Genomic DNA, 47,167 nt, shown 5'->3' on the forward strand with positions numbered 1-47,167 from the left:
GCCCGGAGCGATTCGCTCCGGGCCGTTGCCGATCCGTTCAGTTCTCCGGTGACCGACCTTCGATCAGGTCGGCCAGTTCACCCGGGTCCTCCAGTACCACCATCGCGGCCGCCGTGTCACCGTCGTGGGTGAGCGACAGGTGCACCCGCACCCGCGGCAGGAATTCCGCGGCCAGGCCGTGCAGTTTGATGCTCGGCCGGCCCCAGGCGTCATTGACGACCTCGATCAACGGGTACGGGTTGTCCCCGATCTGCGGGCGGCGGGCGAAGCGCGACGATGCCCAGGCCTTGAGCACCGCCTCCTTCGCCGCCCACCGCGCCGCGTAACTACGGGCCGGATCGGTGGCCTTGCTCTGGCAGTAGCGCCGCTCACCGGCGGTGAAACTCTCCCTGAGCATGGTCGTTCCGGCACGGTCCAACTGTTCGGCGAACTCCGAGATGGTCACCAGGTCCAAGCCGATTCCGAGGATGGTCACAGTGGCGCAGCCTACGCAGTGCCGGCGACGCCGGCACCGGAACCGCCACCGACGAACCGTCCGGTCTCGCAACCGGCTCCATCGACCTGGTAGACCCCGCCGGTACCGAGCCGGGCGTCCTCGGACAGCAGTACCTCGGCCTCGAGACCGCGGATCTTCGCCGCCGGGGTGCCGTCACCACCGAGACGCCGGTCGGCCGGACGCTCGTAGAGCGCCGCCCCACCGCACATCGCCTCGACGATCCGCTGCCGGCCCGCCAGCAGGCGTTCCTGCGCCCGCCGCTGGTACTCCGCCCGCCGGGCCGGTTCGATCGCCTGGACGAACGCCTCCGGGTGGACGACCGCCAGCAGACCGGACACATGCCCGAAGCCGAGCGAGGTCACCAGACCCGCCTTGAGCGGGAACCGGTCACCGAAGCGCAGTGCCTCGCGCACCCAGACCAGATGCGGGTACTCCGCCATCTTGTCGTCGACGCAGTCCAGGCTCCGGTTCGGCGGCACCACACCGTTTTCCAGCACCTGGCACAGGCCGATCAGCTGGAACGCGGCCGCGCCGCCCTTGGCGTGCCCGGTGAGGCTCTTCTGCGAGACCACGAACAACGGCGCCCCGTCGGACCGGCCGATGGCCGTCGCCAGCCGCTCGTGCAGTTCGGACTCGTTCGGATCGTTGGCCGCGGTGGAGGTGTCGTGCTTGGACACCACCGCGATATCGTCCGGGCCCACACCGAGTTTGCGTAGTTCGGCGGCGAACCGGGATTCCCGGCCGCCCCGGCCCGCACCGAGGGCGCCCAGGCCGGGCGCCGGGATCGAGGTGTGCACGCCGTCGGCGTAGGACTGGGCGTAGGCGACCACACCGAGGACCGGCAGGCCCAGGTCCAGCGCCACATCACCGCGGGCCAGCAGCACGGTGCCGCCGCCCTGCGATTCCACGAACCCGCCGCGGCGCCGGTCGTTGGCCCGGGAGAAGTAGCGGTCGCTGATGCCCTTGGCGCTCATGGCCGCCGAATCCGCGGTGGCCGACATATCGCCGAAACCGACGATGCCCTCGATACCCAGATCGTCGAAGCCACCGGCCACGACCACCTCGGCCTTACCGAGCTTGATCTTGTCGACGCCTTCCTCCACCGACACCGCGGCGGTGGCGCAGGCCGCGACCGGATGCACCATGGCGCCGTAGCTGCCGACATAGGACTGCACGACATGCGCCAGGGCCACGTTGGGCAGCGCCTCCTGCAGAATGTCGTTGGGCCGCGGCTCGCCGAGCAGGTTGTCGACGTAGAGCGACCGCATCGACGACATACCGCCCATACCGGTGCCCTGGGTGTTGGCCACCAGGCTCGGGTGGACCCAGCTCATCAGCTCCGACGGGCTGAACCCGGAACCGACGAACGCGTCGACGGTGCAGGCGATGTTCCACAGCGCCACCCGGTCGATCGAGGACGCCATATCCGCGGAGATACCCCAGACGGTGGGATCCCAGCCGGTCGGGATCTGGCCGCCCACCGTCCGCGACAGGTTCGCCCGGCGCGGCACCCGGATCTCGGTGCCGGCCTTGCGGGTCACGGTCCAGTCGCCGGAATCGGCGACGGGGGTGATGACCGTGTGCTCGGGAGCGGCCGCGTAGAAGGCACGCGCCTCGGCTTCGCCGCCGACCGTGAACGACAGATCCTGGTCCAGGAACACCGAGGTCATCAGCGGGCTGCTGTTGTCGACCATGGCGCCGTCGTCGGCGTAGCGGCGGATACCGCACCGCTCGACGACCGCGTCGTGGTACCGCTCGGCCAGTTCGTGTTCCGGCACGTAGTCACCGGATTCGGTGTCGTACCAGCCCGGCTTCGGGTCGTTCTCCCAGGCCACCATGCCGGTGGTCCAGGCCAGCTCCAGCACGCCGCCGGCCGACAGTTCGTCGGAGACCTCCATCTCGAACCGGGTCCGCGCCGAACCGTATGGTCCGAGTTCACCGGCGCCGACGATGACGACCATATCGGTGAGATCGGCGGTCACCGCGCCCCATTCGGGGACGGGCAGCGCGGAGGTCAGCGCCGGCGGCGCGGGCAGCGCGGAGATCCGCGGCGCGTCCGAGGCCGGCACCTCGTCGGCCTCCTCGGCACCCGCGGCGTCCTGCGCCTGCTTGGCCAGCGCCGCCAGGTCCAGCTCGGCACCGGCCAGCCCGCCGGTCAGGTCGATCTGCTGCGGATCGGCCGCGGCGGCCGCACGGGCCTGCTCGGTCGCCCACTTCAGCAGTTCGTCGGCGATCTCGTCGGTCGACCAGGTCTGCACCCCGGCCTGTTCGACGGCGTCCACCATCGGATCGTTGTGGCCCATGAGCCCGGTGCCCCGGACCCAGCCGATCAGCGCGTGCACCAGGGTGACCCGGGCCGCCCACGTCTTCTCGGCCCGCCACCGGGCGACCACGGCGTCGAGCGCGGCCTTGGCCTCGCCGTAGGCGCCGTCACCGCCGAAGAGGCCGCGGTTGGGCGAACCCGGCAGCACCACATGCAGTTTCGCGTCGACATCGTGGTCGGCGCCCAGCATGGACAGGCCACCGATGAGCCGCTCGACCGACCACAGCAGTACCCGCATCTCCATTTCGGCGCGGGCACCCGCGTCGGAGAGGTAGCCCGAGACCCGCGGCGCCGCGAAGGGCAGCAGCAGGGTGGGGGTCAGCGCGTCCTTGGTCTTGATCTTGGCGCCACCGGCATTGTCGACCTGCTCGGTACCGACCCACTCGATGAGGGCGTCGATATCGGTGTAGGAGGCCATATTCGCCGGGACGACCCACAGCGCCGCACCGTGCCGGGCATTGGCGCGGTACAGGTCACGGTAGAAGCCGAGCCGGTTGTCGTCCAGACGCGAGGTGGTGACCACCACGGTCGCCCCGCCACCGAGCAGGCGCCCGGCGAGCGCGGCGGCGATGGAGCCCTTGCTCGCGCCCGTGACCACCGCGACCTCGTCGGACCACACGCCGGCGTCGGTAGTGTTCCGCGCCGCCTCGGCGATCCGCTCGTAGTGACCGGCCAGCACCGAACGCGCCTCGCCTACGGCCCGCTGCCGCCACCAGTCGGCCTGCGCGGCCACCGCTTCGCCGGCACCGGTGAACCCGGCGACCGGCAGCTGCGCGGTCACGGAGTCCTCGCCCAGCCACAGCCGGGCCAGATCCTCCCGCGCAGTGGCCCACCGGTCGTCGATGAGCACCGCCTTGCGGGCGTCGAACGCCGGGGCGACCAGCCGCGGCCAGTCCGAACCCAGTTCCGCCGACACCAGATCGACGAGTCCGTCGTCGGTGGCTTCCGCCGCGGAGGTCTGTTCACTCAGTCCGAGCTGCTCGAGCACCAGACGGGCCGCCGAGGCCAGCACACCGTCTTTGCCGGTGATCTGCTCGGTGAACTCGCCCAGCGCCGCCGCATCCACGGTGCCGCCGCCGGAGCCGCCGGCCGAGGGCAGCGAGACGGCCACACCGCGCCGCGCCGCCACCGCCTGGACGGCGGCGTCGATCGCGGTGTCCACGGACGCGCCGTCGGAGAGCGCCCCGGAGACCAGGCCGCCCAGGTCGCCGCCGCGCACACTGGTGCCCTCGCGGGTACCGAGCGAGACCTCGGCGGTGATGTGGCTGGCCCAGCCCTCACCCAGTTCCCAGACCTTCTTCACACGTTCGGCGATCGCGGCCGGCCGCTTACCGGACGGCCCGAACACCTTGCGCAGATGATCGTTGATCGCGTCGCTGAGCACCGAGCCGAACGGCTTGTAGGTGCGGGCGAGGCGTTCCACGGTCGCGGACAGCGCGCCCATATCGGCATCGGCGGCACCGTCGATCGCGCCCAGCGACAGTTCCGACCCGAGGTCGACCAGCAGCTGGTTACGGCGCGAGGACACCCCGTCGCAGAGGCCCTCGATCGTATCGACCGGGCCGATCTGGTCGATCCGGAGCTTGGTCCACAGCGCGATCAGCACGCGGGTGGCGTCGGCGGCGGTGAAGGCGATGTCGTCGGGCCGCGGACCGCCGGTCGCGGCCGGAGCCGCGGGGGCGGGTACGGCGGCCGGAGCGGCCGCGGCGGCAGGCGCCTCGGCGGCCTCCTCCACGGGCTCGTCCGCCGGAGCCGGGTCGGTATCGGTGGAGTACACCACCGCCGCCTCGCGCTCGATATTGAGCACCTCCACCGTGCTGGTGGCGAAATCGGGCAGCTTCAAAGTCTGGCTCGCCAGGTTCGCCACGGTCGGGGTGGCGCCCAGGCCGACCTCCACGAAGCGCTCCACACCCAGCTCACCGAACAGCAGGTCCTGGGTCTCGATCCAGCGCACCGGGCTGGCGAACTGCCAGGCCAGCAGTTCGATGAGCACCACGCGGCACAGTTCGCTCGGGCGCTGCGACCAGGAGTCGAAATCGGCGAGGACGGCGGCGAGCGGCTCCGAGGGCACCAGGTCGGCGATCTCGGCGACGAACTCCCGCTCCAGCGAGAACGGCTTCGGCACGAGGTTCGGGATGTAGCGCCCGACCAGCACCTCCGGCTGCAGTTCCTCGGGCAGCAGCTGCTCGAGCTTGCCCCGGAACTCCGGCACGCCCTTGCGCAGCACCGTGGAATGGAACGGCACATCGATACCGGGCACCAGGATGAAGGCGCGCTTACCGCCGAATTCCGCGCGGCGGCGTTCGATCTCGGATTCCAGGGCGTCGAGACCGGCGACGGTACCCGCGATGGCGTACTGCGAACCCCGCAGGTTCAGGTTCACCACTTCCAGGAATTCCCCGACCTGCTCGCCGATACCGGCGACGAAGCCGATGACGTCGTCGTCGGGCAGCCCGATCTGCGAGGGCCGGATGGCGGCCATCCGGTAGTCGCTGCGCCCCTGCGCGTCCCGCGGCACCAGCTCGTGCATGGCCGAACCACGCTGGAACACCACCTCGAGGACCGCCTCGAGCGGCAGCACGCCGGCCACGGCGGCCAGGGCGTTGTACTCACCGACCGAATGCCCGGCCAGCAGCGCGCCCTCCACGAACGCACCGGCCTCGCGGAGTTCCGCGACCTGGGCGACACCGAGGGTGGCCATGGCGACCTGGGTGAACTGGGTCAGGTGCAGGACACCGTCCGGGTGCCGGTGTTCTACCCCGCGCGCCTTCAGATAGGTCGGGTTGTCCCGCACCACGGCCAGGATCGAGAAGCCCAGCGCCTCCCGGGTGTGCTTGTCGGCCCGGTCCCAGATGGCCTTGGCGGCCTTGGAGCGCGACCGCGCGTCCAGGCCCATGCCCTTGCGCTGGATGCCCTGGCCGGGGAACGCGTAGACGGTCTTCGGCGCGGCGGTGCGACCGGTCGCGGTCATCACCAGATCGCCGGCGGCGCGGCAGGAGACCTCGACGATCTCGTCGCCGCCGTCGACCGCGATCCGCTCCACCCGCACATCGATATCGGCGCCCGGCCGGACCATGCCCAGGAACCGGGTGGTCCACGCGGTCAGCGTGCGCGCCGGCACCGATGCCTGCGGGTCCACCGCCGACACCGCGTGCTGCGCCGCGGCCGACAGCCACATACCGTGCACGATCGGGCTGCCCAGGCCGGCGAGTTTCGCGGCGGCATCGCTGGTGTGGATGGGGTTGTGGTCACCGGAGACCGAGGCGAACGCGGCCATGCTCCGGGGCGCCACCATGGTGACGTCCCGGCGCCGGCGACGCGGGGTCTCGGTGGCGTCGGCGCTCACGGTACCCGCGGCCCGCGGCGGATCGGTCAGTTCGCCCGCGCCGGTGCGGCCGCGGATGGCGAAACGTTCGGTCAGGCGGGCCAGCGGCACCACGTCCAGGCCCTGATCGCGCATCTCACCGACGGTGACATCCACCTCGACAACCCGGCCGAGGTCGGTGTCGACGACCGTCCCGGATTCGGCCCGCACCACGAGGATGCTGGTCTCGCCGGGAAGTTCGCGCAGCAGCTCGATCCGGTGGTCCAGATGCACCAGATCCAGCATGCCCTCGATCACGCTGGAATCGGCCGCGGTCCGCGCCGCGCCCAGCACCCCGAACACCGCCGGCCAGCAGGCGCCCACCAGCACATCGGGCACCGTGCGGCCCAGCGTGCTCAGTTCCGCCGGCAGCCCAGCGCCCGTGACGCCGGCGTGATCGGCGGCCAGATCCGGCGACCAGGCCAGATTCAGGTGCGCGACATTGCCCTTGACCTCGGGCAGTGCCTGTCCGGCGGCCACCCCGAGCAGCGCGGACATGGCCGCGTCGGCATCGGCTTCGGTCACCACCGGCGCGCCGCCGTTGTACACGGTCACCGGCACCGTGATGCGGATTCGCACCACATGTCCGGCGTACAGCGGGACGGTCAGTTCCACGTAGTTGTGTTCGGCCTCAAGACCCTCGGCCTCGACCAGGGTGGCTCCGGTCGGCGGGTGCACCGCGCCCTTCTCGTCCACGGTCCACTCGTGCAGGTCGCCGAGCCGGTGCACCGGGTTCACGGTGGCCCGGCCCGACCAGTTCACGTCCGGCGCGGCCAGCACCACATCGATCGGTCCGCTGGTCACCGCGGCGACCCGGCGGGCGTCGACCGCGGTCGGCGTCAGGCCGTCACGGACCAGCTTGTAGGCGGTGTCCTGCTCGAACCGGTCCAGCAGTTCGCCCACGGGCTCATCCACCCGGGTGATCCCGGCGACGGCGACGGTGCCCGGGATCACGCAGACCTGATCGGCGGAGTAGCGCGGATCGTGGGCCTGCCACAGCGAATCCGAGCGCCACCAGCGCCGCACGTCCTGATCGACCACCGGAACGAAGTTGACCGGTTTACCCGGCGTCTTGCACAGGGTGATGAAGAACGGCACATCCGCCGGATGCAGCAGGCTCTGGGCCGCCGCCGGGTAGTGCTCGCGCAGCGTGGCGAGCGCGGCGGCCGGGTCTTCCAGATCCTCGTCGCGGAACAGCGAGTCGATCTCGCCGCGGTCGGCCGGGGCGAGCCGGGCCTCGGCGCGGCGCAGCATTTCGGCGAACCGGTCGCGCCAGCTGATGTCCAGCCACACCGACCGGGTCGCCGCGGTGATCGCGTCACCGAGGTCGGTGCCGCAGTCGAAGTCCTGGCGGCGTTCCTGTCCGATCGCCAGGTCCACGTAGCGCTCGAGCCAGCCGAGGTAGGTCATGGCCGCGATATCGCCGAAGTAGGGCTTGGCGGTCGCGTTCAGCGCCTCGATGATCTCGGCGCGGCGCTGCGCCACCGCCTCGGCGTCCCCGGCCACCTCGTCGAGCAGACGACCGGTGCGCGAAGCGGCATTGTCGATCTCGTGGATATCGGCGCCCAGCTGGCTGCGGCCCGAGGCCATCCCGCCGCTCGCGGTGCCCGCGCCCACCCAGTCCGGGGTGCCGGGGGTATCGACCAGCAGCTGTTTCACCTCGGGCGCGGTGGTGGCCTCCAGCGTCGCCATCGCCGCGGTGCCCACCAGCACACCGTCCAGCGGCATTGCCGGGTAGCCGTGCGGCGCCGACCAGGCACCGGTCAGGTATTCGGTGGCCCGCTCCGGCGTCCCGATGCCGCCGCCGACGCAGACCACGACGTTTCCGTGGGCACGCAGTTCGGCATAGGTTTCGAGGAGGAGATCGTCCAGGTCCTCCCAGGAGTGGTGCCCACCGGCCTTACCGCCTTCGATGTGCATGATCACCGGGTAGTCCGGCACGGCGTCGGCGATCCGGAGCACCGCGCGGATCTGCGCGACCGTGCCCGGTTTGAAGGCGACGTGGCTGATCCCCGCCTCGGTCAGTTCCTCGATCAGCGCGACGGCTTCCTCGAGTTCCGGGATACCGGCGGTCACGATCACACCGTCGAACGGAGCGCCCGCCGCGCGGGACCGCTGAACCAGCCGTTTCCCGCCCAGCTGCAGCTTCCACAGGTACGGATCCAGGAACAGCGAGTTGAACTGCACCTGCCGTCCGGGGTGCAGCAATTCCTGCAGATCCGCCACTCGGTCGGCGAAGATCTGCTCGGTCACCTGGCCGCCGCCGGCCAGTTCCGCCCAGTGCCCGGCGTTGGCCGCGGCCGCGACGATCTTCGCGTCCACCGTGGTCGGGGTCATCCCCGCCAGCAGGATGGGCGAACGCCCGGTGAGCTTGGTGAACGCGGTCTCCACCACGATGCGCCCGTTCGGCAGTCGCACCGGGCGCGGCGCGAATGCGGTCCACGGCTGCGCGACCTCCGGCGTGGCGCCCGGGGTCAGCAGGTTCCGCTGTCCGGCCCGGGTGGCCGCGGCGATCATGCCGACACCGGTGCCCTTGAGCGAACCACCGCTGACACGGGAGAGCAGGTCGCCGGGGCCGAGGTCCAGGATCCATTCGGCGCCGGTGCCGACCACTTCGTCCACGGTCCCGACCCAGTCGACCGGCTCGACCAGGATGTCGCGGGCCAGCTCGCCGGCGAGTTCGGTATCGAGCCCGCACTGCCCGGCCCACCCGGCGACCAGTTCGACGGTGTCGGCGAGAGCCGGATGGTGGAACGCGACATCGACGTCGAGGTCCTCGAAGACCGGTGCGAAGACCGCGCCGCCGCGCTGTTTGGCCGACCGCTCACGGTCCTGTTCGGCGTGCAGCCGCGCGCAGTGCTGCTGCACCCGGCGCAGCTGATCGGGGGTCCCGGACAGCACCACGCGGCGCCGGCCGTTGCGGATCGACAGCACCGCGGCCACCATCGGGTCCACACCCGCGGAGACCTCGGCGAGTACTGCCCGCAGTTCGTCGGGGTCGACATTGGAGACGGCGACCATCGAGGACCGCTCACCCACCGGCATCAGGCCGCGCCGTCGCGCGACCAGTCCGGCCGCCGCGCCGACCAGCTGGGCGATGGCGAGGATCTCCGCGTCCCGCTCCCCGGCGGCGCGCACCGCGGCGGCCGCCAGCAGCCCCTGCGAGTGGCCGACCACGGCGACGGGTGCGACCTCGGCCGGGTCCAGTCCCTGCAGCCGCAGGGCCCGCAGCGCGGCGAGCTGGGTCAGCAGTACACCCGGCATCGATACCGCGGCCGAACGCAGCACCCGCTCCGGCGGCGCGTCCGAGGTGTCGGTCTCCTCGTCGGCGAGGTCGTCCTCCAGCATCCAGGCGACGGGGTCGAATCCCACCGGGCGCACCACCAGCAACTGGTCCGCGACGGGGCCCAGCAGCGCGGCCGCCTCGTTGACCAGTGCGGTGAGTTCGGGTTCCAGGGCGGCGTCGCGGCCGATCTCGGCCAGTTCGCCGAGCCAGCTGGCGCCCTGCCCACCGAAGGCGAGCGCGTACGGGGTTCCTTCACGCAACCGGTCCAGCAACGGCGTGCGATTCGTCTCGGTCACGGTCCTGCCTGCGGCGGCGTCCACCCGGTGTCCGGCCCCGGACGCAGTGCTCTCGTTGATCGTCAAGACGCTTCGACTTTCTCTCGTGGCGACATGTCTTCGGAGACTTCCCCGGCTCCCAGTCCACGCACGGGTGGTCCACACCCGTCGGCCTGCTCTCAGCGAGAATGGCACAAAATCATGAGGGAATCCTCACGTTTGCCTGCCCGTGCGTCGGCTACCGGCGAGTATTCGTGCACCGCTGTACCAGAATCGACGGATACATGAACCTCCCTCATATTTGAACCCGCTGGTGAGGGCCGGTCCTTACCCCCGCGAAACGTGAGCACTCCTCATATTGCCGGTTATCGAATCGTTATAATCCCAGGTGGGGTTACCGGCGAGTACAAAACGCCGACCCACGTCTTCGCGATCCGCCGACGGACCGGTAGAGTTTGGACGGTCGTACCACCAAGCGCGAGTGGCGAAATTGGCAGACGCGCCAGATTTAGGTTCTGGTGTCCACGGACGTGGGGGTTCAAGTCCCCCCTCGCGCACAAATTCACGTCAGATTTGCCGCATTTGCGTGCCGTGTGTTCGAGCGCACTCGAACACACGGAGGTGACCTGGGAAATGCGCACCCACCTGCAAGAACTCTTGGCAGATCTGCCAGGGTCGACCATCCCCGACCCTGCGGGGCAGTACACGGGGCACGATCGGGGTCTGCGGTGATCCCCCCGCTGATCCCCCCGCAGGCGCCACTGGAACAGCTGATTCGCGGCCCACTGCCGAAGGCGCCGGGACCAGCCCCGATCCCCCACGACGATGTCCTGTACGGCATATCAACGGTCGGCGAGGCCGGCAGAGTCTTGGACCGATACGTGATGACCGCACTCGACTGGCTGCCGGGAACACGCCTGGAAATACAACCACTGGATGACCTCCTGCTCGTCGGCCGGGCCGCCGACGGTCCGGTCCAAGTCACCGCTGACCGCTACTTCCGCATCCCGTTCCGGCAACGACGCCGAGTCGGCCTCCTCATCGGCCAGCGTGTCCTGCTCGCCGGACGCCGCAGTCGCGAACAACTCCTGATCCATCCGCCATCCACAGCAGGCAGGGCTCTGGCCGCCCAACTTGCCCTGTTGGACCGGTGATCCATGGTTGTCCCGAATACGGTCGCCGCTACAAGCGACACAATTGCCGCCGCACGCCTGCTGCTTACGCAGATGGGCCTATCGCCTGCCGACCTAGTGACTCCCGCCACATCAGTGCCGACGTTCGCTGAGATTATCCCTGCGGTCCGCGCGACCCTCGAAGCTGGCACGCGACGAACCTATGGCACCCACTTGAACCGACTCGAAAAGGACTGGGGCCACCTCAGACTGGACGGGGTCACCAAACCCGATCTGGAGGCCATGGCACACACGATCCGCACCACTGCCCGCACCAATCGGGCCTCCCGCGGAGGCACCAGCGCCGTCGAACACTTCATCTCCACCGTCCGCTGTATATACCGGTACGCCGAAGACAGAGGATGGATCCGTCGCAGCGACAATCCCGCCCGACAACTCACATTCCCTGCACGCCGAAAATCCCACCGCTATGCGATCCCGTCCGACCAACTCACCGAGATCTGCCGAGTCACCGCCACCACCGGCAACGATCCCGACCTGGACTCCCTGATCCTGCGTCTACACCTCGAAACAGCCTGTCGCCGAAGCGGGGCCCTCTCACTACGCCCCCACGACCTCGACACCTCACAATGCCTGGTCTACCTCCGCGAGAAGGACGGAACCGACCGCTGGCAACCGGTCTCCCCGACTTTGATGAGCCATCTCGTCGCCCATGGCGGCGAACGCCGCAGTCCTCAATCCGGGCAACTTCTGCGATACCGCAGCGGCAAGCCCATCACCCATCGACGCTACGACCACCTCTGGCACCGCATCGGCCTTGAACTCCCTTGGGTTGCAACCCAAGGCATCACTACACACTGGCTGAGGCATACCACTCTGACCTGGGTCGAGCGTACCTTCAGCTACGCCGTCGCCCGGGAATACGCCGGACACTCAGGCAAAACCGGCGGTACCACCGCCACCTACGTCAAAGCCAACCTCCACGAGGTAGCAGCAGCGCTGTCCGTCCTGACTGCCGAGCCACACCCACTGGCAACCGACACCACGACCCAACCGAGGGGGACGATAGTCCTCTAACACTCCAGCAACAGTCGGAGAGCCGAGTACGAGCAGGCAAAGAGTTCCGGCTACCGTCGCACCGCAACGCCACGCGGACCGTCAGCCGCGGGAGTTTTTGCATCACTCGAACTCTGGCGCCCACTGACCAATCAGTCGCGAGCACCGGTGGATCGACCGCTCGACGCGGCGACGGGTGCTCCCCATCAGGCCTATCATCGAACATACTTCGGATCGTAGACCGTCCAGTCCACCTCCTGGCAGCCTGCGTTCCGCCACGCCGGCCTGCCAAGCTGAGCTCTGGGCCGGTCGCCAGTCACGATGAGCCCACCGGCCCACCCAGCCAGGCAGCCAGTAGACGGGAAGCCCGGCGCCCGCGAGGCGGAGGTGCCGAGCGCATAGAAAGGGTTTGTGTGCCGTTGTTGACCAGTGGGACTTTTCGACATGTTTTGTGGACAGTCGACAGCTTCGCCTGACCAGGACGTTCACGCGCCGGATGCCGCTCTAGCGAAATGTTCGGTATCCGATCAATTTATGAACATCCACTGTGGAGTGTCCGGTGGCTACACCGAGTTCGGCGAGCGCTGAAACCCGGCTCCGGATGTACTGCGTCTTCGCTCCCGCCGTACCGCCCGGCAGCGACTGATCAGCCCGGGGTCAATAGTCGGCACCTCCGGGTTCTACATCGATGTCACCGACACCGTCGAGGAAGAACGCCGGGAAACCCTCGACGAGAACATGCCCGGCAAGATCGCCGCCCGGGAACTGATCGAACAGGCCAAAGGTGCGCTGATGATGGTCTACGGCATCACCGCCGACCAGGCCTTCCGCGTCCTGATCTGGCGCTCCCAGGAAACCAACACCAAACTGCGCGACCTCGCCGCCATCCTCACCGCCGAGGTCCCCGGCTGCGGTGGCGGCGACGTCGGCCTGCGTACCCGTTTCGGCCACGTGCTGCTCACCGCCCACGACCAGACGCACTGACCTCGGGCGCCTTGGCCGAGCAGAGGGCGATCCAGGTCGCGCTCAACCCCCTGTACCTCGGGGGTGTGTCGGCGGTCTGCGGCGCGGCGACGCTGGCGATCGTTGTCGCCCTCGCGGGCGGCGGCGCGAGCGTGTTCGGCGGCGGTGGGCTGCTTCTTCGGTGACATGCATACTTCCCGGTCTCGGCGACACCCACGCTTCCCGACAGGCCGTGTACGTCGGGGACCCCGCGGTTCCGAATGGCGAGCCCGCCATATGCAGCGAGCCCGCCATATGCAGCAAGTTAGGACTTACTGCGTGCGAAAAGAATCGCTTGCTGAGCTTTCGCATACGGGTCGAGCAGCATCTGGGCCTCGACCACGAATCCGGCATCGTGCAGCCAGGATGCCACCTGGTTCGGCTGACGGTGGTGGACATGGACCTTCATCGGGTGACCGCCGTAGCCCTCCGTCTTCAACCGCGACTCGTCGCCGACATGGAACAGGAGTTGCAACGGTCCGCCGGGACGCAATGCTCGGTGGAAGCGCCCGAACACAGTCGGCACCTCGTCGTCGGGGATGTGGATCAACGACTGCCAGGCGAGCAGGCCGGCCACCGAAGCGACGGGCAGGTTCAGCTGCGTCATCGAGCCCACCTCGAACCGCAGGCCGGGGTGGTCGCGCCGGGCCACGTCGATCATCGCCGGGGAGAGGTCGATACCGAAGGCGTCGACACCGAGCTCACGCAGGTGGGCGGTGACTTCACCGGGGCCGCAGCCGACGTCCGCGACCGGTCCGCCGCCAGCGGTCCGCACGCTGTCGGCGAACAACGCCAGAGCCGCGCGAAGGTACTGGTGTCCGGCGAGGGCGCCGCGCACTTGGTCGGCATAGCTGACCGCGACCGTGTCATAAGAGGTTCGGGTGTCGGCCAACCAGTCATCCGTGGGCATGACCGGCACGATATTCCATGATCGCGGCGGACTCGGCGCTACCCGGGAACGACAAAGGTGCCCCCACCCGGCCGGGGTGGATTAAGGCAGCGGACATACCGCGCGAGAGTACGGATCCCTGCCGTGGCCCGTTCAGTGGAGCCCTGATTGATGGCGATCGCGTTCGAGACCGTTTCACCGACATTCTCGGTCCGGTGAGAGTGGCGGGCATGCACCTTCTTCGGCATCCGCACTACGGCGATCCCTGCCAACACCCGAACCCCAACCTCGGCGTCCTGGAAACCCCGCCCCTTCTACGCCGCGCAACTCGTCCCCGGAGACCTCGGCACCAAATGCGGCCTGATCATCGACATCCACGGCCGCGTCCAACGCGACAACGGAACCACCATCACCGGCCTCTACGCCGCCGGAAACACCGGCGCACCCGTCATGGGCCACACCTACGCCGGCCCCGGCGTCACGATCGGCCCCGCCATCGTTCTTCGGCTACCTCGCCGCCCTCCACACCCCAACGGCCTGAACATCGCCACCTGTTCATAAACCGGTCCCAGTTGGGCGGATCTCGGCAGTTCATCATCGTTGACCTGCGATGAATTGCGACATCGATGTCCAAGAAAGCATCAGTTTTTTAACAGCGGGTATGGGCTGCACCGAGTGCCAAGGTGGCGCGCGACATCAGCATGGCGGCTGTAACGTGTTCCACTCCTGGATTTTCGAGCAGACAGTCCGAAGGGGACAGGCCACACATGGTGAGTTTCTTCGACAGTCAAGGTGATCAACTCGTCGCGGAGAAGCTGGCGATCAGCCCGTGGGCGCCGGCGAACCTCAGTGGTACCGGGGTGTGCGGTCTGCTGGCGCGGGAGCTGGAGGGCCACTATCCCGACGGCTTCGTTCCGGCCCGCCTCACCGCGGACCTCTACCAGCCAGTGCTCAACGCGCCCTTCGAGATGCGCAGTACCGTGGTCCGCCGCGGGTCACGGATCACCGTCGCCGATACGGCCCTGGTGCAGGACGGCCAGGACCGCGTCCGGGCCTCGGCGATATTCCTGACTTCCGGCGCCGAACCGCCGGGTGAAGTATGGAGCCCCTCCGAGGAGTTGCCTGTGCCGCCCGAGGACTGTATGTCTCCGCAGGGCTCCCCGCCACTGTTCAAAAGCGGTGACCGCGACTGGACCTCCGATTTCGGCGCGAACCAGAACGCCGACCGCAAGATCACCTGGCAGAGCATGCCGCCCCTGATCGCCGGCGAACCGATCACACCGTTCCAACGCGCCGCGATCATGGGCGACGCCACCAACCACCTGTGCCACTGGGGAACCGAGGGCGCCGGCTACATCAACGCCGATGTCACCGTGAACCTCTCCCGGCTCCCGATCGGCTACGAACTGGGTCTGCGCGCCGACAACATCATCGCCTCGGCCGGGATCTCCATCGGCGCCGCCACGCTCTACGACCGCACCGGCCCCGTCGGCACCTGTGTGGTGACCACGCTGTCCAACGCCCGGCGTCAGATCGACTTCTCCACCAACCCCCTCGCCTGAAGCCCCGCCGCACGGTGTTCAAGAACTGGGTGTTGTTGGACGGCTATCTGCTGTTAAAGATCGTTGACCAGCTAAAGATCGTTGACCAGCGATGATCTGCGCCCTAAGTGTCCAGGAATGCATCAATTTATGGACAGTGGCGGTGGCCTGCACCGAGTGCCAAGGGCCGGATTCGACGGAGCGCTCGACTCGTACGCCGCAAGCAGGATGCTGAAACACTTCGCCTGTGAGGTCCTCGATCTTCCTGGTTCGGCACGCTCAGTCTGTCCCACCGACACCGGACGGGCCCGACGAGTATCGGCGGCCGTTGACCGAGACAGGCAGGATCCAGGCGAACCAGCTCGCTGGCTCGCTCGCCGATCTCGACCCCGGCGTGGTCGTATCGAGCCCTTACCTGCGCGCGGTTCAAACCCTCGAACCTGCCGCCCAGCAATGGAACCTACCGATCCACACCGACCCGCGGCTACGCGAGTGGGATTCGGGAATCGAACCAACTCCCGACTATGCGCGCCATTATGCGCAGAGCTGGGCCCACCCGCAGCGGGCGCGCCCGGGCGCCGAAAGCCTGCACGAACTCACCGAGCGTGCGGTCCACACCCTGACCGATATCGTCGACGGCCTTCAGGGGCGGCCCGCCATCATCGGCAGTCACGGCACATTCGTCGCGCGAGCACTGATCGGGCTCGGGTGCTTGGGCGTCGGCTGGGATTTCCAGCAGGCGATGCCGATGCCTGCGGTCTACCGGCTCTAGTTCGGCGGCCCCACCGTTTACGCGGTCGGGCCGGGCCTTTGACAGACAACAACGAACGTCGCCTGCACGCGTGTCGCACGCCGGCTCGGCTTCAGCGGAGCAGTGGCAGGGTGTCGAATCGGTGAGTGGACCAGATCCGGCGGGAGGGCTCCTCGGGGTAGGGCCGGGTAGCTGGTTCGGTGTCGTAGACGCGGGTGGTGTGGTCGGCCGGGTTGTAGTGGGGCCAGCCGGGGTTGCCGTGGGTGGCGAAGTTCAGCCAGTCGGTGCGCATGTACCGGGAGACGGCGGTGACTTGGTCAGCGGCGTCGGGATGCGCGGACCGGTGTTCGCGGACCTCATCGGGGTGGAGGGTGCCGAATACGAGCAGGAAGTCGAGGCTGTGGGAGGCGCCTTGCTCGCGGTTGAAACTCCAGCACAGTTCGTAGAGCCAGGCCCGTCCGCCGCCGGCGTGCTGTGCCTCGGCGAGGTGCACGGTGGGCATGCGGAACAGCCAGTCGGCGTGGACGAGCTCGTAGAGTTCGGCGGGGGTGGCCTCGGGGTAGAAGTCGCGATAACGGCGGTTGCCATCGGGACCGGGTGCGATCCACCCCAGGATCGGATCGACTTGTTCGTCGGTCATCTCGATACCGAGCCGGGTATTGAAAAGCCGGTATTCGTCGCGAGTGTGACCCACGAGCAGGTCGACGTCGCGTGCGGCGCCGGCGGCGAGCGCCGGCCACGGCGCCTCGGGCAGGACTTCGCCGTCGACGACGGGCGAGAACGGTGTCGGTGTCAACGCCATGGGCCCCCAGGCGTCGACGAACGCGGGCATCTTCTCCAGAATCGTGTTCTTGGCGTCGACCAGCGCGCGGGGGTCGATGCCGGCCCAGTCCTCGGCGGTGGCCCGGGTACCGGCTTGGGCCGCGATCGCGGTCGAGATGGCGGCCGCGAGTTCCGGGGAGAAGAAGGTGCCCGGCACGCTCTGCGGGATGGCGCGATGAAACAGCCCGGCCGCGGTCGGCATCGCCATGAGTGCGGCGATACATCCGGCGCCGGCGGATTGGCCGAAGACGGTGACGTTGCCCGGGTTGCCGCCGAAGGCTGCGATATTGTCCTGGACCCACCGCAGGGCAGCGACCTGGTCGAGGATGCCGCGGTTGGCCGGGGCGCCGATGATGTGGGCGAAACCCTCCATCCCGACGCGATAGTTCAGGCTGACCACCACCACTCCCGAACCGGCCAGAACTGTCCCGTCAGTGTGCGGGTTGGCGGAAGTGCCCTCCTGGTAGGCCCCACCATGGATCCACACCATCACCGGAAGTCCCGCGGCACCGGGGTCGGGAGTCCAGACATTGAGCGTCAGGCAGTCGACCGCTCGATCACCGGGCCCGCCGGACATCGGGGTCGCGAAACCGGCCTGCGGAACCGGCGGACCGAACTCCGACGCGTCTCGCAGGCCCTCCCATGACCGCGCCGGCGCCGGTGCCTTGAAACGCAGCGCACCGAACGGCGGCTGCGCGTACGGGATACCCCGGAAGACCGCGACGGTGTCCTCCCACCTCCCCAGAACCGTCCCGGCGGTAGTGCGGATTCGGGGACCGGTACTCATCTACGCTGCTCGCTTCCGTTCGACTGCAGACGTTTTCACCAACCGCTGTGTTCACGCGCCGAGCGCGCGCGTTCGGCGGACCCGCAAACGCTAGAGCGGGCAGGCGCACCCAGGCGAGCCGTTTCGCCACCGGCAGCGCGTCCTGCGCCTCTACTACGGTGCGTGCGGTTGCGCCGCAATCGATTGTTCATAATTAGGGTATTTATGAACGAATTTCAGTGGACAACCATCGCTGAACAGCGATGATGCTAACGAGCTCTGTTCAGAAAAACATCATTTATTGAACAGTCTCGAACGGGTCGACGTCGAACTCGCGGCCGGCGGCGGGGACGCGGTGGCAGCATCGTGGTGTGGCCGCGCCTAAAGGCACGCCAGCAGGGCCCCGTGGTCGCTTCCCTCCCTGTAGGCCCGGCCCGGGCCCGCCACCTCGACCCGGGAGGCCTGCATGCCCGTCAGCAGCACGACGGTCGCAAGATGACCAACACCACCGCGACCCCGCCGGCGATGGAGACCGCTGCGACCACACTCGCCGCCAGCGAATGCGAAATCGCGGTCACACACGCAACGAACAACACGCACGTGAGGACAGCCAAAACCGCGGACCCGCGCTCCACACCCCCGAAACCGACATCACTGCCACCCGGGGTAGCCCGCGCCGCCCGTGACCCTTCAACGACCGAGCCGTCGGTTTCCCCGACCACCATGAGGACATCGGGGATCACGAAGGTGCTCTTCGATGGTGTCGCGTGCCAAGCCATGACCGACCCATCCGTGTCGGTTCGCACCCTCGCGGATACTTGCTCACCACAACCCGGCCCACAAACCGGTGAATCGGCACCAGCGGATAGTTGGAATAACACCGTTCCACACAAACGGTAGTCCCCCAGCGGGCCGCGCAGCTACCCCGATCCCGCAGCCCACACCACACAACCGGATTGGCACGGAAACCCGCCAGCTCGCCGGCCCCTCCTCGGCCGGGCGGCACCAGGCCCGAACGAGTCTCAAAACCTTGGTTTTGAGACGGGGTCCGGAAGCGGGTCGGGCGCGCTATGCCGCACATCGACCACCAGCGGACCCCGCGTCCTGGGTGTGGGGCTGTTCACCGGGTGTTCGTTTGCCTCACGGCATAGATAGTTGTCAATATCGATGCATGTCTAATCCACAACTGCTGATAGAAACGGCCGAGGCCTGCAACCCCGCGCCCCGGATACGTGAACCGCTGACTGCGGACGCGGCGGTGGAGTTGGCGGCGGTGTTCAAGGCGCTGTCGGACCCGGTCCGGCTGCGGCTGCTCAGCTCGATCGCGTCGCGGGCAGGGCAGGAGGCGTGCGTGTGTGATCTGTCCGAGGGCATCGACCTCACCCAGCCGACCATCTCCCACCACCTGAAGGTGCTGCGCTCGGCCGGACTGTTGACCAGCGAGCGCCGGGCGTCCTGGGTGTATTACCGGGTCGTGCCCGAGGCGTTGGCACGGGTCTCGCAGGTGCTGCTTTCCGAGAGCGGCATGGCTGCCGAGGTGCCCGCGTGAGCGCCACCGATGCACCCGCCGGCGCGGTCGAGCAGGGTGTGGTGGGCAAGCTCTCGACGCTGGACCGGTTCCTGCCGGTCTGGATCGGTGTGGCCATGGCCGCCGGGCTGCTGCTCGGCCGGTTGATCCCCGGCCTGGGCGACACGCTCGCCGCGGTGGAGATCGACGGGATCTCGCTGCCGATCGCGATCGGGCTGCTGATCATGATGTATCCGGTGCTGGCCAAGGTCCGCTACGACCGCCTCGACACCGTCACCGGCGACCGCCGACTGCTGGCCGGGTCACTGGTATTGAACTGGCTGCTCGGCCCGGCGCTGATGTTCGCGCTGGCCTGGCTGCTGCTTCCTGATCTCCCGGAGTATCGGACGGGGTTGATCATCGTCGGCCTGGCGCGCTGTATCGCGATGGTGATCATCTGGAATGACCTGGCGTGCGGGGATCGGGAGGCCGCCGCGGTGCTGGTGGCGATCAATTCGGTGTTCCAGGTGATCATGTTCGCGGTCCTGGGCTGGTTCTACCTGTCGGTGCTGCCCGGATGGCTGGGGTTGGAGCAGACCACGATCGATACCTCGCCGTGGCAGATCGCGAAGTCGGTGCTGATCTTCCTCGGGATCCCGCTGCTGGCCGGCTATCTCACCCGCCGGTTCGGTGAACGCGCCAAGGGCCGCGACTGGTACGAATCGAAGTTGATCCCGAAGATCGGGCCGTGGGCGCTCTACGGGCTGCTGTTCACCATCGTCGTACTGTTCGCCCTGCAAGGTGACCGCATCACCTCCCAACCCCTGGACGTGGTCCGGATCGCGGTCCCGCTACTCGCGTACTTCGCGATCATGTGGGGCGGCGGCTACCTGCTCGGCGCCGTCATGAGCCTGGGCTACGAACGGACCACCACGCTGGCGTTCACCGCGGCGGGCAACAACTTCGAACTCGCCATCGCCGTAGCGATCGCCACCTACGGCGCCACCTCCGGCCAAGCCCTGGCCGGGGTCGTGGGCCCGTTGATCGAGGTCCCGGCCCTGGTCGCCCTGGTCTATGTGTCCCTCGCACTGCGTAACCGGTTCCGCAACCCGACCGCCGCGGCCGAGGTGGGTTCGCGGTGACCACGGTGTTGTTCGTGTGTGTGCGCAACAGCGGCAAATCGCCGATGGCGGCCGGGCTGATGCGCCAGGCCGCCGGTGACCGGGTCGTCGCGTTGTCGGCGGGCACCGATCCAGGGGCGACGCTCAACGCGTTGTCGGTGGCCGCCCTCGCCGAGGTCGGGGTCGATATCGCGGGCGAGCACCCGAAGCCGGTGGATCCGCTGCTGCTGGCCACCGTGGACCTGGTGGTCGTCCTCGGCCGCGAAGCCGACCTCGAGGTCCCGCCCGGTGTGCTGGTTCGTCGGTGGGAGACCGACGAACCAGCACAGCGCGGGATCGAGGGCATTCAGCGGATGCGGCTGGTCCGCGACGATATCGCTGCCCGTGTCCGCGCCCTGCTCACCGAGCTCGACACCCCCCGCCGTCCGCAAGGCCCTGTCGTGACCGATAAGCCGAGTGTGTTGTTCGTCTGCGTCCACAACGCCGGGCGCTCCCAGATGGCCGCCGGATTCCTTCACCATCTCGCGAGCGGGGCGATCGAGGTCCGCTCCGCCGGTAGCGCGCCCGCCGAGCACCTGAACCCTGCCGCGGTCGAGGCGATGGCCGAGCTGGGGATCGACATCACCGATCAGGCCCCGAAGATCCTCACCCCCGACGCGGTTCAGTCCTCGGATGTGGTGATCACCATGGGCTGCGGTGATACCTGCCCAGTGTTCCCCGGTATCAGCTATCGCGACTGGGACCTGGAAGACCCCGCCGGCAAAGGCGTGGACGCGGTCCGCCCGATCCGCGACGAGATCCGCGCCCGGGTGCAGGCACTGATCGCCGAACTGCTACCCGCCCCCGCCTGAACCCGGGAGCAGGGCCTGGGCCATCACGCCGGGGTCGACGTGATGGCCTTGCCCCGGCAGCGTTTTGCGTGCCGGGTCCGGGAGTGCTTCGGTGAGCCGGTCGGCGGCGTCGAGGATGTAGTCGGCGCTGGTGGTGCCGGTGATCACCGTGGTCGGTGCGGTGATCGCGGCGTAGCGGCCCACGTCGGGATCCACACCGGCCAGCACCCGCAGCGTGGCGGCCAGGGTCGGGGCCTGGGCGACCTTGTGCCACAACAACGGATCAGCCCGCAGCGCGGCCAGCTCGGCCGGGGAGAACCCACCCGATACCGCGGAAGCATCCAGGATCAGGCGCTCGTAGTCCCCGCCCGCGATCGCCGCATCCACCACCGCGAGATCCGGGATCGGGTAGGTGACCGGTAGCGGTGGCTCATAGACCGCCAGCCGCGGCACCCGATCCGGTGCGCGCAGCGCGGCTTCCAGGGCCAGGACCGCGCCGAAGGAGTAACCGAACACCACCTCCACAGGCCCGACCGCGTCGATCACCGCGGTGAGGTCGGCGACCTCGTGCGCGATATCCGGGCCCGAGCGCGGGGCTCCGGAAGTGCCGTGACCGCGGCAATTCACCGCGACCACCGTGTAGTGCTCGGCGAGGTGGCCGGCCAGCCCCAGCATGCTCACCGAGCTGCCCAGCCCGCCGTGCACCGCCACCAGCACAGGGCCGGCACCGCGGGTGAGGTAGGTGATCGGGGTGCCGTCGGCCGACAGCACGCGGCCACCGCGAACCAGCCTCTGCGCGACCGTGTCCACCGAGGCGGTGGTCATCGCGCGTGCACTTGTTGCTGCGCTGGCGCCGGCCGCAGCCGCCGCACCAGATAGGCCGCATCCCGGCCCACCCCGCGCAGCGAGTTCGACGACGGGGTCCGCTGCCACTCCAACCCCAGAAACCCCAGCCCCGGATGGGCGAGCGACAGACCCTGGCACTGCCGCGGAATCCCGGCCTCGGTCAGCGCCCCGGCCCCGGCCAGATACGGCAGGTGCGGGCGGTAACCGGTCGCGAAGATGACCGCATCCACCAGGGCCCGGGAGCCGTCGGGCCACACCACGGCCTCGGGCTCGAACCGGGTGAACATCTCCCGCCGCTCCGGTCGCCCGGCCGCGAGCGCGGCGCGGTAGCGGCCTTCGTCGAGCACCGGCTGCGTCGGCGCCTCTTTCACGATCCGGCCCAGTGGGGCGGCATCGAACCCGGTGACGGTGAACCAGAAATGCACATCCCGGCCCAGCGGCCGCTGCGGTACGAACTTCACCGGCGCCCTGCTGGCCAGCACCACCTGGGCGTGCTCGGCGAGCTCGGCAGCGATCTGCACCGCGGAGTTCCCCGCACCCACCACGATCACTCGCCGGCCCGCGAACTCGGCCGGGTTGCGGTACCGGCTGGCATGCAGGACCTGGCCCGCGAACTGGTCCTGCCCGGCAACGGCGGGCAGGAACGGGGAACCGAAGGACCCGGTCGCCGCGATCACCCGCGGCGCGGTGAACACCGCACCCGATCCGGTGGTGATCGCGAATCCCTCACCGTCGGTAGAGGCGACGGTCTCGACAGCAGTGCTGGTGTGGATATCGACGTCCAGGGCGGCGGCGTAGGTGCGCAGGTAGTCGATCACTTCGTCGCGATGGGGATACCGGTCCGGATCCCCAGGGAAAGCCCGGCCGGGCAGGCTGCTGTAGCGGGCCGGGGAGAACAGGGTCAGGCTGTCGTAATAGCGCGGCCACGACCCGGTCGCCTCTTCCGAGGCTTCCAGGACCGCGGTGTTCAGGCCCTGCCTGGTGAGGTGGTGGGCGGCGGCCAGGCCGGATTGGCCGCCGCCGATGACCACCGCGTCGTATGCGTGTTCGGTTGTCACAAGGTCTCTTTCTTCGAACTATCGACCCTGGTCAGGGTCGCGGTGAGTGCGGCGACGGCAGCGACCGCACCGAGGACGAGGTAGGCGTGGGCGTAGCTGCCGGTCCACGCCGAGAGCACCGTGCCCGCCCACGGCGCCAGCGCGGACACGATCACCACCGGCGCCGACAGCAGGCCGTTGAGCCGCCCGTAATGGGTGGCGCCCCACCGGTCGGTGATCGCGGTCGCCTGGATCAGCGTGAAGATCCCGCGCACCAGCCCGGCGCCGATCGCGACCGCGATCAGCACGATCACCGCCGACACCACCCCCAGCAGCGCGGTCGAAACAGCAAGAGCGGCCAGGACCAGCACGGTCCGGGCGGTGACACCGGTGTAGCGGGCCAAGGGTAGGTATCCGATCCGGCCCAGCACCTGGCCGGCGCCGCCGAGTCCGAGCGCGGTCGCCGCCAAACCCGGGCTGAACCCCTGCTCCTGCAGCAGGGCGACGAGGTTGAAGATGCCGGCGAAGCTCGCGAACGCCGCCAGACACAGGGTCACCACCAGCGCGGCAAAGCGTGGGCTGCGCGCGATCCGGGTGTGGTCGGCGTGCGCTGCCGACATCGGGGCTGGTGGGTCCGGCCACAGCGCGCGCAACCCGAACCAATGCGCCGGCACCGTCAGCACCGCGAGTACCGCGGCGAGGACGAGATAGGTGGCACGCCAATCGGAGTGCGCATCCAAAAAGGCGGTGAGCGGCGCGAACACCGTGGACGCCAGCCCACCGGCCAGGGTGAGGATCATCAGCGCGGTCACACTCTGTGCCCCCCACCAGCGGGTCAGCGCGGCGAATGCCGGCGGGTACAGCACCGCCCCCATCGCCACCCCCGCCGCCAGCCAGCCGAGGTAGAACACCGGCAAGTTCGGTGCGGCCGCGATCGCGACCAGCGCGGCTACCCCGAGAATCGATCCCGCGGTCATCACCCGCCGCGGGCCCGTCCGGTCGAGAAGCGCGCCGACCGGGATACCGGTGAGCGCGGTCGCGAGCTGGCCGAGGGAGAACGCCGCGGTGATCACCGGCGCCGACCACCCCGTCTCGGCGGTGATCGACACCGACAGCACCGGAAATGCGTAATACAGGATGCCCCAGCTGGATATTTGGGTCAGGCACAGCACCGCCAACACCCGGCGGCGCCCCGCCCGCGACAATTCACCTACCGCTGCCGCGGACGCGGTGTCGACATCGGTCACTCCGAGATCTGGCCTCTACCGGGCGGCAGCGGCCGGCGCGCAGCACGCCACCTCCGCCTCCGACTCGGCCTCGGGCGTGGCCTCGCCGCTACCAGCGGTGCCGCAGCACGCCTGCACCGCCTCCCCGTCGTCCTTCCCCGCGAACCGCGGTTCGGTGCCGAAATGCTCGGTATCGGCCAGCACGGTGTAGACCTCCCACCGCTCGGAATTCGGGCCGGTCACCCACACCTTGTCCTGCGTCGCGAAGCAACAGGTCGTGGCGATCTGCTCCTCGGTGAACAGACCGGCCTGCGACAGGCGCGCGATCTCGGCGTGCACCTTCTCCGAGGACTCCATCTCCACCCCGAGATGGTTCACGCTGCCGCCCTGGCCGGGGTTCTCGAGGAGGACCAGCTTCAACGGCGGCTCGGCGACCGCGAAGTTCGCGTAGCCGGGCTTGCGCTTGGCGGGCTGGACACCGAACAGGGTCGAGTAGAACTCGACCGCCTGCTCCAGATCGTCGACGTTGAGTGCGAGCTGAACACGTGACATCATCACCACCACCTGTGTGACATATATCGAAGGGTTGACGGCGCCCAGTTTGCCACCTTTTCGACATAAGTCAACATCATAGGTAGGATGGATTTCATGCCCAAAGCGCTGCCCGTGATCGACATGACCACACCCCTGTGCTGCCCGCCAGTGGCCGCCGGACCGGTCGACGACGAGGCGGCCCTGCACGTCGCTCTGCGACTGAAAGCCCTGGCCGACCCGGTCCGGGTGAAACTGATGTCACTACTACTGGCCAGCCCCGAAGGCGGGCGTAACGGTGGGGAGCTCGCCGACGCGGTCGGGCTCTCGGAATCGACGGTCAGCCACCACCTCGGCCAACTCCGCAAAGCCGGCCTCGTGAACTCCGAACGTCAAGGCATGAGCGTCATCCACCGCGTCCACCGCGACGCACTCGCCGCACTCTGCGTGGTCCTCGACCCCAATTGCTGCCGATAGCTGACGCTCACACCACTATTGCGGTAGCGAGCCGAGACCGGCCCGTCCACAACATACGTTGCGAACTGCTACAACTCAGTCAATGCTGCTGAGCTGCGAAAGATCCTTCCAAGGCGCAGAATCCGCCCGCGCGCCCAGAGAAGCCACAGACCCCCAGTCGCAGCACGCAGGGTTAGCAGCATGTTGTGGCCCTTGAGCTCGGCTCATACCCAAGCACCGCTCACGCAGCCAAAGAACGACCTGTTCCCGAATCACTTTCGTTCACCAGGGGGTGCGGTTCACCGGTCATTGCGGTGAGCGCTTCAGCTACCTCGTATAGCGATGCCCGGACATAGGTCAGCGTCACGCCAGCATTGCCTGCCCCACCGTCGTTATGACCGGCGAAAGCCCGTGCAACCGCGTATCCGCGGTGACGTTCGACCCACGTGAGAGTGGTGTGACGAAGCCAATGCGCGGTGATTTGTTGGGTTGCTGCCGAAGGTAAGTGCTTTGCGACTCTCGTCCAGATGTAGTCGTAGCGGCGCCCTGTGATGGGCTTTCGGTTTCGGTACCGCAGGAGCTGCTCGTCAGACGCGAAGCTGCGCTCACAGTGGCGAATCAGCGCTTGCATCAGTGAGGGAGTGACGGGTTGCCAGCGAACCGTGTCTCCCTTTTCTCGGAGCTTGATGAGGCATTGCTTCGTGTCGAGGTCGCGCGGCCGCAGCGCAAGCGCACCGCCTCGGCGGCAAGCGGTTTCGATGTGCAATCGGAGAATCAGAGTGTCAAGGTCGGGATCGTTACCCGTGGTGGCGATGACTCGGGTGATGTCGGCAAGAAGACTGTCGGAAAGCGCGTGGCGATTACTCGGCAGTCGACGGGGCTTGGCTATACGGTCGGCAGGGTTGTCGATTGCGGTGAAGTAGCCATCAGCCTGCGCTTGACGGAAGAGCGCACGGAGCGCACCGACCATATGCTCTGCAGCTGAGCGACCTCCTCTGGAGTTCCGCCGGACGATTGCATCACGTTTGCACTGTTCGATCATTCCTCTGATCTCAAGAGGCGAAGGTTCGGTGATCGGCCGATCTCCCCAACCGTTCGCGATGCGGCGCCAATAGGGCGCGTAGGTGCGCAATGTCCCCGAAGGGCAGGCAGATTGGAGACGTTGGATGTACTCCGCGAACGTTGGAATAGGGCGATCCTGAGCTCCGGCGTCGCCGAGGAGGTCTTCTGCGCGAAGCCCAAGTCGAGCGAGCAGTAGCCGTGCCGCTTCGATCTCGCCGGTCGTCATCGCTGTTGCCAGACAAGCGGAGTGAATGATCTTAAGGCTGCGGTCGCCTGCATTGGCGGGTAGATCAGAAGGGCTCGGGACTCGCGGGTTGCGATTAGGAGGATACGGTCATGGCGGTTGATCCGCGCACAGGTTCGGATTTCCGCAGGAAGTCGTAGGTAGCCGTGCGCTGAAATAACATGTCCACCGCCCCTTTTCTCGGTTATTTTGACAACACCATCGGCAATGGCCAGAGTGACGTGTTGCCCGTAACACCAGCCGAGGTGTCGGAGCGCTGACCGGTCTGCGACCTTGCCAGAATAGTCAAGTGTCGATACTGCAACGTGAGGGGCGTAAGCAGTCGGATCGCGCTCATCGTTGAATTGAGGTAGAGGAAGCGCGGCGGCTGTCTCTCGCGAGGCATACATCATGATTCACTTTCAATGCGTGACCAGATACTTCACATCAACAGGAATGGATTCGGGCGCTGCAGCCTGCCAGCGACATTTGCCCGTAGCTGTTTATTCGAAACCGGTAACCCACCGTGGATTCCGCTCGGGCTGGCAGGCAACGGCGATGACACGAATCCGAGCTCACCCCCCAACCTGCACATCGGTGACTATTTCCTGCTCGGCGTTGTCGATGTCGCCTTCCTCGCCCGGGTCGTTCCGTAGCCGCAGTGAGGGCAGCGCACTGGATCCGAATTCGATGTCACCGTCGTCATCGATGGTTGTGAGTTCGCTGGGATCGGTGGTGATCATGATGTTCTCTGCGGGTGAGGCCAGCGATCCGAACACGGCCCGGTCGGTGCCGCCGACCGTGAGCAGTCCGCTGCCACGTGCGGCGGACAGCAGGAACTGTTGCTCTCCCTCGGAGAGCCGGAACGCCGCGGCGACCTCGTCGATGGCTTGGGGTGCTTGGCGGAGCAGAATCTGGGCGGCGGAGTTGGAGACGATCGCGCGCCCGAGTTCGGTGGACAGGACATCGGCGCTGTCCTGGGTGGCGACAGTCAATCCCGCCCAGTGTTTACGGAAGCTCTTCGCCGCCTTGAACAGGAACTGGGCTCCGGCGGGCTGGCGCAGGAGCAACCAGGCTTCGTCCACGGTGATCATCCGGGGCCGCCGATCGGCGGGGTTGGATACCCGCCGCCAGGTCGCGTCCAGGACCAGCAGGGTGCCGATGGTCTTGAGTTCTTCGGGTAGCTCCCGTAGTGAGAAAACCACTAGCCCGCCTTCGGGGTCGATGGTAGTGGGCCCGTCAAGCAGGCCCGCATATGCGCCGGCGCCGACGTAGGGCGAGAGTCCGTCGGTGAGCTCGCCGGCCGCCGGTGTCGCAAGCTGGGCCAGGTGCTCGCGCAGGCCGCTCAGGGTCGGGGCGGGGCGGGTCCAAGTGGCGGGGTCGTCGGTGATTCCGGCATCGGCGTAGGTGGTGGTCAGGGCGGTGTCGAGGGCGGCTCGCTGGGCGGGGTTCTGGTTGCCGAGCAGGACCGCGATGAGGTTGTGCAGGAACAGTTTGCGGCGGGTGAGAGCGTCGACGGGGGCACTGCGGCTGCCGTCGGGGCGGGTGTGGATTTCCAGGTCGAAGGGGTTGAGTCGCTGTCCTTCGGAGCCGAGGCGCAGGTGGGTGCCGCCGACCGCGTCGGCGAGGCGGCGGTATTCGTCTTCGGGGTCGATGACGATCTGTTCGATCCCGCGATAGAGCGAGCGCAGGATCTCGGTCTTGACCAGATACGACTTGCCTGCGCCGCTGCGGCCCAGGACGACCATGTTGTGGTTGTGGGCCTCGGGGGCGAAGCGGTCCACGAACAGCAGTCCCGAGGCGGCGTCGCGGCCGTAGAACACGCCCTGGGGCCGCTCGGCTTGTGCCGGGTCGGTGGCGGGCAGTTGCGGGGAGTCGAAGGGGAACGCCGCGGCGAGGGCGGTGGTGTCGAAGGTGCGCCGCACCCGGATCAGATCCAAGCCCAGGGGCAAAGTGGTGGCCCAGGCTTGGGCGGCGCGGTAGGCGAGGGTGCAGGTGTCCACGAGCAGGCTCGCGGCCAGCGCGCGGACCGCGGCGAGTTCGTCGGCGAGTTCGGCTTCGGTGTCGGCGTGAACGGTGAGGTAGATCCCTACCCGGAACAACCTCGCTTCGGCGCGTGCCACGCGCGCCGACAGCTCGGCGGCGTCTTCGACCGCGACATCGACCTGCGGATCCGACAGGCGGCCCCGGCCCGCATCGTGCATGCGGGAGGACTCCAGGCGCGCGAGCTGGCGACGCAACCGGGTGGCGGCGGTGACCGGGTCGACGGGGTCGATATGCACAGCAACCTCGACGCGCCCGGGATGGGTCAGCAGCGGCGCGAGCCAGCCGGCCGCGACTTCCCTCGGGTACCCGATGACCGCGACGGTGGCGGCCCAGTCACCGCCGATCTCGAGGTGCCGGGTGCCGATTGTCAACGACTCGGGCGCGAACCCGGCCCCGTCCGGCGCTGCGAACGGATCCGGCACCCCGGCCTCGCCCGATTCCGCGGCGGTGACGACGGCTGACGCGGGCGAGACGTCAGCGGCAGCGGAAACGAGGCCCTCGGGATTGCAGCAGCTACGCAGGACCGCGCGTGCCTGTGGGTCATCGAGGGCGGTGACGGTCACGCCCAGCGGGGACAAGGCATCGGCGGCCTCGTTGAGCCGACGCAGCAGCCGCGACTCTGCGCCACGACGCACGGCGGCCGACACGGCACGCCGGGCCCGGTTTCGTTTGAACAGGCTGGCCCGCGGCGAGGTGGTGGCGGGGTGGTCGAGTGGTTCGCGCCAGACGAGCAGTACTTGGCGGCGGGCCAGGTACTCCCCTGCGGCGAGGGCGCTCAGGTGCGCGGCGTGGTCGGCCGCGGCGGCGGCCAGCTCCGGCGACATGTCGCGGGCGGCGGCGTACAGGCTGGTGAGGTGGGCGGTGAGGTCCAGGCGGGCCGAGCGGATGAGGATCTGGACGGGCTGGCGCAGGGTGTGCAGCCAGCCCGCGAGCTGCCCGACGAGGCTGTCCTGCTCGGCTGCGGTCCGCAACGACAGGTTCAGGGTGCCCGCGACCGCGACGACAGCCAGCCCATCGGATCCGAGATCGACTACCCCGACACCAGTACTGCCGGGGGTCACCGATTCCGGTAGCCGTTGCTCCTGAGTCGATAGTGCTGCCGGGCGCGGCCGGCGGGGTCGGGTTCGTGTGGCGCGGTCGGTGATCCATCCCGGTGCCGCGAGCGGAGCGTCCCCGCTGCCGGTCACGAGGTGGCGGGCTGAGAGCCGGTGCCGGATCGCGGCGACCAGCAGCAGGTCGGCCGAGAGCCCGTCGCGGCGGGTCGAGATGGCGACGGTGACCACGACCGCGATCGGAGTGGCGGCGGCCAGGAACACCGCCGGTGAGAGGACGGCCTGGGTCGCGATCCACGCTGAGTACAGCAGGACGCCGGTGGCGGCGAGGATGGCGAGCTGGCGGGCGGTGAAAGGGCCGAGCAGCTTGTCGCTGCGGTCGACATCGGCGGGTATGCGCACGATCGTGCTCATCGACGTGTTCCTCCTCGGGGAGCACGGGGCGCGCGGCGGCGCACTGGTAGGTCGGGCATCGGCAGATGCAGCTGACGCCCCGCCGGACGCGCAGGGACGGGTGGTTGTGGTGGGTTCGGTGGCGGCGGTGCGGGTTTGACCCGGGTCACCGGGAACGGCAGCGGGTACTGACCGCTGCGGGTGGGCCGGTTCCGTGCGTAGGGATCGGCCGGGGCCGGTTCGGCGAAGTCGAAGGCGAGCTGTTCGGAACGACGCCGAGGAGCCACCCGCGCCGTGGAAGGTTGCGGCGGTGTTGGTGGTGAAGGCCGTACCCGACGCACCGGGATCGGCATCGGGTACTGACCGCCACGCCCGGGTCGGATTCCCCGGTACGGGTCGGGCTCGGTGACGTCGAACGCGAGTTGGCGCCCAAGCGGCGCGCGCGCCGTGCGAGCCGGAGCCGCAGTAGGAGAACCTGTCTCGGTCGAGTTCGGTTGCCGCCGAATTCGACGCACCCCTTCGAGGGGAAGCATCAGTTGCCCGTCGCGGGTGGCGCGCACCCGCGCATACGGATCGGCGGGCCCGGGGCCGCCCGCGGGGGTGCGGGGCATTCGTGGTGGGGGCCGGGTCGCTGGCCCGGCGGGTATCGCGGTGGCGGCGGTGCGTGCGTTGCTCGTGGTGGCGCCTTTGAGCAGGCCGAGGGTCTTGTAGGCGAGGAAGCCACGCACGATCGACCCCACGAACGAACGCCCTTGCCCGATCTTGAGCACCGACAGCAGCCAGAACGGAGTCTTGATCAACACGAACATCAACGCCAAAGCGACGATCATGTTCACGATCTCGTTGGCGTCCGGGCCGAACAGATGCCATCCGCCCGGGGTGAGCAGCACCCGCAGGACTGTCACCAGCGTCAGAGATTGCACGACTTGGATCCCCAGGCACGCAGCGAAACTGCGCCACCACCACCGCGCGACCCCGTCGATGCCAGGCAGTGCGTGACACATCAACGCCAAGGGTGCGGCCACGATCAGCAGGATCGTGATCGTGACTCGCACGACGTAGCTGATGAGCAGCACGACCAGCATCACCACCAACGCCAGGAACAACAGCAACGCGAAACCCCGGCTCTGGTCGCTGGTGACCGCGAGTTCAGCCAGCGCATCAGCGGCCGAGCCGGAGTCGACGCCGCCTCCGGCGACCGCGTGGGCGAGGGCGTTGGCGAAGCCGATCGCCGCCGTGGCGATCACCATGCTCAACGCCCCGGCAACGAACCCGACCACCAGCCGGGGCGCGAGTTCACGGATCGACCACTGGGTCTGCACGGTCTCGCGCATCATCAGCAGCACCCCCGCCGCCATCACCACCAGCACATACAGGGCGGTGACCATCTGCCACGACTGGTCCCACAGCACCCCGATCTGCGGTATCTCACCGGGCTCGGGAGTGGTCAGCAACGTCTGCGACAACAGGTCGAGCAACGGGTTGAGCGAAGACTCGACAATCCGCTGGAAGAACCCGTCGATCGCGTTCTCCACACACCCATTGATATCGGTGACCCCGCACTCGGCCGACCCCGACGAACCCCCCGGAACCGGGGACGGCGCACCCGGCTCGCTCGGCGTAGGCGAGACCGGGCCCGGGGTCGTGCTGGAGGGCGGAGTCACCCACCTCGAGGGCGGGGTCGTACTCGGCGGCGCGAGCGTCGGTGGGACGGGTGTGACCGGGGTCGGGGTCACCGGCACAGTCGGCGGCGCGGGCTGGGCGGCGGCACCACCCGCACCCGTGACGCCGACGAGTACCGCGATCAACACCGCCACCGCTGCTGTGACGATATGGACCGGTTGCAGTCGTCTTGCGGAAACGACGCTGGAGCCGTTGGCGTGTGAGGCGATCATGTCAGCCTCCGACGATGGACTTGAGAACAGCGACGATGACCGGTGCCAGCACCGCCAGCGCATAGCCCAGGCACGCGGCGCGGAAGGCGGTCTTGGCTTTCTCGGTTTCGGCGGGATCGCCGCCACCGAGCAGATAGCGCGCACCGGCCACGGTCAGGCACAGCGTCGCCAGCCCGGCGAGAATCCCCATCACCCAGTTGCGGGCGTTGTCGATCACCTCATCCAGCGACGAGGCGACCGCCAGCACCACGGTCTGAGGCGGCACGGCCGATGCCGATCCGGCCGTCAACACCAGCAACGCCACGGTGGTGCAGACCGCCGCGAGGATCGTGGCCCACCGCCGCAGAACCGGCTGCCGACCCGGCGCCAGTGGCGCCTCACTGAGGTGTCCGCGGTTCGCGTTCATGCGGCCACCTGCCCGTGCTCGGTGCCCGAAGATTCCGGTGCCGGGCTGTCCTGTTTCGGCCGGCGACCTCGCCGCGGCGCCGACCCGGTGCGAGCGGCCGGTGCGAGGGTGGCGACTGCCTGCGCTTCGACCGGGCTGGTTTTGCCCACCTCCAGGTCCAGGGCTCGTTCGGTGAGCCAGGCCGCCAGCCGGTGTTCGGCGCGACGGCGTTGCTTGTGAAGCTTCCACAGCGACTCGCCGCGTTCGGCGGCCACCGCTGTCAGTGACCGGCCTTCCCACCGTGAGACCGCGATGAGTTCCGCCGCGTCCTCGGTGAGGACCCCGACGGTCACGGCGTGGGCGAGTACCTCCTCGGGATGGCCGGGTTCGGCGATCATCGACCGCGCCTGCGTCACGAGCGGACCGAGGTCGCCGTCGACGTCGCCCGCCGACATCACTCCTGATTGCTGTTTATTCGCTGCCTTGCGTGTGGCCCGGTAGGCCACCCACCGCAACCGATGCCACACCCCCGGCCGGTCTAATACGACACGGCCGAGGGAGGAGAGGAATTCCGTCAGTACCTCCGACTCGACATCGTGGCGGTGGCCGCTGCCCACGGCGGCGTACTCTTTCGCGGCCCTTGCCAGCATCGGCACCGCCAGGCCGGCGCACACCAGCATCGCGTCCTCGCCGCAGGTGCGTGCGCGTTCGATCAGCCACACCCAGATCGAGTCGATCTCGGCGATCGGCACCGCAGGATCCCACAACCGCTCACGCAACCCACCCCACGACTCGACAGGGCCCGCGACTGCTGCAGCCGGGCTCGGTACCGGTCGCGGATCGGTGGGCAACCGCTGATCGGTGATCCGGTCGAAACTCGACCGCACCACCCCGAGCGGCGAACCACCCGCTCCCGCATATTTCACGAATTCCGAATTCGTCACCAGTAACTCCCTGCTCGGTGGAAACAATTTCCGACCTCACAACGACACCAGCGACCTCTATCCGAAACGCATCCAAACCACATCCAAACCGCACCCGGAACCTATCCAAACCACCCCCAAGACCTATCCGCGCAGGACCGGCGAACATTTGGCGACCAGTCACCTCCAGCTGTCGACCACTCCATGAAAATGCCTCTACCAGGACTTGTGTATGCGAGGATGCGGTTTGGATAGACCTCGGATAGAGCACCCACCCGCCTCGGCAAACCACCGAAAAAGAATCTCGGAAAAGTTTGCGTCACCCCGAACCGGAAGCCCTTCCCGGTTCTCGCTATTCAGCGGAATTCTCCAGATTCGTTCGGAATTGTTGTCCAAAAATCGACTTTTCGGCGGAAGTAAGCGAGTACACACCGCTCTCTCGTCAGGAGTCGTTATGACCGTCAGTTCTCGCCGACCCCGCCCCTCTACCCCGATGCCCACGGTGCGTGTCCCCTCGACCTTGTGGGCGGTCGGGACCGAGGCCCTCGATCCCGACGACCGCTGGCCCGCACCGGTCCTGGTCCACACGATCCGCGAGTTCTCTACGCCGGGCTCGCGAGTGATGCTGATCGGCTGGCCGGCACCGACCGGCCGAGGCGCGCTGCGGATGATCGAGCCCGACACCGCCCACGCCCTCGCCGCGATCCGCGATCTGGACCGCCACAGCCTCGACACCCCCACCCACCCGAGCCATCCCGGTGAACCGGTGGATCTGGTCATCGCCAGCCTGCTCGCCGACCACGTCGACCCGATCCGAGCCGCCGAACACATCACCGCGCTCGCCACCGAAGTGATGGCGATGGGCGGTTTGCTGGTTGTTCTCAGCCGCTGCCGCCACAGCCATTCCGGGATCCTGCTCGATCCTGCCGGTTCGGTCGTGTCCGCCGCCCAGGCCGCCGATCTGCTCTACCTCCAGCACATCATCGCTGCCCCGGTCACCAGCCACACCATCACCGCCCCCGCGCCCGCGCCCGCGCCCGCGCCCGCCGAGCAGACAGCGCCCGGCGTTCCGCAGCACCGCGTAGCCCATACCGATGTGCTCGTTTTCCTCCAGCCCGAACACGGCTGACCCTGCCCAGCTCAACATCTCGCAGACCACTCGATCAGAGAAGGACCACTCGATGACTCCCGAACCCAGCACCACCGCCGCCTACACCAATTCGGCAATCACCACCCCCACTGGCCCCATCGATGCGCCGGTGTCGGTGTGGGCGACCGCTCAGAACGCGCCCGCCGCGCAGCGGCGGGGACGCTATCACCCCGACAGCACCGCACACCCGGCGAAGATGTTCCCCGCAATCGTGCAACACGCGGTGACGACCTACACCCGCCCCGGCGGGCTCGTCCTGGACCCCATGTGCGGGATCGGCACCACCCTTGTCGAATCCCTGCACCTCGGCCGCCGCGCCGTCGGTGTGGAATACGAGGCGCGATGGGCCGAGCTGGCACGCACCAACATCGCGCTGGCACGCGAAGCGGGAATCGACCTCGATGCCGACGTCTACCACGGCGACGCTCGCAAACTCACCACACTGATACCGCAAGAGCTTCGGGGGCAGGTGGATCTGGTGATCACCTCCCCGCCCTACGGTGACTCCCTGCACGGCCACGTCCGCGCCAACGGCAAAGCCCCGGTGGTCAAGTCGAATCACCGCTACGGGGCGGTGCTCGACCGCGGCAATCTCGCGAATGTCGGAATCGGCCGGCTGCTGTCCGGATTCACGAAAATCCTCGCCGGTGCCGCCGAGTACCTCGCCCCGGGCGGGCATGTCGTGATCACCGCCCGGCCGTGGCGTCAGCATGCGGAGCTGGTGAATCTGCCCACGCATTTGTTCACCTGCGGTGAGCTGGCCGGGCTGGTCCCGGTCGAACGGTGCGTGGCACTGCTGGGGCGGCTGTCCGAGGGAGAACTCGTCGCGCGTAGCAGTTTCTTCCAGCGCGATTTCGTCGTCAAACAACGCGCTGCCGGGCTGCCGGTGCACTTGATCGCGCACGAGGATGTGGTTGTTCTGCGCAAACCGGACGCCGCCGCCTCGACCGAACACCAGAGGGCGCGTGCGCGATCCCCCTATGGTGCTACCCCGGTACAGGGGACGGGCGGTAATGCCGGGCCGGGGTCGGTGGCGGCGTGAACGCGTCCGTCGCGAGCCCTGAGCAGGGGTGGCTGGGCCGGGCGCTGCTCGCGCCCGGCGCGGCAGCACGTGATCTGGCAGAGGTGATCGAGCAGGGGCTGGGATCGGCGGCCGGGCCCCTCGGAGTACTGAGCGTGCTGGGCGCGCTCGCTGCGGTGGGAGTTCTGGGTCGATGGCGCCGGCGCCGGCTGAATGCGGGTGCTCGCCAGATCACCGTGCTCACGCCTCCCGAGGTCGACGCCAAAGGCGCGCTCACCTTCTGGGCCCATTTGATCGGCCAGTTGCGCCCGGCCTGGGCGCGGCTGCTGCTGGGACAACCGCATCTCGGTTTCGAATACACCGTGACCCCCGATGAGGGGGCCGCGATCCGGCTCTGGGTACCCGGCGCGGTCCCACCCGGGCTCATCGAACGCGCGATCGCCTCGGCGTGGCCAGGCGCGCACACCGACACCGGAGAACCCGCCCGGCCCCCGCTACCCGCCCCTACGAAAGGCGTTCAGCAGATCGTGGCCGGAGGCGAGCTACGGCTGGGACGGCGGGAAGGACTCCCGTTGAGCACCGACCACGCCGGTGATCTCGTACGTAACCTGATCACCGCCGCCGACGACCTCGCCCCCGGCCAAGCCACCTGCGTGCAGATCCTGGCCCGCCCGGTCACCGGCCGCCGCGCCGCCCGCGCCCTCCGCACCGCAGCAACCACCAACGCCCCCACAGGGATCGTGACCGGGCTGCTGCGCGAGGCATTGAACCTTCTCACCCCTGGCACAAGCACCGCGCGCCCGACCCGGGCCTGGGGGCTCGGTGAGCGGCGGGGCGGCGACCGGCAGGCGGTGATGGAGTACAGCGCCGCCGCCCGCGCGGCGGCAACCAAGGCCCGGGGAGCGCACTGGGAGACCGTTGTCCGCTACGCCGCCTCGATTCCGGTCTCCGACGACCTCGACGACATCGACCCGAGAGCGCAGGCACGGGCGGTGGCACGTGGTCGCGCCGACGCCCTGGCCACCGTGTTCGGGGCATGCACCGACCACAACTACTACCGGCGGCGTCGCCGCCTCCGGGTCGCGACATTGATCCGGCAGCGGCGGCTGGGGCGCGGGGATGTGTTGTCGGTGCCCGAGCTGGCGACGATCGCGCATCTGCCCACCGATACCGGGCTGCCCGGCCTGCAACGTGCCGGAGCCCGCGCCCTGTCTCCCGCCCCGGAGATCCCGGTTGGTGGGGAGTTCACGAAGCCGCTGGGTCTCGCTGATACCGGTACTCGGCGTGCGGTTGCGGTCAAGATCTCCGATGCCCGCCACCACCTGCATATCCTCGGGCCCACCGGTGTCGGCAAATCGACGCTATTGGCGCGCACGATCCTCGACGATGCCGAGGCCGGGCGCGGGGTGATCGTCGTTGATCCCAAGGGCGACCTCGTCACCGATGTGTTGTCGCGGTTGCCGGCGCGCATGGGTGAGCGGGTGGTGCTCTTCGATGCCGACTCCGCCGCCCCACCGCCGTGCGTGAACCCGTTGGATATCGGGCGGATCGGGCGGGCGGGAATGGATTTGGCGGTTGACAACCTCGTCACCGTGTTCCACCGGATCTTCCACCAATGGTGGGGGCCGCGCACTGACGACATTATGCGTGCGAGCCTGCTGACCCTGTGTGCTCAACCCGGCACCGCCACTCTGGCCGACCTGCCCCGCCTGCTCACCGAACCTGCCTTCCGTGCCCGCGTCACCCGCACCACCAAAGACCCGGTCCTCCGCGGATTCTGGGACAGCTACGAGACGCTGTCCGACACCGGCCGCGCCCAGCTCACCGGCCCGTTGTTGAACAAGCTGCGCGCGTTCCTGCTGCGCCCGTTCGTGCGCGCGGCCATCGCGGGCGGGCCCTCCACGGTCGAGTTCGCCGACATCCTCGACCAGGGCGGGATATGCCTGGCGAGACTGCCGAAAGGCTCGCTCGGGGAGGAGACCAGCCGCCTGGTCGGGTCCCTGCTCGTGGCACGCACCTGGCAGGCCGTCACCGCCCGCGCTCGGGTGCCCTCCGCCGAGCGGCCCGACGCCGCACTCGTACTCGATGAGGCACAGAACTTCCTCAACCTCTCGACGCCGATCGAGGACATGCTCGCCGAAGCCCGCGGACTGCGGCTGTCACTGCTGCTCGCGCACCAGAACCTCGGCCAGCTCTCCCGCGAACTACGCGACGGGATCTCGGCGAATGCCCGCAACAAAATCGTGTTCGCCGTCAGTCCCGACGACGCGCGGGATCTGGCCCGCCATACCGAGCCGTGGTTGTCCGAGCACGACCTGTCCCACCTCGATGCCTTCCATGCCGCCGCCCGCCTGCTGGTCGACGGCCGCAACGCCCGCCCATTCACCCTCACCACCCAACGGCTGCCCGCACCAACCCCGGGACGTGCCCGCGAAATCGCCGCCGCCGCCCGCGCCCACCTCACCACACCGGCACACACGCCCGACCCCGGCCGCGCGCCGGTCCTCGACCGTGACAAGCAGCCGAACCCTGCACGGCATGACCCGCGCCGGCGCTAGCCATCCGACCCGGACTCTCCGAGAAAGGTTGCCGTAGCGATGATCTCTCGACCCGATCGGCAAGAAGATCGACGCAAGCCCCGCCCTGAGACCCGCGTCACGCAGTCCGGGCCGGTCGACATGACCGTGCTGGTGGCGCGGTTGACCGAGCGTGACCGCTGGATTTTGCGGATGCTGCATGAGCACCGCGTCCTGACCACCAACCAGCTCGCCGCACTCGCCTTCACCAACACCGTCATGGCGTTGCGGCGCCTGAACCGCCTGCACCGCTATGGCGTCCTGGAACGGTTCCGGCCCTTACGAACCCGGGGCAGCGCACCGATGCACTGGGTCCTGGCCCCGCCTGGAGCCAGCGTGCTCGCCGCCGAAGCCGGCATCAGCGTGCGCGAACTCGGCTACAACCACCAACGCACCCTCGCCATCGCCCACAGCCTGCACCTGACCCACACCCTCGGCGTCAACACCTGGTTCACCACCCTCACCGCACACGCACCCCACGACGAACGCGGCCAGCAAGCCCGAGTACAGGCATGGTGGTCACAAACCCGCTGCCAACGCCTCTGGGGAGACCTCGCACGCCCCGACGCCTTCGGCCGCTACACGCTCGCCGAGGCGACTCTCGATTTCTTCCTCGAATACGACCTCGCCTCCACCACTCTGACCCGGGTCGCTGCCAAACTGCACGGCTACAGCGAACTGGCCCGCACCACCGGAATCCCCACCCCTGTGCTGCTGTGGACCCCGACCACGTTGCGTGAAGCCAACGCTCGCACAGCCTTGCGACAAACCTGGCAACGCCTCTCCGACCCCGAAGCCGTACCCGTCGCCACCGCCGCCGCCGAACTCCTCACCCCGAAACCCGAGGCCAGCCCCGCCGACCAGGTGTGGCTACCGCTGGACCGTGACAGCGATCGGTTACGCCTGCACGAACTCGCCACCGTGTGGCCAGGGCGCACCCCGCCCGCCGACGAACTCCACAGCGAGCAGAACTGGGTGCCTTCGGGCGGGCTGATCCTCCTGGCCCCACCACCACCCACTCCACCGCTCTACGAGTCCTGGTGAACCGCTGATGCTGGTCAAAGCACTCGGCGCGGGCTGCGCAGCGGTCGTGTTCCTCGTGGTCGTGATCGCGGCCGTGGTCACCACCGTCATCGTGTTCGACCAGTCTCTGTCCACCCCGGCCCCGGGAGCCGCGACCGGCACCGGCTCCATCCCGAGCCCAGAAGCCCGCCACGACATCCCGGCGGAGATGCTGGTGCTGTATCAGGCCGCGGCCCAGCACTGTCCCGGTTTGGACTGGTCGGTGCTCGCCGCGATCGGCAAGATCGAAACCGACCACGGCCGCTCCCCCCTCCCCGGAGTGACCTCGGGCGAGAACTCCTCCGGTGCTGGTGGGCCGATGCAGTTCCTGGCCTCGACCTTCGACGCCGTGACCACCCGCCACCGGCTGCCTGCCGGCGGGGAGAGCCCGCCCTCGCGCTACAACCCGCACGATGCCGTGCACGCTGCCGCGATCTACTTGTGCGACTCCGGCGCACCCGCCGACCTACGCGCCGCGGTCTTCGCCTACAACCACGCCGACTGGTACGTCGACCAAGTCCTCGATCAGGCCGCCCGCTACCGCGCCCCCGACGGGGGCGACTGCCACACCCAGACAGGCACGAACCGTGCTGCCGCGCAGATTATTTCCTTCGCTTGCGCTCAGCTCGGACAGCCATATGTCTGGGGTGGCAACGGGCCCGAATTGAGCGGGGGCTGGGACTGTTCCGGACTCACCCAGGCCGCGTACCGGTCCGCCGGAATCGCTCTCCCCCGCACCACCTACGACCAGGTCCACACCGGCCCCACCGTCCCCGAAGCGGGGCTCGCCTCTGGGGATTTGCTGTTCTACGGCACCGCTGTTGACGTCCACCACGTCGGTATCTATCTCGGGAGCGGACAGATGATCCACGCACCCACTTTCGATGAGCCCGTTCAGATCTCGCCCTACCGCTGGACAGGCGACGACTTCTACACCGCTACCCGCCCGTCCAACGGCTCGCCCACCCACACCGAACCCCGTGCCGTGCCCTGAACCGGCATGCCTGCGCGCACTATCCCGCGCCCCACTCGCTTCGGACTCGCCGTGAAATACGGCGCTCGGCCCATCCACCCGACAAGGAGATCCTTCATGCGCATCGGCCCCACCTGCCACCGGCCCGTCAGCACGGGCCGCCGCGTCGCCCACGCAGCATTGTGTGTGGCCATAACCACCGCCACGATCTCCGGCGCCGGTGTCGCCAACGCCGACCCGACACCCGGCCCCGCTGCCGCGAACTGCCCACGGTGGACCGCACTGCTGGTACCGGGCACGTTCGAGACGACCCCTGCCACCGGTTCGAGCGGGCCGGTGGGGGTGCTCCCCCAGGTCGCAGACTCGCTGACCACCCGCTACGGCACCGATATCGAGGTCCGCACACTCACCCGCACCACCGATACAAATCACTCCTCGACCGCCTCCCCCGGCGAACCGGCGCTCACCGCAGCGCTGTCGGCGTTGTGCGCGCAGACGCGCGTAGTCCTGGCCGGGCATGCCGAAGGCGCCGCTACCGTCGGTGACCTCGCCGCGGCGATCGGCAACAGCCACGGCCCGCTCCCGGCCTCCCGAGTGGTGGCGGTCGGTCTCGTCTCGGACCCTCACCGCGACCCGAGCACCCCGCAGTTGGGGACCCCGGTGGCCGGCCGCGGCGTCGCGGGCCCTCGTCCACGGGACTTCGGCGATCTCACCGGCCGTGTCCGCACTATTTGCCCCGCCCAAGACCCGTACTGCTCCACCACTGCTCGGGAATCGACCGCCCTCGATGCGGTCGTGGGCGCCCTTACCGCCACTCCGGCCCCGGGCGCGGCCTCGGCGCAGCCGCGGACCACCACGACGACACCGGCCACCGCGTCGGCTCAGACGGGGGCGCTCACTCCTGCTCAGGTGCTCACGCAGGTGGTCACCGTGGTGCACGGGCTGGCCGCCTTCGCCGCGAACGTGCCCGCCATCGTCACCGGCCTCGCCGAGCTACCCGCTCTCCTGGGCCGTGGTGATGTTCCTGGGCTGCACCGGGTCGCGGGGAATCTGAACAACCAGTTCCACCCGCTGGTCGCGATGACCGCCGATATCGACCTGCGGCTGGTGGCGCGCGCCCTGGCCCTGGCCGCGCCGCTGGACACCACCGGCGTGGCCGCGATCGCCTCCGAGGTCGTCGGGCTCCTCGCCGGCCTCGACGTCGCCCGCATCGCCGAAGGAGTCGGCCGTGCCCAGGAGATCGCCTGGACCGCCGCCGAAATACTGGTCGCCGGGGACCCCCTCGGGGCCGCGCTGGCGCTATCGGGAATGGCCCCGATCGCCGCCGACCTACTCGCCGCCACCACCTCGGCGTTCACCGGCACACAGTTGCCCTCCCTGGCCCAGACCTACACCGCCACCACCGGTACCGCCCCGGACAATCCGGCCCGCACAGACAGTGACATGGGCGTGCCCGCCGGTCACGACACCGCCGCCGCGCTGCTGGCGAACTGGCTCACCCAGACGATCGACGCCACGAAATAACCCGCACACCACACGACCAGCCAGACGACGAACGGCCGGTGGGACCGAGCAGATGCTCGGCCCCACCGGCCGTTCAGCGAGCAGGCGCTAGGAAGTGAGGGGCAGCACAGCAGGTGGCGTGGCCGGGGCACCGGTGGCCCGGAATCGCCACGACGGCACCGGCCTGGGCGATTCGACTGTGTCGGTCTGGTCACCGGGCTCGGTGTCGGCGCGGCCGACCATCAGGGCGGGGGCCGCACTGACAACTGCACGGGCGGCGCTTTCGGGGTCGGTGTAGGCCGTGCCGGTCAACGGTCCCGTCACGATCCGTGTTGCGCCGGTGAACGGGAAGAACTCGCCCTCGGTGCGCACCATCCGGTAGTGCACGAACACCGGCACCCACGACGCCAGTGCCGGGTGGACGCGCAGACGCAGCTGACGGTCGGCCTCGGCCGAGACCGCCAGCCACAACTCGAGACTGTCGGCGGCGTGTGGGGAGTTGGCGAACACGCGATGCAGGGACTCCGCCATAACAGCCGAGTGGGAAGTAATGAACATGGTCAAGCACCTTTCGAAGAGATAAGTTGTGGGAGCGGTGCCGGGCTCCCCGGAGTTAGGTCCTCCGGGGATCCCGGCATCGTCTCGTCAGGCCGAGGCGAGGGTGAATCGTTTGGGGGCCGTGCTGGTTTGGTGCGCGGTCCCGCCCTTGGTGAGAGTGACCAGCGCGTTGTGGACCGCGCCGCTGGAACGGTCGAGTGCCTTGCCGATCTGGTGCGGGCTGAACTCCTCGTCCGGGTGATCGCGCAGGAAATCCTCGACCTGCCCCCGCAACGCACCCGAACGCAACCGGGGGCCCGACTCCGGCGGGGCCGCTGCCGGATCATCGCCCCCGGCCGGGGTGCTCGGGGTCGTGTCGGCGCTCTCGTCGCCCGTGGGGCCTGCTACGGGCGTGTCTGCCTGCCCGGGATGGGCGGGCGCGGGGTCAGCGGGCGCGTCGGAGTCGGTGCTCGTCGTGACCGCCTCGGCAGCCGGTTCGGGCGCAGCCGGTTCGGAGGCTGCCGGTTCCGGTGCGGTGGCGGCCTGGGGTGTAGCAGCGGGTTCGGCTGTGGTCCATGTTTTGGCCGCGCGGGGCAATTCGGGGTCGCTGTGGGAACGAGCGGCCCCGGCGGTCTCCCAGCTGAGCAGCGCGCGCCGGGCGGTTGACACCCCGACCCCGGCCACATCTGCCAATGCGGCCGTGGTGGATCCGGGGTGGGTGCCCAGCGCGGCCCACAGCGCCGCGTCGGTGTCGTTGCGCAGCACGAGCACACCAGCGTCCCCCGATCCACTATCCGGGGTGGCAGCGGCGGTGTCAGGGGCCTGATCGGGCGTGGCGGATGCGGGCGCCGTGGCATTCTTCTTACGTGTGGACATGACAGATCCCTCCAGCAATGTGGTTCGGGTGAATGGGTCATGTCCCGGCCGGGACGGCAACCACACCGGACCGGGGTGAAATCCCCGGGGTCGGTGTCATTGCCGCTCCCATGAACGCTCGATACCCCGGTCGCTGTCAAGCGGATCGTGAAAAGAAAATTCCGCGCCCCGAACTTCTCTCATCGGAACCCGAAATAGCTTCGGCACGAGTGGAACCAGCCTGAGCGACACCCCTCGGGCGAGCCGACAGGGCTCACCACCGGCAAGTCCGCCGGCGAACTGCCGCGGGCGGTTTTCAGTGACCTATTCGGCTGCTGCCCGATCACCGCGCACACCGGAGAACGGCTGGCCCGCACCACCTGGGCCGCCTACCTCACCGCCGCGACAGGCACCGGCGACACGTCAGCGAGCATCCTGCCCAGGGCCACTACCAGTGATCCTGGCGGTTGCGCCACGGCGGCACGGGCACACTCCGTCCCCCGCACGTGTTCTTTTCCTGTTCGCGCTGGAGCTGGTCACGTTCGCGGCGTACCTGTTCGGCGAGGTCGTAGATCGTGTCGAGATCAGCGGTCGTACCGCCCATCACCTCGACACCGGTCATGCCGTCCTCGACGTCGTAGTCGCAGTTGACGATCTCTTCAGCGGCGTGTCGGGGCACCCGGGGACGGTCACGAGGGTATCGTCATCGAAGATCCTTACGCGCACACGGACCTCACCGCCATCGCAGGGTGAGTACCCCCAGCCCAGGCGGCGGGAACGGTCCGCGCCGAGGAGGCAGCCTCTACTGTGGACGGCTTCGGCCGCCACGGACAGTATGTTGACCGCGTCCATGGCCGATTCGAGTTGGTCGCGTAGCGGCCCGCCGGTGGTCCGTTCCAGCCCATTGAGTGTGACGCGCACTCCGTAATAGGCCGCGGCAACGGTCGTCCACTCCATACAGTGGAGGTCGGCGTCTTCACGAACGCGGTTCAGATCGTCGAGTACCTTCCGGATCGTTGTGCGGAATTGCTCGTTCGCCTCGTTCTGGGTCAGCCGGTGCCGCTGCCAGGAGGGCACGACCACGGTCGTCGGCTTCAGCTTGGCGGACCGAAGCGCACGGACCCTCGGCAACAGGACATCCGCCGCGGCAACGACGTCGGCACAGGTCGGATCCGCCAAGCCGTCTTGGCCGAGCTGTTCGGCATCCTCGCGACGCGAGTACTTTTCGACTCCGTCGATCTCGGACTTCACGGGCCGCAACCACGAGTTCTTCGCGGCCTGCTCGCGGGCTCGCGCAGTGGTTTCGTCGCCGCGCATGAGAGCTTGCCTGTATTTCACGCCGTCCTCGGCCTCGATCCTGCGAGCCCGGCGTCGCCGGCGCGCACTGGTGTTCTTCGGCATGTTCTCGTCCATTCCCGACAGAGGTGCCCACGCCACCCCGCCTGCGACGAAATAAGCATGCGAACAGGGGAAAGGTGTGAAGGCGGGCCCCGGGAAGGACCTTGGCCATCAACGTCACCGAACCGGCGTGGGCGAGGCAACTCAGGCGAGGAAGAGGAGCGCGTGCGCGGCCTGACACTCCATGCGGAGCATATCCTCCCGCACCCAGCGAAAGACCGAACTTCGCCGAAACAACCACGGCAATAGTGCACGGGCGGAATATCGGCCGTTCCCGGGGTGCCGTGACCGCCCGGTTCATGATTCGCCGACTTCCGGGCAAGGGACAGCAGGTGATCGAGGTGTCGCCCGCCACCGGGCTGCGCAGAGGGCCCGCCTGCCCGGCGGCATGACTGGCCTGCACGAGGACCGACGGCCATGGCAGGGCGATGACGACGTTTGAAACCTCGGGGTGGCCGACGAGGTTGGGGCCGCCCTGGTGGGCGGCCCCAACCTGGTCAGGTGGCGGCTCGAAGGGGTTGGGGTCGCCGGGCAGCGGGCCGGTGATACGGACCCGGTCGCCCACGCTGGGGGTGGTCGTCATAGGCGTGTCTGTCGTGCAGTCGTGGCTGGTCGTGGTCGTGAGGTCGAGTCGGAAGAGGCCCGGCTCATGGGGTCGCGGACGAGTGAGGCGGTGTCGGTGATGGCGCGGATGTCGGTGGCGTAGCGGGTGATATCGAGGTCGAGTTGGTGATCGGCGACCGGGTTGCCGTGGCGGTCGCGGAATCCGGCGACGCCGAGGCCGCCGTAGGGTTCCCAGTCGAACAACACCGTGGTGATGGCGGGATGACGGTCGCCGATCTCGGCGGCGACGAGTTCGAGGACGGCCTCGGTGATGCGCTGTTCACGCACCGGCCCCAGCGGCAGCGCGAACGCCGCCGCCAGCCGGGCCTGTGCCGTGTTGGCGGCACAGGGACCCGAGCGGCCCGTGGCGGTGGTGGGGTTGTGGGTGGGGTGGTTCATGTCGTGTCCTCCATCGGGTGTGGTGGTGGCCTGTTTTCGTGGGTGCTGTTCGTTGGCCGAGGTTCGGTCCGGCCGGGTAGTGCCTGGTTTCACCGCTTCTGGGGGCGCGGTGCGGGACCGCGCCCCATGGCGGTGTGGGTTATGCGTTGCGGACTGCGGTGGTGGCGGCGCGGCCGATAGCGGCGGCGGTGGCGGCCGGGTCGGTGACCATGTGCACGTTCACCCCGGTCAGAGGGTGTGGGTCGCTGTCGGCCGGTGCGAGCCACAGCACCGCGCACCCGGCAGCTCGCAGCGCGTCGACGCGGCGCTGGGCACGGTCGCGGTTGCCGCCGCTGTAGTGGCCGTCGGAGATGATCACCAACAGCCGGGTCGCGCCGGGCCGAGCCAGGTCGATGGCACCGTCGAGGGCCTCGACAGCCGCGTCGATGACGTGGAGGTAATCCGGGCAACTGAACTCGGTGACCCGCGCGGGTGCAGTGCCCGGGTAGGTGATCGGTTTGACCGAGCCCCCGAAAGTCACGGTCGCGGTCTCGGCGGGCATGGTGGCCAGCTCGGCCGCGCGAGCGATGATCCACGCGGCCGAGGCCACCGGGGCGGCGTACTCCCCCATCGAGGAGGACACGTCACAGGCGATACCGACTCGCAACGGTGACAGCGGAACGGTTTTGCGGGTGGTGCGGGTGAACGGTTCGGCGGTCGGGATGGCCCCGGCGGCGCGTTGGGCCTCACGCGCCAGCGCGCCACGCATCCGCAACCGGCCCGGCGGCAGCGCGGAAGTCGTGCGCACCGTGGTCCGATCCCGAGTGGCGGCGATGTTGAGGGCGCGGGCCAGCACCCGGGCGGCGGTGTGCTCGTCCGGGCGGGCGGCGCGGGTCCGTCGCCTGCTCTCGGTCCGCCCCCGGCCCGACCCGTCGCCGAACACCTGCCGCGCTCGCGAGGCAGCGTCGTTGGCGGCCTGTTGCGCGGCGGCGCGGGCGGCGGCAGCGACCTCGGCGGGGTCGGGCTCCACCGGCGAGGCAGCGACCGAGTCGCCGATGTTGGTCACGGTGTCGCCGATCGCGGCCCCCAGCGGCGAGGACGGTACGGGGTCGGAGTGGGGGTCGGGGCCGACGATATCGAGCCAGCGCTGCCCGAGCTCGAGCATGGCGGCAGCGTCGTTGTCGGCCACAGTGTGGGCCTCGCGCCAGATCGCCTGCAGTTTGTCGAGGGTGTCGCTGCCGAGGATGGTCTCGATCGCGGTGGCGGCGGGCGCGCATTCCGCCATGTCGAGGATGCCGCCGTCGCGGCGCGCCAGGATGAGGGCTGCGTTGACGGCTGCGTTGTAGGGGGTGGGCGGAATCTGGGAGGCGGCGATCGCGCCGCCGTTGTCGCCGATCACGATCTCGGTGGCGCTGGCACGCAACCAATGCCGGTCATCGGGGCGGCGGCGAATTTGGGCGGCCTCGATCCGGGATTCCTCGAGCAGCATCGCGGCATCGACAACCCCCGGGTGCGCCACCAGCGGCGGGGTCCACCTCGTGTGCTTGGCGTGGGCGCACTCGTGCACAAACGCACCCCACACCGCCGGGTAGCGGTTGCGGTCGCTAGTGCGTTCCGGGCAGGCGGTGGCGGGGTCGATGGCCAGGCGAGTGCCGTCGATCTCGATCGCCGCACGGCCCGGCATGAACACCGCCGGGTGCCCGAAAGCAGCACCGGGGGCGATCGTCACGGACAAGTCCTCACGGTCGGCGATCGGCGGGGCCTCGGCGGTCATCGCGGCCGAGAGCGTGGCCCATCCGCCGGTGACAGGCACAGAGGCCGAGGCAGGTGCGGGCGTAGCGGGGGCGGTCGTCGGGGCAGCAGCGGCGGCGGGG

General features: G+C 68.8%; 36 protein-coding genes, 1 tRNA gene and 2 pseudogenes. 19 read left to right on the plus strand and 20 right to left on the minus strand.

Annotated elements, in window-relative coordinates; all coding sequences use genetic code 11:
• Positions 1-37: 37 nt before the first annotated feature.
• The gene (locus ACLML9_RS07585; RefSeq protein ID WP_030525523.1) at positions 38-475 is read right to left on the minus strand and encodes a holo-ACP synthase; all 438 of its coding nucleotides are present in this window, start codon (positions 473-475) and stop codon (positions 38-40) included.
• A gap of 11 nt (positions 476-486) precedes the next feature.
• Entirely contained in the window at positions 487-9,831 is a 9,345-nt protein-coding gene (locus tag ACLML9_RS07590) for a fatty acid synthase subunit beta domain-containing protein (protein ID WP_411944819.1), read from the minus strand.
• A 388-nt stretch (positions 9,832-10,219) separates the two neighbouring features.
• On the opposite strand from ACLML9_RS07590, the gene ACLML9_RS07595 reads away from it, so the two are divergent.
• The 5 genes from ACLML9_RS07595 (at position 10,220) to ACLML9_RS07615 (ending at position 13,081) form a co-directional block, all read left to right on the plus strand.
• A tRNA-Leu gene (locus tag ACLML9_RS07595) sits at positions 10,220-10,301 on the plus strand.
• A gap of 327 nt (positions 10,302-10,628) precedes the next feature.
• Positions 10,629-10,898 carry a hypothetical protein gene (locus ACLML9_RS07600; RefSeq protein ID WP_411944820.1) on the plus strand — a complete coding sequence of 90 codons (270 nt, stop codon included), beginning with the start codon at positions 10,629-10,631 and terminating at the stop codon, positions 10,896-10,898.
• A gap of 192 nt (positions 10,899-11,090) precedes the next feature.
• Entirely contained in the window at positions 11,091-11,954 is an 864-nt protein-coding gene (locus ACLML9_RS07605; protein WP_411944821.1) for a tyrosine-type recombinase/integrase, read from the plus strand.
• Between the two features lie 717 nt (positions 11,955-12,671).
• Positions 12,672-12,917: an ANTAR domain-containing protein gene (locus ACLML9_RS07610; RefSeq protein ID WP_411944822.1), complete on the plus strand. Its 246-nt coding sequence runs from the start codon at positions 12,672-12,674 to the stop codon at positions 12,915-12,917.
• Between the two features lie 11 nt (positions 12,918-12,928).
• A complete protein-coding gene (locus ACLML9_RS07615; RefSeq protein WP_411944823.1) occupies positions 12,929-13,081 on the plus strand; it encodes a hypothetical protein in 153 nt (50 codons plus the stop codon).
• Between the two features lie 119 nt (positions 13,082-13,200).
• On the opposite strand, the gene ACLML9_RS07620 is transcribed toward ACLML9_RS07615, so the two are convergent.
• Complete coding sequence (locus ACLML9_RS07620) at positions 13,201-13,845, minus strand: class I SAM-dependent DNA methyltransferase (protein ID WP_411944824.1); 645 nt, start codon at positions 13,843-13,845, stop codon at positions 13,201-13,203.
• 230 nt (positions 13,846-14,075) lie between these two features.
• Between ACLML9_RS07620 and ACLML9_RS07625 the strand changes: the two are divergent.
• From ACLML9_RS07625 to ACLML9_RS07635, 3 genes and pseudogenes are all read left to right on the plus strand, one after another.
• Positions 14,076-14,365 (plus strand): annotated as a pseudogene (locus ACLML9_RS07625) (FAD-binding protein); the annotation flags it as partial.
• A gap of 226 nt (positions 14,366-14,591) precedes the next feature.
• Positions 14,592-15,386 (plus strand): acyl-CoA thioesterase domain-containing protein, encoded by a 795-nt coding sequence (locus ACLML9_RS07630; protein WP_411944825.1) that lies wholly within the window; start codon positions 14,592-14,594, stop codon positions 15,384-15,386.
• Between the two features lie 226 nt (positions 15,387-15,612).
• Positions 15,613-16,137: a histidine phosphatase family protein gene (locus ACLML9_RS07635; protein ID WP_411944826.1), complete on the plus strand. Its 525-nt coding sequence runs from the start codon at positions 15,613-15,615 to the stop codon at positions 16,135-16,137.
• Between the two features lie 91 nt (positions 16,138-16,228).
• Here the strand turns inward: ACLML9_RS07635 and ACLML9_RS07640 are convergent, their stop codons facing one another.
• A complete protein-coding gene (locus ACLML9_RS07640; RefSeq protein WP_411944827.1) occupies positions 16,229-17,725 on the minus strand; it encodes a carboxylesterase/lipase family protein in 1,497 nt (498 codons plus the stop codon).
• A 452-nt stretch (positions 17,726-18,177) separates the two neighbouring features.
• Positions 18,178-18,483 carry a hypothetical protein gene (locus ACLML9_RS07645; RefSeq protein ID WP_411944828.1) on the minus strand — a complete coding sequence of 102 codons (306 nt, stop codon included), beginning with the start codon at positions 18,481-18,483 and terminating at the stop codon, positions 18,178-18,180.
• Positions 18,484-18,875: 392 nt separating this feature from the next.
• Between ACLML9_RS07645 and ACLML9_RS07650 the strand changes: the two genes are divergently transcribed.
• From ACLML9_RS07650 to ACLML9_RS07665, 4 genes and pseudogenes are all read left to right on the plus strand, one after another.
• On the plus strand, positions 18,876-19,253 hold the full coding sequence (locus ACLML9_RS07650; protein WP_411944829.1) for an ArsR/SmtB family transcription factor: 378 nt from the start codon (positions 18,876-18,878) through the stop codon (positions 19,251-19,253).
• Positions 19,250-20,353: an ACR3 family arsenite efflux transporter gene (arsB, locus tag ACLML9_RS07655; protein WP_411944830.1), complete on the plus strand. Its 1,104-nt coding sequence runs from the start codon at positions 19,250-19,252 to the stop codon at positions 20,351-20,353. The genes ACLML9_RS07650 and arsB overlap by 4 nt, the downstream gene beginning before the upstream one ends.
• Positions 20,354-20,367: 14 nt before the next feature.
• Positions 20,368-20,718: pseudogene (locus ACLML9_RS07660) on the plus strand (low molecular weight phosphatase family protein); the annotation flags it as partial.
• Positions 20,719-20,772: 54 nt separating this feature from the next.
• The gene (locus ACLML9_RS07665) at positions 20,773-21,183 is read left to right on the plus strand and encodes an arsenate reductase ArsC (RefSeq protein WP_411944852.1); all 411 of its coding nucleotides are present in this window, start codon (positions 20,773-20,775) and stop codon (positions 21,181-21,183) included.
• Here ACLML9_RS07665 and ACLML9_RS07670 read toward each other — a convergent pair.
• The 4 genes from ACLML9_RS07670 to ACLML9_RS07685 are packed head-to-tail and all read right to left on the minus strand — an operon-like array spanning position 21,166 to position 24,823.
• The gene (locus tag ACLML9_RS07670; protein ID WP_411944831.1) at positions 21,166-21,987 is read right to left on the minus strand and encodes an alpha/beta fold hydrolase; all 822 of its coding nucleotides are present in this window, start codon (positions 21,985-21,987) and stop codon (positions 21,166-21,168) included. The genes ACLML9_RS07665 and ACLML9_RS07670 overlap by 18 nt on opposite strands.
• On the minus strand, positions 21,984-23,066 hold the full coding sequence (locus tag ACLML9_RS07675; RefSeq protein ID WP_411944832.1) for a flavin-containing monooxygenase: 1,083 nt from the start codon (positions 23,064-23,066) through the stop codon (positions 21,984-21,986). Before ACLML9_RS07675 ends, ACLML9_RS07670 begins: the two co-directional genes overlap by 4 nt.
• On the minus strand, positions 23,063-24,292 hold the full coding sequence (locus tag ACLML9_RS07680) for an MFS transporter (RefSeq protein WP_411944833.1): 1,230 nt from the start codon (positions 24,290-24,292) through the stop codon (positions 23,063-23,065). Before ACLML9_RS07680 ends, ACLML9_RS07675 begins: the two co-directional genes overlap by 4 nt.
• Positions 24,293-24,307: 15 nt before the next feature.
• Positions 24,308-24,823 carry an ArsI/CadI family heavy metal resistance metalloenzyme gene (locus ACLML9_RS07685; RefSeq protein ID WP_411944853.1) on the minus strand — a complete coding sequence of 172 codons (516 nt, stop codon included), beginning with the start codon at positions 24,821-24,823 and terminating at the stop codon, positions 24,308-24,310.
• Between the two features lie 96 nt (positions 24,824-24,919).
• Here ACLML9_RS07685 and ACLML9_RS07690 point away from each other — a divergent pair, with 96 nt between their 5' ends.
• Positions 24,920-25,279: an Rv2640c family ArsR-like transcriptional regulator gene (locus tag ACLML9_RS07690; RefSeq protein WP_411944834.1), complete on the plus strand. Its 360-nt coding sequence runs from the start codon at positions 24,920-24,922 to the stop codon at positions 25,277-25,279.
• A gap of 220 nt (positions 25,280-25,499) precedes the next feature.
• Here the strand turns inward: ACLML9_RS07690 and xerC are convergent, their stop codons facing one another.
• From xerC to ACLML9_RS07715, 5 genes are all read right to left on the minus strand, one after another.
• Positions 25,500-26,546, minus strand: coding sequence for a tyrosine recombinase XerC (xerC, locus tag ACLML9_RS07695; RefSeq protein ID WP_411944835.1), 1,047 nt, complete (start codon positions 26,544-26,546; stop codon positions 25,500-25,502).
• A 572-nt stretch (positions 26,547-27,118) separates the two neighbouring features.
• Complete coding sequence (locus ACLML9_RS07700) at positions 27,119-30,055, minus strand: PrgI family mobile element protein (RefSeq protein WP_411944836.1); 2,937 nt, start codon at positions 30,053-30,055, stop codon at positions 27,119-27,121.
• Positions 30,052-31,929, minus strand: coding sequence for a hypothetical protein (locus ACLML9_RS07705; RefSeq protein WP_411944837.1), 1,878 nt, complete (start codon positions 31,927-31,929; stop codon positions 30,052-30,054). The genes ACLML9_RS07700 and ACLML9_RS07705 overlap by 4 nt, the downstream gene beginning before the upstream one ends.
• Before the next feature lies 1 nt (position 31,930).
• The gene (locus tag ACLML9_RS07710) at positions 31,931-32,335 is read right to left on the minus strand and encodes a pilin (protein WP_411944838.1); all 405 of its coding nucleotides are present in this window, start codon (positions 32,333-32,335) and stop codon (positions 31,931-31,933) included.
• On the minus strand, positions 32,332-33,258 hold the full coding sequence (locus tag ACLML9_RS07715; protein WP_411944839.1) for a hypothetical protein: 927 nt from the start codon (positions 33,256-33,258) through the stop codon (positions 32,332-32,334). The genes ACLML9_RS07710 and ACLML9_RS07715 overlap by 4 nt, the downstream gene beginning before the upstream one ends.
• Before the next feature lie 433 nt (positions 33,259-33,691).
• Between ACLML9_RS07715 and ACLML9_RS07720 the strand changes: the two genes are divergently transcribed.
• The 6 genes from ACLML9_RS07720 (at position 33,692) to ACLML9_RS07745 (ending at position 41,543) form a co-directional block, all read left to right on the plus strand.
• A complete protein-coding gene (locus ACLML9_RS07720) occupies positions 33,692-34,366 on the plus strand; it encodes a hypothetical protein (RefSeq protein WP_411944840.1) in 675 nt (224 codons plus the stop codon).
• A gap of 52 nt (positions 34,367-34,418) precedes the next feature.
• Positions 34,419-35,429 (plus strand): TRM11 family SAM-dependent methyltransferase, encoded by a 1,011-nt coding sequence (locus tag ACLML9_RS07725; protein WP_411944841.1) that lies wholly within the window; start codon positions 34,419-34,421, stop codon positions 35,427-35,429.
• On the plus strand, positions 35,426-37,966 hold the full coding sequence (locus ACLML9_RS07730; RefSeq protein WP_411944842.1) for a type IV secretory system conjugative DNA transfer family protein: 2,541 nt from the start codon (positions 35,426-35,428) through the stop codon (positions 37,964-37,966). The genes ACLML9_RS07725 and ACLML9_RS07730 overlap by 4 nt, the downstream gene beginning before the upstream one ends.
• A 39-nt stretch (positions 37,967-38,005) precedes the next feature.
• The gene (locus ACLML9_RS07735; protein ID WP_411944843.1) at positions 38,006-39,028 is read left to right on the plus strand and encodes a replication-relaxation family protein; all 1,023 of its coding nucleotides are present in this window, start codon (positions 38,006-38,008) and stop codon (positions 39,026-39,028) included.
• A 7-nt stretch (positions 39,029-39,035) separates the two neighbouring features.
• Positions 39,036-40,040: an NlpC/P60 family protein gene (locus tag ACLML9_RS07740; RefSeq protein ID WP_411944844.1), complete on the plus strand. Its 1,005-nt coding sequence runs from the start codon at positions 39,036-39,038 to the stop codon at positions 40,038-40,040.
• 96 nt (positions 40,041-40,136) lie between these two features.
• The gene (locus tag ACLML9_RS07745; RefSeq protein WP_411944845.1) at positions 40,137-41,543 is read left to right on the plus strand and encodes a hypothetical protein; all 1,407 of its coding nucleotides are present in this window, start codon (positions 40,137-40,139) and stop codon (positions 41,541-41,543) included.
• Between the two features lie 87 nt (positions 41,544-41,630).
• On the opposite strand, the gene ACLML9_RS07750 is transcribed toward ACLML9_RS07745, so the two are convergent.
• From ACLML9_RS07750 to ACLML9_RS07775, 6 genes are all read right to left on the minus strand, one after another.
• Positions 41,631-42,080: a hypothetical protein gene (locus ACLML9_RS07750; RefSeq protein ID WP_411944846.1), complete on the minus strand. Its 450-nt coding sequence runs from the start codon at positions 42,078-42,080 to the stop codon at positions 41,631-41,633.
• 87 nt (positions 42,081-42,167) lie between these two features.
• A complete protein-coding gene (locus tag ACLML9_RS07755) occupies positions 42,168-42,935 on the minus strand; it encodes a hypothetical protein (protein WP_411944847.1) in 768 nt (255 codons plus the stop codon).
• A 427-nt stretch (positions 42,936-43,362) separates the two neighbouring features.
• A complete protein-coding gene (locus tag ACLML9_RS07760; protein ID WP_411944848.1) occupies positions 43,363-43,536 on the minus strand; it encodes a hypothetical protein in 174 nt (57 codons plus the stop codon).
• Entirely contained in the window at positions 43,533-44,327 is a 795-nt protein-coding gene (locus tag ACLML9_RS07765; RefSeq protein WP_411944849.1) for a hypothetical protein, read from the minus strand. Before ACLML9_RS07765 ends, ACLML9_RS07760 begins: the two co-directional genes overlap by 4 nt.
• Positions 44,328-44,891: 564 nt before the next feature.
• Complete coding sequence (locus tag ACLML9_RS07770; RefSeq protein WP_411944850.1) at positions 44,892-45,314, minus strand: hypothetical protein; 423 nt, start codon at positions 45,312-45,314, stop codon at positions 44,892-44,894.
• Between the two features lie 139 nt (positions 45,315-45,453).
• Positions 45,454-47,167: VWA domain-containing protein (locus ACLML9_RS07775; protein ID WP_411944851.1), on the minus strand; the 1,714-nt coding region annotated here is incomplete at its 5' end.

Origin of the sequence: Nocardia sp. NPDC002869 (genome assembly GCF_046764065.1) — a bacterium.
GTDB classification, from domain to species: Bacteria; Actinomycetota; Actinomycetes; order Mycobacteriales; family Mycobacteriaceae; genus Nocardia; species Nocardia rhamnosiphila.

Excerpts from the sequence above, each read along its gene's own strand:
- ACLML9_RS07600 (WP_411944820.1), top strand. The coding sequence starts at position 10,629 with ATGACCGCACTCGACTGGCTGCCGGGAACACGCCTGGAAATACAACCA.
- ACLML9_RS07610 (WP_411944822.1), top strand. The coding sequence starts at position 12,672 with ATGCCCGGCAAGATCGCCGCCCGGGAACTGATCGAACAGGCCAAAGGT.
- ACLML9_RS07620 (WP_411944824.1), bottom strand. The coding sequence starts at position 13,845 with ATGCCCACGGATGACTGGTTGGCCGACACCCGAACCTCTTATGACACG.
- ACLML9_RS07630 (WP_411944825.1), top strand. The coding sequence starts at position 14,592 with ATGGTGAGTTTCTTCGACAGTCAAGGTGATCAACTCGTCGCGGAGAAG.
- ACLML9_RS07640 (WP_411944827.1), bottom strand. The coding sequence starts at position 17,725 with ATGAGTACCGGTCCCCGAATCCGCACTACCGCCGGGACGGTTCTGGGG.
- ACLML9_RS07645 (WP_411944828.1), bottom strand. The coding sequence starts at position 18,483 with ATGGCTTGGCACGCGACACCATCGAAGAGCACCTTCGTGATCCCCGAT.
- ACLML9_RS07650 (WP_411944829.1), top strand. The coding sequence starts at position 18,876 with ATGTCTAATCCACAACTGCTGATAGAAACGGCCGAGGCCTGCAACCCC.
- ACLML9_RS07670 (WP_411944831.1), bottom strand. The coding sequence starts at position 21,987 with ATGACCACCGCCTCGGTGGACACGGTCGCGCAGAGGCTGGTTCGCGGT.
- ACLML9_RS07685 (WP_411944853.1), bottom strand. The coding sequence starts at position 24,823 with ATGTCACGTGTTCAGCTCGCACTCAACGTCGACGATCTGGAGCAGGCG.
- ACLML9_RS07690 (WP_411944834.1), top strand. The coding sequence starts at position 24,920 with ATGCCCAAAGCGCTGCCCGTGATCGACATGACCACACCCCTGTGCTGC.
- xerC (WP_411944835.1), bottom strand. The coding sequence starts at position 26,546 with ATGACGACCGGCGAGATCGAAGCGGCACGGCTACTGCTCGCTCGACTT.
- ACLML9_RS07700 (WP_411944836.1), bottom strand. The coding sequence starts at position 30,055 with ATGAGCACGATCGTGCGCATACCCGCCGATGTCGACCGCAGCGACAAG.
- ACLML9_RS07705 (WP_411944837.1), bottom strand. The coding sequence starts at position 31,929 with ATGATCGCCTCACACGCCAACGGCTCCAGCGTCGTTTCCGCAAGACGA.
- ACLML9_RS07710 (WP_411944838.1), bottom strand. The coding sequence starts at position 32,335 with ATGAACGCGAACCGCGGACACCTCAGTGAGGCGCCACTGGCGCCGGGT.
- ACLML9_RS07720 (WP_411944840.1), top strand. The coding sequence starts at position 33,692 with ATGACCGTCAGTTCTCGCCGACCCCGCCCCTCTACCCCGATGCCCACG.
- ACLML9_RS07725 (WP_411944841.1), top strand. The coding sequence starts at position 34,419 with ATGACTCCCGAACCCAGCACCACCGCCGCCTACACCAATTCGGCAATC.
- ACLML9_RS07735 (WP_411944843.1), top strand. The coding sequence starts at position 38,006 with ATGATCTCTCGACCCGATCGGCAAGAAGATCGACGCAAGCCCCGCCCT.
- ACLML9_RS07740 (WP_411944844.1), top strand. The coding sequence starts at position 39,036 with ATGCTGGTCAAAGCACTCGGCGCGGGCTGCGCAGCGGTCGTGTTCCTC.
- ACLML9_RS07745 (WP_411944845.1), top strand. The coding sequence starts at position 40,137 with ATGCGCATCGGCCCCACCTGCCACCGGCCCGTCAGCACGGGCCGCCGC.
- ACLML9_RS07750 (WP_411944846.1), bottom strand. The coding sequence starts at position 42,080 with ATGTTCATTACTTCCCACTCGGCTGTTATGGCGGAGTCCCTGCATCGC.
- ACLML9_RS07755 (WP_411944847.1), bottom strand. The coding sequence starts at position 42,935 with ATGTCCACACGTAAGAAGAATGCCACGGCGCCCGCATCCGCCACGCCC.
- ACLML9_RS07760 (WP_411944848.1), bottom strand. The coding sequence starts at position 43,536 with ATGACCGGTGTCGAGGTGATGGGCGGTACGACCGCTGATCTCGACACG.
- ACLML9_RS07765 (WP_411944849.1), bottom strand. The coding sequence starts at position 44,327 with ATGGACGAGAACATGCCGAAGAACACCAGTGCGCGCCGGCGACGCCGG.
- ACLML9_RS07770 (WP_411944850.1), bottom strand. The coding sequence starts at position 45,314 with ATGAACCACCCCACCCACAACCCCACCACCGCCACGGGCCGCTCGGGT.